This window comes from Nonomuraea sp. NPDC003214 (assembly GCF_053590035.1).
Genome location: NZ_JBSFSX010000002.1, coordinates 393,215 through 446,630, shown reverse-complemented (window position 1 = coordinate 446,630; position 53,416 = coordinate 393,215). Strand labels below are relative to the sequence as shown.

The window sequence follows — 53,416 nt, the reverse complement described above, 5'->3', positions numbered from 1 at the left end:
CCGGTGACGCCTGGAAGGAGGAGCCCGCGGCCGTCCCCCCGGACGTGTGGATCTCGTTCACCGCCCCTGACCAGGGCCGGTAGAGCGATTGAGCGAGACCCCGCCGGCGCCTGCCGGCGGGGTCTCGCCTGCATCCCCCAGATGGCTGATCAGCCGCCGCACAGGCTGTGCCAGCGGTTCACCCACTCGATGTTGGTGACCACCGAGCCCCAGTTGCGCCAGCCGCCCGGCATCGAACCGGCGTCGGCGCGGCCGTAGTGCAGGCACTTGCGCTGCTTGCTGCTGAGCTCGGGGCCGCTGCCGCTGTCGGTGTGGTACTGGTAGGTGACGATGACGTGGTCGGCGCCGTTCGGCTCGGGCGCGCCGTTGTTGAAGAAGGAGCGGATGCCCGAGACGTTGCCGCTCCAGTTGCCCGCCTTCTCCAGCTTGAGCGTGCCGGTCAGGCCGGAGCCGCTGTAGAAGCAGACGTTGCCGTAGTTGCAGTCGCCGGCGTCGTCCGCGCTTGCGGCGGGCGCCATCGCGAGGCCGAGAGCGGCGGCGGTCGCTCCGGCGGCGGCGATGCTGATGATGCGTCGAAGAGTCATGCGGATGAAGCTACGGATGACCGCTTTGGATCGACTTTAGTTCCGCTGTGCCGTGGAGGAATCCCGGCGACTAGCAGGAGTAGATTCCCCGGCCCGTAGGGGCGGCGATCCCGGCGTACCGCTGCGACTTCGTCGTGTTGCCGGCGATCGTGAAGGCGCCCTTGTCCGGCCAGTTGTTGATGTCCACGCAGTAGGATTTCGTACCTGAGCAGGTGTTCTTGACCTTCACGTACTGGCTGATCTTCTCGTCGTACCAGTCCACGACGCTCAGGCAGGCCGCCGCCGCCGAGGCGCTGGTGGACGCCACGGCCGGCCCCTGTCCCCCGATCAGCACGGTCGCCGTCATGAGCCCTGCGGCCAGCGTGCCGACCTTACGTCCGAGCATGATGCCCTCCTTTTCGTAACGCCCGGTGGCGCACTTCGGCCGCCAGGCATGAACATCAACGTAGAGATCAGCGGTATGTCGTCGGTATGTCATGGTGACCGGCTGAACCATGCTCACGCCCGGTGGGTGGGGCGAGGGTCGCGGTGAGACTGTCGGCGGGGCCGGGGCCGGCGCTCGCCCAGGCGATGTACCCGTCAGGGCGGACGAGGACGGCGCGGATGCCGGCGAAACCGGCCGGGAGCCGGTACGGGATGCCGCCGCGGTCGGGGGCGCGGGTGCCGGTCAGCAGGGCGACCATCCTGTCCCGCCTCCCGCGCGCACATTTTTAGGCCGAGCGGTCACCTTCGTCCCCTGCGCTCCGTCAGTGCAGCAGTGATCCAGCATTGGAACCGAGAAGGGACAACCCCGTGACCACCACCCAGTCGCGTCTGCCGAACCCCGCCGTGCTCGTCCCCGAGCTCAAGGACATCGGCGGCGCCCTGTTCAAGGCCACCGGCAACGGCACCATCCCGCAGACGACCATCAGCCTGGTCCAGCTGCGCGCCGGTCAGCTCGCCGGCAGCACGTACCTGACGGTCCTGCACACCGGCAACCTCCGCAAGGCCGGCGCCGCCGAGGAGAGCATCACCGCCGTGGCCTCCTGGCGCGACGCGCCCTACTTCACCGACGCCGAGCGCGTCGCGCTGGAGCTGGTCGAAGCCGTGCTCACGCCGAACCCGGCCGGCGAGCGCGTCCCCGACGAGCTGTACGCGAGGGCGTCCGAGCACTACGACGACCAGGCTCTGGCCACGCTCATCATGGCCATCGGCCAGGTCTGCTTCTTCCTCCCGCTCGCCCTCATCGGCAAGCCCCTGCCCGGCGTGTCACCGGCGGAGCAGTGGCGGCAGTAGCGCCCCTACGCGGTGACGTCGTGGGTGTACAGCCAGGAGGTGCCGCGTTCGTAGAAGTGCCGTAGGGCCACCGGCATGAGGAGGTTGCGCAGCCGGCGGGCGACGGGACCGGCGATCTTGGCGTCGCGGTTGGCGGCGGCGGACCTGACCATCTTGGCGATACGGGCCCGCCGCCGCCGGGCGTAGTCGGCCAGGGCGTCGGGGACGTCGGCGCGCTCGAGCGCGCGGGCCAGGAGACGAGGTTGAACGTCCCGGGCTCGACGCCGGGGCCGTCGGCCACGCCGGAGGCCGAGCACAGGCCCGCGTACGCCGGCTCTGGGGCGCCGGGGTCGAGGATGCGCCTGGTCGCCGACCTGCTCCTCCACGGCCTCACCGGGCCCACGGACCCGCCCGTCTGAGCCCGGGGCGCGGAGCTCTTGACCTTGACGTAACGTCAAGGTCTTTCATGAGGGCCATGAAGATCCGCGCTGATCGGCCCCACGGCGTCAGGCGTGTCCCGCGGGGCAGCCTCGATCTGGCCTACGTGCGCTCGGGGCGGCGGGGGGCGACGCCGCTGCTGGTGATCCCGGGAGGACCGGGGCTGGGCTCGGTCGTCCCGTATCGCCGGCTCAGGCGCCTGGCCGCCCACCGGGGATTCGACGTGATCATGGTCGAGCACCGGGGCGTTGGCTTCTCCCGGCGTGACCGTACCGGCACGGATCTGCGGTGGGAGGATCTCACCGTCACCGCGGCGGTCGAGGACCTGGTGGCGGTGCTCGACGCGTGCGCCGTGGACCGGGCCGTCGTCTACGGCACCTCCTACGGTGGCTACCTCGCGCAGGTGCTCGGCGCCACCCACCCGGAGCGCGTGTCCGGCATGGTGCTCGACTCCACCTACGCCTCGGTCGACGACTTCGACCTCTGCCGGGCGTACCTGCGAAGGCTGCTGTGGGACGGCGACGAGCCCGGGACCAGGGGCGTGGCGGCGGCGCTGCGCGCCCTGGTGGAGTCGGGCAGGGTCACGGACGAGGACACGGCCGTCGTGGTCCCGCTCGCCTACGAGCTCGGCGGGGTTCCGCTGCTGTCCAAGCTGCTCATGGCGGTGGGCAAGGGCAGGCGCGGGCTCTGGGACCGGCTGGCCGCCCTGGTCACCGGCGAGATGACCCGGGTGCGCCCGTACGTGATGGAGTTCGACCTCGCCGGGGTGATCAACTTCCGTGAGGCCTACGCGCTGAAGCCGGACGGCCTGCCCCTGGACCCCGCCCTGCCGTACGCCTCCATCGCCGGCCGGTTCCCCGCCTTCACCGGCGAGCCCGTCGACGCGCCCGCCGCTCTGCGGAGCTTCACCTGGCCTGTCGCCGTGGTGTCCGGAGCCAGGGACCTGCGGTCCGTACCGGCCGTCGCGCAGCGGATCAGCGAGCTGACTCCCCACGGCGTGCTGGTGCCCTTCGACGGGCTGGCGCACAGCATCCTGGACAACCATCCCGCCGCGGCGCTGGCCGTCGCCCGCACGGTGACGGAGGAGGACCTGCGTCTGCTGCCCGCGCGGACGGCTCGCCTGGCCGCCCTCCCCGGCCGGGGCAAGGCGGCGCTGGCCGGCCCGCTGATGAACCTCATGCTGGCCGGAAGCGCCTGAGGCCGGCGCGGCGAGGTCAGGCGCGCGGTCCCAGGAACAGGCCGCCGCTGGCGTCGACGACCTGGCCGGTGATCCAGCGGGCGGCGTCGGAGGCGAGGAAGGCGACCACGTCGGCGACGTCGTCGGCGCTGCCGAGGCGGTCGAGGGCCGTGGATCCGGCGATGAAGCCGGCCAGGCCGGGCGCGTCGAAGACGGCAGCGTTGGCGGGGGTCCGGGTGGCGCCGGGGGCGACGGCGTTCACGGTGATGCCCCGGACGCCGAGCTCGTTGGCCAGGGTCAGGCTCATGGTCTCGATCGCGCCCTTGGTCATGGCGAACGACGTCTGGGCGGGGTTGGCCATGCGGGTCGCGACGGACGAGATCGTGACGATCCGGCCGCCGTCACGCATCAGGGGCAGGGCGCGCTGGATGATGAAGTACGGCGCCCGCACGTTCACGGCGAACAGGTGGTCGAACTCGGCCCGCGTCGTGGCGCCGAGCGGACCGGCGGGCTGCGCGGCCGCGTTGTTGACCACGATGTCGAGGGGCCGCCCGGCCAGAGCCGCCTCGACTCCCGCGAAGAGCTCGTCGACGTCGCCGTCCACGCCCAGCTCGGCCCGGACGGTCACGGCGGTCCCGCCGTCGCGCTCGATCCGGCCGGCCGTCGCCGTCGCGCCGTCCGCGTCCGTGCCGTAGTGCACGATCACCATCGCTCCCCTGCCCGCCAGCCGGGTCGCGATCGCCTGGCCGATGCCGCGCGAGGCGCCGGTCACCAAGGCCGTCCTGCCGGTGAGATCGCTCATGTCCACCACTCCTGACTGTTAGTGACTACCGATTTGGTAGTGACTATCACGATGGTAGTGTCTAACACATGCCGGAGCAGCACTCAACCCTGCGAGCACGACGACGGGCCCAGACGCGGCGCACGATCCAGGGGCACGCGATACGGCTGTTCAGCGAACGCGGCTACGACGCCACGACCATGAACGACGTCGCCGAGGCGGCCGGCGTCTCGCCCATGACCGTCTACCGGCACTTCCCCACCAAGGAAGACCTCGTGCTCGTCGACGAGCACGGCAGGCTCATCGCCGAGCGGATCGCCGCGTCACCCGCCGGCCGGCCCCTGGTCCGCCGCATCGGCGGCGCGCTCGTCGACGCTGCCACGGCCCTGACCGGCGACGACATGGCAGCGGACCGGCAGTTCCTGCTCGCCCGCCTCCAGCTCATGATCTCCACGCCCGCCCTGCGGGCCAGGCACCTGGACAACCAGTACGCCCTCCAGCAGACCATCATCGGCGCCCTGGCGGACGACGCCGCCGACCCCGACGCGGCGTTCCGGGCCCAGGCGGCGGCGAGCGCCTGCCTGGCCGCCCTGCACACGGCGATGGTGCGCTGGGCCGAGGACGACGGGCGGACCGATCTGCCCGCCCTGATCGGCAGGGCCCTCGCGGCCGTCTTCGGCGACGACGTCGTCAGCCCAGCACGATGACCGGCCTCACAGGAACAGGAAGCCGACCGCCGCGGCGGCGATGAGCGTCCCCAGCAGGAGGGCCAGGGCGATCTCCCGGGTGTCCGCCCGTCCTTCGCGCCTGATCCAGGCCAGGTAGACGGCTGTCGCGGGGAGGGAGACCACACTGGCGGTGACGGCTCCCGGCGAGTATTCGCCGAGGGCGATCCACGTGCCGAGGTGGAACAGGGCGTTCATGGCGAACTGCCACTGGAAGGCGGTCGCCAGCACCACCCACCCGCCGCGCCGGCCCTGACGCATGGCCCGCCAGGAGGTCGCCAGGACCAGCAGGACGAGCGGGATGTGGTAGGCGGCGAACATGCCGGTGGTCTCCGGGCCGAAGTGCCGGGTGGCCCAAGCCGCGAAGCCGGGCAGTTCCTCCAGCGTGTGCACGACGTAGACGCCGAACGGCAGCAGGAAGGGAAGGACGCCGCCGATCGGCGCGACCTCGCGCGAGCCTTCGTTCACAGCGGACATGGCCACGGGATACCTCCTGGGGGTTTGCTGAGCTGGGCGGCTAGACTATGAGGAATCCCTGGCTTTTTGTACTCGCTTCTGGAGGCGTCCGACGCCCCCCGCCCGCTCGCCCCATCGCCCCAGGAAGACGCCGCGTCAGCAGCGCGCCCGGGAGACCCGCCGGCGCGTCGAGGAGGCGGCGGCTCGCGTTCTCGCCCGGCACGACGGACGTGTCGTAATTGACACCATTTGCCCCCACTTGGGGTTATTGGCCTCCCCAGCGCGGGCAGGGCTTCAGAAGCAGTAGCGAGCGGACAACCCGGGAGGAGTGGCCGTGCTCACGCTGACCACCGACGCGGTCGCGGCGATCCGCGATCTGACCACACAACCCGAAACTCCGCCGGACACCGGGCTGCGCATCGCGGCCTCCTCCACCAACGGCTCCGACAGATCTCTGGAGCTGTCGGTCTCGGGCGGCCCGCACCCGGAGGATCAGATCCTCGAGGCGGAGGGCGTACGGGTGTATCTCGAACCGAGCGCCGCCTCGTTCCTGGACGACAAGACCCTCGACGCGGAGATGGAGGACGACCGCCCGTCCTTCCGGATCATTCCCCAGGCGTGAAGCACGGCCCAGGCGAGCCCGTCCCGCGCCTGTCGAACTCGTCGAGCGTGCGGACCCCGTCGTCCAGGACCGCCGTGTAGATGTCGTAGCTGCTGACACGCGGCCCGCCCCGAGCCGCCAGGGCACGTTTGATCAGCAGGATCGCGGCCCGGCTCTCGTCGGTGAGACGGGGTCGCAGCGTCCGCAGGTGGACGGTGCTGGGCTGGCGGTCGGGCTGGTCGATGAACCAGATGTCCAGGTTCCAGTCGTTGCCGTCCGGGGCCCGGTAGTGCACGCCGAGATAGACCCCGTCGGGATAGAGCGGATCGACGTTCCACGCGCCCGTGTCGTCGCGGATCTGCACCTGGCGTACCCGGGGGTGCAGGACGAGGCCGGCGCCGAGGCGTGAGATGTCCGCGATGGTGTGCTCGTCGAGTGCCGCGCAGGTGACGTCGATGTCGAGGTCGCGGGTGACCATCAGGCCGAGCGCCGCGCTGCCCACCCGCACCGGCGCGCCGATCTTCCCGAGGGCCGCGGCCAGGCCGAGATCGTCATAGGCGGCGTCCGCCGCGGCTTGCAGCTCCCTCTGTTCGCGCAACAGTTCGCCGGTCACGACGCAAGGCTACAAGCGGTGCGGCGTGCGCCGTGACATGACGATGACACGGCGCTGACCCGGCGCGCACAAGGCCGGTCGATAGTGAAGGGGCCTGAAACGAAAAAGGAGAATGCCTTGCGCAATGGCCGAGAATGGGACCGGCGTTCGCTGCTGCGGGGCGCCGCCGTACTGGCCGGTGCTGCGGTGACCGCGCCACTGGCGGGCGGCGGTGACGCGGACGCGCTGTTCCGGGCCGGGGAGTTCGAAAGGGCCGGCCGCGCGTACGAGGAAATGCTGAAGAAAGACCCGGAGAATGTGCACGCGGCCCGCCGGCGCGGTTATGTCGCGCTGCTGTCCAACCAGTTCCGCGACGCGGAGAAATATCTCAGGAGAGCCGTCGAGCTGGCGCCCGGCGACAAGGAAGCCAACCATTTCCTGGCCGACTGTTTCACCCGGCAGGACAAATTCTCTCTCGCTGTGCCGCGATGGCGGGCCGCCGGCGAGGAAGGCTACGCCACGTTGTTCGCGGCGTTCCGCGGCGAGCCGTACCAGATCCACGGCGACGTCGGCCGGGTGCCGTGGCGGCAGCTCGACCCGGCGCCGATGCTGCAGGCGTCGCTCAACGGCGGACCGCCGATCAACCTGTCCTTCTACACGCGCGTCGCGCAACTGGGCGTGTCGCAGAAGGCGGCGAAGGACGCCGGGATCCGCGCCGTGACCGAGGACAAGCTGGAGTACGAGGGCAGGACCATGACGATCTGGTCCGGGATCCTGGACTCCTTCCAGCTGGGCGGCATCGAGCTGCGCAACATCCCCGTGGGCTGGTCGGACGACGACGGCCCGGGCATCCGCGACGGACTGATCGGCACGTGGATCCTGTACCACTTCGTGACCACCGTCGACTACGCCGGCCGGTCGCTGATCCTGCGCCGCAGGACCCCCGAAACGGCCAGGGCGGCCCGCGCCGCCGCCGTACGGTCCGGCGCCGAGCCGCTGCCGCTGTGGCTGGCCCCCGAGCACCTGCTGTTCACCCGGGGCAGCGTCACCGGCGCCGCCGGCTCCGGCCCGCGCGTGGTGGCCCTGAACCTCGGCGGGACCGGCGAGATGGGCGTGAGCATGCCCGCGGACACGGTCGAACGGTTGCGGATCCGTACCGACCACGACCGCCCGGTGGAGGCTTTCGCCGGTGGGCAGCCGGTCGTCAGCCACCCCTGCTACCCGGAGGAGGTCCGCCTCGGCAACGCCGCCGCCCACGACGTCTACTGCTACGCCGACGACCGTCCTGCGCTCGGCCGAGAGGGCTTCGACGTGCACGCAAGCTTCTCGCACAGCTTCTTCAAGCCCTACCACGTCACCCTCGACTTCACCGGCATGACCGCCTACGTCGCCCAGAGCCGCGCCGCACCGTGAACGGGCCCGGCATCAACCGATCGGTTGATGCCGGGATCCACCGCCCCGCTCTCCGCCCGGACGATCCGCCGCCCCGGCATCCGGGCGAAGCTCAAGTCATGCCAACCACCCGGGAGCCCGCTCTCCGCACCACCGGACTCCGCAAGGTCTTCGGCGACCACGTGGCCGTCGACGACGTCCACCTCACCGTGCCCGCCGGATCGTTCTACGGTCTGGTCGGGCCCAACGGCTCCGGCAAGACCACCACCCTGGCCATGTCCGTCGGCCTGCTGCGCCCCGACGCCGGCAGCGCCGAGATCTTCGGCGTCGACGTCTGGCGTGACACCGTGCGCGCCAAGGAGCTGATCGGCGTGCTGCCCGACGGCAACGCCATGCCGGAACGGCTCACCGGCCGTGAGGTGCTCACCTACCTCGGGCTGCTGCGGGGCATGGAGCCGGCCGTCGTCGCCGAGCGCGCCGACGAGCTGCTCGGGGTCCTGGAGCTCGACTCCGCGGAGCGGACCCTGGTCATCGAGTACTCCACCGGCATGCGCAAGAAGATCGGCCTGGCCATCGCCCTCCTGCACGCGCCCCGCCTGCTCGTCCTGGACGAGCCCTTCGAGGCCGTGGACCCCGTCTCCGCGGCCACGATCAGGACCATTCTGCGCAGGTTCGCGGGCAACGGCGGCTCGGTGATCATCTCCAGCCACGTCATGGCCCTCGTCGAACAGCTCTGCGACCACGTGGGCGTCATCTCCGGCGGCCGCGTCGTGGCCGCCGGGCCGCTGGCCGACGTGCGCGGCGGCGGAAGCCTGGACGACGCCTTCGTCGATCTCGTCGGCGCCCGCACCGGAGGAGCGGAGGGGCTGGCATGGCTCACCTCCTGACCCCCGCCCCGGTGGCCGCCCAGCACATGGTCCGCATGCGGCTGGCGATCATGCGCAACTCCCTGCGCGGTGACGACGCCTCCAACCTCACCGCCGGCGTCTCGCTCGGGGTGCTCCTGGCCATCGGAACGATCGCCGTCGCCGTCCTGTGGCCCGTCTATCTGTCTCTCACTCTGGCCGGCTGGCTCTCCGGCTGGATCTTCGGCCCCCTCCTCTTCGGAGGCGGCAGCGAGGCGCTCCGCCCCGAGTACTTCTCCATGCTCCCGGCCACACCGCGCCAGGTCGCGGTGGCGCTGCTCGCCGGGGCGTTCGCCGGTCCCGCGCCCGCGGTCAACCTCCTCGCCCTGATGTCCCTGCCCGTGTACGGGTGGCGCTTCGGCCCGGTCGGAGTGCTCGTCGGCCTGGTGGCCGCGGTCACCACGCTGATCATCATGGTGATGATCTCCCGCGTCTTCGTGGCGCTCATCGGGCTGTTCGTCAGGTCCCGGCTCACGGCGACCGCCGTCGGCGTGCTGATCGGCACCGCCATCGCCCTGTGCAGCAACGGCTGGGCGCTCGCGGCGGCTCTGGGCGGCACCGACACCGCCGCGTGGTTCGAGACCGTCTTCCGCGTCCTGCCGTCCGGATGGGGCGTGGCCGCCGTCGAAGCCTCGTGGCCCCTCGCCCTCGCCATCCTCGTCGCGGGCGCCGGCGTGATCGGCCTCCTCCTGGCCGTCTGGGCCCGGCTGCTGTCGCGGCGTGTCGTCTCAGCCGTGCGCGGCGGTGTGCCGTCCCGCCGCGGCACGCCCCGGCCCCTCCCCGCCACCACCAGCGGCGCCCGGATCACCGCCGCCAAGGAACTGCGCGCCTGGTGGCGCGACCTCGTCCGCATCCAGCTCCTCGCCACCGCCTTCTCCTACGCGATCGTCACGCCTCTCCTGCTTCTCGCCATCGACGCGTGGATCATGGTCCCGTTCACCGGGCTCATCGCGGTCGTGATGGCCGCCTCGTCCTCGGCCAACCTCTACGGCGCCGACGGGACCGCCCTCTGGCTCACCCTCATGACCCCGGGCGCGGAACGCTCCGACGTCCGCGGACGCCAGCTCGCCTGGCTTCTCGCCGTCGGGCCGCCCGCGGTGCTCCTCTCCCTGGCCGGCACGCTCGTCAGCGGCGAGAGCTGGGCCTGGCCGTGGGTGCTCGGCCTGCTCCCCGCCCTCCTCGGCGGCGGCGCCGGGCTCATCGTCCTGCTCGGCGTCACCTCGCTCGTCCCCGGCACCGACCCGCACAAGCGCGGCGGCAACCCGCTCAGCACCGGCGCCGACGAATCCGCCGAGACCGGCATCGCCTGGCTCGTGCTCATCGCGGTCCCCACCACCGCCCTGCCCGCGGCCGGCGCCATCCTGTATCACCCGCTGGCCGGCATCGCCACCGGTCTGCTGACCGGCGCCCTCAGCATGTGGGGATTCGGCAGGATCGCCTACCGCAGGCTCGAATCCCGGGGGATCGAGCTGCTCAACCTCATGAAGCACGGTCCGGCGCCCACGCCCGACAAGCCCACCACCGCGGACCTCCCCGTCCAGCACCGCATCGGCGTCATGATCTGCCACCTCATCGCCTGGCTTCCCCTGTTCCCCCAGGGGGTGGCGCCCCTGTTCATGAAGATCTTCGGCGTCGAGGGCCCCTCGTGGTTCCTCGCCCTTCATCTCCCGGCGATGTGGCAGTGGCCCACGATCATCGCCATGATCGCCACAGGGTTGCTCATGTACGGCTACGCCTTCCTGATCCCCATGCGCCTAAGCTCATCCTCAACGGCCACTACCAGCTGATATCCGTACGTTTCCCGAGAGGAGGGCATGCTCCGGATGAACGACCCCTTCCCGCTCTCCCCTTGGGAACGACGCTTCGAGAACGCCGTCGAGATCGTCCCCTACGTCACCCTCGCCGTCTCCCTCGTCATCAGCCTGGCCTCCCCCGACCAGCCTCCAGGCGGGATCGCCCGCACCCTCGGGCTCGCAGCCCTGGCCCTCGCCTGGATCGTCGGGACCCGCACCCTTCTCCCCGCCGCCGTGCGCCGGCGCAGGATTCACGTCACCGTCCACTTCCTCGGCGTCCTGGCCACCGCCGCGCTGCTGACCTTCCACGACCCCATCTTCGTCATCTACTGCATCTCTGGCTTCTTCCTCGCCGCCCACTTCGCGCCCTCCAGGTGGACCTTCGCCGCCGTCGCCACCACCTCCTGCATCCTGTACGGGTCGACGCTCGACTGGAGCCAGGCCACCGTCCAGCTCATCGCCTTCCACCTGGTGATCATCGCCGTGCAGACCATCGCCATCGGCGGCGGCTCCATCGCCGGCCTCAAGATCGAGGAGCGGCAGCGCAAGTACCGGAAGGCCGCCAGCGACCTGCAGACCGCCATGGCGGAGAACGCCGACCTCCACGCCCAGCTCCTGGCCCAGGCCCACCAGGCCGGGATACTCGACGAGCGCCAGCGCATGGCGCGCGAAATCCACGACACCCTCGCGCAGGGCCTCACCGGCATCATCACCCAGCTCCGCGCCGCCCAGCGCGTCGAGGATTCCGACGCCCACATCGCCCGCGCGCTCACCCTCGCCCAGGACAGCCTGACCGAGGCGCGCCGCTCCGTCTCCGCCCTCCAGCCCCACCAGCTCGAGGACGCCCACCTGCCCGAGGCCATGACCACCCTGGCCCGCGGCTGGTCCGAGAGCACCGGCGTCGACCTCCACGTCGAGGTCACCGGCGACCGCGCCCCCCTCAGCCCCGCCATCGAGGTGACCCTGTTCCGCGTCGCGCAGGAAGCCCTCACCAACGTCGCCAAACACTCGGGCGCCACCCGCGCCGGCCTCACCCTCTCCTACACCGGACCGGTCGTGCTCCTCGACATCCGCGACAACGGCACCGGCATCCACCACCCCAACAGCGAAGGATTCGGACTCAGCAGCATGAGACAACGCGTACGCGGCGTCGGCGGCTCCCTCGAATTCGAGACCACGCCCGGCGAGGGCACCGCCGTCAGCGCCACCGTCCCCGCCATCCAGGGGGACCGGCGATGATCCGCCTCCTCATCGTGGACGACCACCCCATCGTCCGCGACGGCCTGCGCGCGGCCTTCGACGCCGAACCGGACATCGACGTCGCCGGCGAGGCCGCCAACGGCCGCGAAGGCGTCGAACGCGCCGCCGCGCTCGGGGTGGACATCGTCCTCATGGACCTGCGCATGCCCGAGATGGACGGCGTCAGCGCCATCACCGCCCTGCGCCGCTCCCACCCGCACATCAAGACCCTCGTGCTGACCACCTTCGACGGCGACTCCGACGTCCTGCCCGCCATCGAAGCCGGCGCCACCGGCTACCTCCTCAAGGACGCCCCCACCGACGAGCTCCTGCGCGCCGTCCGCGCCGCCGCGGCGGGCGAGCCGGTCCTGTCCCCCTCGGTCGCCGGCCGCCTGATGGGCCAGGTACGCCGGCCGGCCAAGGCCGCGCTCACCGACCGCGAACTCCAGGTCCTCACCCTCGTCGCCGACGGCGCCACCAACCGCCAGGCGGCCGCCAAGCTCTTCATCAGCGAGGCCAGCATCAAGACCCACCTGCTGCACATCTACGACAAGCTCGGCGTCCGCGACCGCGCCGCCGCCGTCGGCGAGGGCTACCGCCGCGGCCTGCTCGGCTAGTCAGCCCGCGTTCAGGAAGTCCCGTACGACGTGCCGGGCGATCTGGCTGCCGAAACCGCCCCAGACCAGGTCGAACTGGTGGTCCGCGTACGGGATCTCCACGAGTTCGTGCCGCACCCCGGCCCGGGCGAGGCGGGCGGCGAAGTCCCTGGTGTGCCCGGCGGTCTGGAGGATGTCGCGGCCGCCCTGGATCAGCAGCGTCCGCGGCAGCCCGGGCCGGAGGTACGTGCTCGGCGACGCGCGCGTCCAGTCCTCGTCGGCCAGCGGCCACGTCTCCTCGGCGAGCTGCCGCCGTACCGTCTCCGACAGCCGGAACGGCGAGGGCACCTCGGCGGTCGCGTCCCCCGGCGCGCACCAGGCGATGACCGCATCCGGTCTCACCTCGGGGACGTCGCAGGACGGCGGCAGCTCGGCGGCCGTGGTGTAGGCGGCGAGCATGGACAGGTAGCCGCCGGCCGACTGGCCCATCAGCGTGATGCGCGCCGGGTCGGCGCCGTACCGCTCGGCGTTGCGCACCACCCACCCGAGCGCGCACTTGACGTCGCCGGGCGAGGACTTCCAGTCGTACGGCCGGAAGAAGCGGTAGTCCACGTCGAACACGACGTACCCCGAGTCGGCCAGCCAGGCGTCCCACCGGGGGAACGGGCTCTGCGGCGCGTCCTGCGCCCCGCCGTGCACGTTGACCACGACGGGAAGCCGTCCGGCCCCGGGCGCCGCCTCGGGCCGCCACACGTCGAGCATCAGGTCCTCGCCCCCGGCGCGGGCGTAGCGGACCGTCTCGTCGGGGCCGCGCCCGGCGGAGGTGGACAGCCCGTCGAGGTATCCGGCCAGGCTGAGCGGCACCCCGTACGCGCGAGCCGTCCCCCACGCGGAGACCGCCGGGAGGAGAGCGGCGACGAGCATCGCCGCGTTGACCACGGCGAGCACGGCCGCGACCCGGCGTCCGGCGGGTCGTCGTGCGGCGAGCCACGCGAGCACGACGCCGACCACCGCGATCACCGCGAAGACCAGGCTGAACTCCAGCACCAGCAGCCCGATCGCCCACAGCTCCAGGCTGGGCATCGGCAGCAGCGCCGTGGCGGCCGCGGGCAGCAGGATGACGGCGGCCAGCGCCGCGCCCGCCATCGCAAGGCGGCGCCCCCACGGTCGTCTCTTCTCGCTCCGATCGGCCATGCGCGCCTCGCTTCACAGGATCGAATACGACTGTACCCGGAAAGCGGGAATGCGCGACACTGGAGGCGTGCCCAAAGTCGTCGATCATGATGAACGCCGTCGCCACGTGACGGCCGCCCTGCTCCGGATCACCGAACGCGAAGGCCTGGAGGCCGTCAGCGTCCGCACGGTGGCGGCCGAGGCGGGCTGCTCCGTGGGCGCGGTGCAGCGCTACTTCAGCACCAAGGACGAGATGCTGCACTTCGCCCTGCGCACCGTCGTCGAGGCGGAACGGGAACGCATCCGGCACATCCGCCTGGGACCGGCCGGGATGCCGTTCCCCGACGCCCTGCGCGCCACCCTGCTGGAGCTGCTCCCCCTGGACGCCCGGCGCGAGGGCGAGGCGCGCATCTGGGCCGCCTTCTACGCCAGGGCCGCCGTGCACCCGGAGTTCGCCGCGGTGATCGACGAGCTGAACCGCGAGGCGCGCGGCAACCTGCGCGCCGTCTTCGCGTACGCCGAGTCCGTCGGCGAACTGCGACCAGGACAGGACCACGACGCGCTCGCCCAGCTCGTCCTGGCGATCATGGACGGGCTGATGTGGTCCATCCTGATGCACCCCGGCGGCGTCCACCGGGATCACCTCGCCGCCGTCGACACCGCGGTGCGCCTCGTCACCGGCAGCGCGAGCAGCCCGGCGCCGCCGTCCTGAAGAGGCCGCCTTCGACGCCGCGGGCCGGGTGGGTGTTGGATGGCACGGGTGATCAACACACCGCTGGAAAGGCTCCGCGCCGCCACCCGGCGCGCCCGTGACCTGGCAGGCACGGACGACGCCCCCGCATTCGACCCGTTCCCCCTGCTCGAAGCCCTCCACCGCCACGGCGCCCGGGCCGTCGTCATCGGGCAGGTCGCCGGCATCATGCACGGCTCCACCGAACCGACCCGCGACCTGGACCTGCTCTGGGACGGCGACCCGGCCCACGCCCCCGCCCTGACGGCCGCACTCGCCGCCGTCGGCGCCCGGCTCATGGACGAGAGCGGCAGGCCCCTGCCGACCCGCCCGGATTCCCTGCTCCGGCCCAAAACGCAGTTCACCTCGGCCGGAGCCGACGGCGACTGCTGCACCCCGGCGCTGGCCTGGGGCGGCCTCCAGGTCGGGGACTGCCTCGACCGCGCGGTCGTCGCGGCCGGCCCGGACGGCCTGGTGGTCCGCTACGTCTGCCGGGAGGACCTGATCCGGATGCGTCGCGCCCTGGGCCGCCCCAAGGATCTGCGCAGGGCCGACGAGTTGGACGCGCTTCCGGGCTGACGGGGCCCCAGGGCCATTCGCTCACGAGCCGCTCGGGGCAAAAACCTCCATAAATCATTGGACGGCAGCAATGGCGGCGTTCGCCGGTCGGCACTGATTAGCGTTTTCTCATTTCAGTTAGCCAAATCAACGCCAGGGGCAGACCGAATACGGCGGCCGCCTCCCGACATTCGTCCCCTCCCGCGAGCGAAGGACACTGCTGTGCAATTCGATTTCGCCATGGCATTCGGCGCTTTTGCGGTGGCCCTGATGATCGGGCTCACCGGCATGGGAGGAGGCGCGCTGATGACGCCCATGCTGGTGACGTTCTTCGGCGTGTCACCCATGGCGGCGGTCTCCAGTGACCTGGTGGCCGCCGCGGTGATGAAGCCGGTCGGCAGCGCGGTGCACTACCGCCGAGGGACCATCGATCTGCGGCTGGTGGCCTGGCTGTGCGCGGGCTCGGTGCCCGCCGCGTTCGGCGGGGTGCTGGTCGCCAGGGCCCTGGGGGACGGCGAGCGCGTCCACGACGTGATCGAGATCGCCATGGCGGCGGCGCTGCTCATCGCCGCCGCCACGCTGGCGCACCGCAGCTACAGGGCCGCCCTCGACAGGGTCGGCCGCAGCGGTGGCGGCGCGCCCGCCGGGCGCCGTGCCCGGAGCACCGCTCCGCTCCGGGTGCGGCCTGTCCCCACCGCCGCCGTCGGCGCGCTCGGCGGGCTCGTCGTCGGCATCACGTCGGTGGGCTCCGGCTCGCTGATCATCGTCGCGCTCGTGGCGCTCTATCCGATGCTCAAGGCCAACCAGCTGGTCGGCACCGACCTGCTGCAGGCCGTACCGCTGGTGATCTCCGCCGCGATCGGTCACCTGCTGTTCGGTGACTTCAGGCTGGAGATCACCACGGCCCTGCTGGCCGGCTCCCTTCCCGGCATCTACCTCGGGGCGCGCATCTCCTCACGCGCCCCCGCCGGGCCGCTGCGCCTGCTTCTGACCTTCCTGCTGCTGGCCTCCGCCGCGAAGATGGCCGGCCTCGGCCCGGCCGCCATGACCGCGGTCGTCCTGGCGGCCGTCGCCGCCACGCTGACCGTATGGCTGGTGATCCATCGCCGGTACGGCGTGCCGCTCCGGAGGCGGGCGGCCGAGGAGCGGGACGCCGTGGAGAGCTCGTCGGCCTGACGGCGCCGGGGCGGATCGCGGCTGACGAGCATGGCCGGGCTGGACGACGCCGGCACCGCGATACGTCGAGTGCGTGGGCCTGACCGGCGGCTGCTGCCCGCCCGGGTTGACCGCCAGCAGCATCCCGGCCACGCCCACCAGCGTGACCAGCACGGTCAGCGGCTTCAGCGGCCGGCGCCCGCGAGCCGGCCGCCGTCCCGTGGAGTGCGCCACGCGGCCGATGGTCCACGCCAGCACGCCGACGGCCAGGGCCACCACGCCCAGCAGGGGAGCCGCCTTGAGCAGGGTGACGCACAACGCGATCAACGACATGCCGGTGCGGATCCAGGCCAGGTGGGTGCGTTCGCGCGCCAGGCCCGGGTCCGGCCCCGAGGCCTCGGTCCCGCCGTCACAGGGAGCGGAACCTGCCATGTCAGCCCTGCCTCAGCGCGAGGACGCCGGCGGCCACCGCCACGCACATGAGGACGAGGACCAGGATCCGGGGCAGCGGCGAGCTCGGCAGCGGGCGGCCATGGCGCAGCGCGCGCTGGTTGCGGCGCCACTCCAGGTACGCCCCGCCCGGCAGGAGTGCGCCGAGAAGGATCAGGGGAAGCGCCAGCAGCCGCCGGCCCCCCGGTAACCCGGCGAACGGCGGCAGTAACTGGACGATCGCGAGGCCCGCGACGACCAGGGCGAGCGCGGTCCGGTTCCACGCCAGCATCGTGCGTTCGTTGGCGAAGGTGAAGCGCACATCGGGCTCCGAACCGCCCGCGCCCTCTCCTCCCATGGGAGGCTGACCAGAATCACGATTCTCCACGTAATCAGACGATAACTCTCCGATGTCTTTTGTAAAGTGCCTTCCTCGCCGCGGTGATCACCCCGCACCCGCCGAGCGCGGCGCCGCCCCGTAGAGCGCATGGTCGACCAGGCGCTCGACGATCGACTCGTCGAAGGGCACCCGGAGCACGAGCAGCCGGTGGTAGCAGGCGCCCCACAGCTGGTCCACGATGACGTCCAGGTCCGCGTCCTCGCGCAGCTGACCGTCCCGCTGCGCGATGCGCAGCCGTTCCCGGGCGAGCTCGCGCCGGGGCAGCGCGTAACTCTCCGACCACGCCCGGGCGAGGCTCGCGTCCATCTGGGCCGCGCCGACGATCTCGGACACGGGTTTCTCCGCCCCTTCGTCCTTCAGCCACCGGACGAACGCGCCGAGCTGGGTGATCAGATCAGCGCGCACGTCCCCGGTGTCGGGAAAGTCCAGCGTCCGCCGGCTATGGGTGAAGTACGCCTCGGCCGCGAGCGCGCCCGGCGACGGCCACCACTTGTACAGAGTCGTCTTGCTCGATCCCGCCTCCATCGCCACGCGGTCGAACGTGACCGCCTGCATGCCGTCTCGCAACAGGATGCGCCCGGCCGCCGTGAGCACCGCGGCGCGCACCTCCGCGGCGGGGCGGCGGCCTCGGCCGCGTCGGTCGGCAACGCTCTCGGACATCGTCACTCCACTTATGGACTATCTGTTCATTTCGGTGCTACCGTCATATGTGAACAACTCGTTCATATCCTAGCGAAGGCGCATGACATGGTGAACAGCACAGAGCGCGTCGCGCTCGTCACCGGCGGATCGGGCGGCATCGGCAGGGTGAGCGCGGAGCGCCTGGCCGCCGACGGCTTCGCCGTCGTGGTGCACTACGCGGGCAGCAGGGACCGCGCCGAGGAGACGGCGAAGGCGGTCACCCGCGCCGGGGGCCGCGCGGCCGTCGCCGGTGGGGACGTGGCGGACGAGAACGCGATGGCCGCGGTGTTCGACGTCGCGGATCGCGAGTTCGGCGGACTCGACGTCGTCGTCCACACCGCGGGCATCATGCCGCTCGCGCCCGTGGCCCAGATGGATCTCGACACCTTCGACCGCGTCCAGCGCACCAACGTCCGCGGGACGTTCGTCGTCGACCGGCTCGCCGCCCGGCGCCTGCGCGACGGGGGCGCGATCATCAACTTTTCCACGTCGGTCACCCGGCTGCAGATCCCGGGCTACGGCGCCTACGCCGCGTCCAAGGGAGCCGTCGAGGCGCTGACGCTGATCCTCGCGCGCGAGCTGCGCGGCCGGGACATCACGGTCAACGCCATCGCGCCCGGCCCCACCGCGACGCCGCTGTTCTTCGAGGGCAAGAGCCAGGAGACGATCGACCGGATCGCCTCCATGAACCCGATGGGCCGGCTCGGCGCACCGGAGGACGTCGCGGAGGCCGTCGCCTTCCTCGCGGGGCCCGCGCGCTGGGTGAACGGCCAGGTTCTCCACGTCAACGGCGGCGCGGCTTGAGCACGAAACGGCCGGTGACCCGGCGCTCACGATCACGCGCGGCGGCCGTCGCGGCCTCGCTCGCCGTCGCGCTGAGCGGGTGTTCGGGCCCGCCCGACGAGCCGGTGACCGCGCCCTCCCCATCCGGGCCCTCCCCCTCCGGGCCCTCCCCGTCCGCGCCCCCGGGCACCGCGCCGGCCGGTCCGGTCGCGACCCTCGGTGAGCCGGTCGAGCTGACGACGGGGCTGGAGGCCCCCTGGGGGCTCGCCTTCCTGCCCGACGGGTCGGCGCTCGTCTCGGAGCGGATCTCCGGCGAGATCGTCCGCATCCCCGCGAAGGGCGGCGACCCGCGTACGGTCGGCGTCGTCCCCGGCGTGCACGTGAGCTCGGAAGGCGGGCTGCTCGGCATCGCCGTCTCCCCCGGGTTCGCGGCCGACCGCACCGTGTACGCCTCCGTCTCCGGGCAGGACCAGAACCGCATCGTCGCGCTCACCATCGCCGGCGACTACGGTTCCCTCGCCGTCGACCGGGTGCTGCTCGACGGCATCCGGACCGCCGACCGGCACCACGGCGGCCGCATCGCCGTCGGGCCGGACGGGCACCTGTGGATCGGCACTGGTGACGCCTTCGAGCCCGGGAACGCCGCCGCCGACGACTCGCTCAACGGCAAGATCCTGCGCATCGCCGTCGACGGCTCCGTACCCGAGGACAATCCGGGCTCGTCGCCGATCTACTCCAGCGGCCACCGCAACGTCCAGGGCATCGCGTTCGGGCCCGACGGCACCCCGTACGCGTCGGAGCTCGGTCATCGCACCTGGGACGAGGTGAACGTCCTCCGCGCGGGCGCGGACTACGGGTGGCCGGAGACCGAGGGGATCGCCGGGTCCACCGGGCAGGCTCCGATCGCCACGATCCATCCCAACGAGGCGAGCCCTTCCGGCGTCGCGTACGCCGGGGGGTCGCTGTGGATCGGCGCGCTGGGCGGCCGGCGGCTCTGGCAGCTTCCCGTCGACGGCGGCGCCGCGACGGCCGAGCCGATCGACCACTTCGCCGGCGAGTACGGGCGGATCCGCACCGTCGAGGTGGCCCCCGACGGAGCCCTCTGGCTCATCACGTCGAACACCGACCGCGCCACCTGGGGCGGCACCGCCCCGCGCCCGGGCGACGACCGTATTCTCCGCGTCGAGGTGCGCGAACCCTGACAGAGCCGGTGCCAGCGTCCTCAGAGCAGGGCCGGCACGTCTCTCGGGTGCCGGGCCACCGGGCCGGGGTACGGGCCGGCGGACAGGTCCGCGCCGCGTGGCGCCGGTGAAGACGCCGAGCGGCCGGTGTCGGCGTACGCGGCGGGCACCACGGTCATGGTGTCGACCAGGGTGCCGTCAAGGTCGAACACGACCGCCCCACCCGTCACGTACGCTCCCCGGCCGGATCGGGCGGCATCGGGTCCGGGAGGTCGGCGGCGCGTGCGGTGATGTGGCGCAGCAGCGCGGTGTAGTCCAGCGCGCCCAGCCCAGCCGCGGCGGCGTCGGCCAGCCAGGCGTGCACCGCGCGGGCGAGCCGCGCGTCCGTGCTCACGTCGCCGGCCGCCGCGACGACCAGGGCGGCGTCCTTGGCGGCCAGGGACAGGGCGAAGCGCGGCGGGAACGAGCCTGACTCGATCGCGGGCCGCCGCCGGGCGGCCTGGGCGGCGAGCGGGGTGTGGCCGAGGGCGCGCCAGGTGGCCTCGCGGGGCAGCCCGAGCCCGTCGGCGACCGCCAGCGTCTCGCCGAGCAGGGCGACCGTGCCCAGCAGCGCGAAGTTGGCGACCAGTTTGGCAGCGGCGCCGGTGCCCCCGGCGCCGAGGTGGACCAGCTCTCCCAGGGCCGACAGCGGCTCCCGTAACCGCTCGACGGTCTCGGCGGGACCGCCGGCGAGCAGCGTGAGCGTGCCGGACTCGGCTTCGGCCAGGCTGCCCAGCACGGGCACGTCCAGCAGCTCGACCCCGGGTGGCAGCGCGGCCCGCAGCCGGGCGAGCGCGGGCGGGCCCGTGGTGGACAGGTCCACCACGACCGCGCCTTCCCGCACGCCCGCCGCGACGCCGGTGGGTCCCTCGGTCACCGCCTGGAGCGCGGCGGGGTCGGACGGCATCAGGAAGACCGCTTCGGCCCGCCGCGCCGCGTCGGCGGGCGTGGCGGCCACGCGTGCCCCGGCGGCGGCGAGGGCGCCGGTGCGCTCCGGGGTGCGGTTCCACACGGTGAGGTCGTGGCCGGCGTCGAGGAGCCGGCGCGCCATGCGGGCGCCCATGGCACCCGTTCCGACCCAGGCCAGGGCGTTCATCTGGGCCTCACAGGGTGCGCCAGGACGTGGTCGACGGAGTCACTCCCCACACGGAGCACTGTAGCCCGCCGTCCACCGCATGGTCACGGTCGTGGGCGGGCAGCCGTCGCTACCTGAAGCGGCGGCCGTTCCGGCCCGTACGGCGGCCGGCCGCCGGGGCGGTGATGGTCACGGGGATCCCCGAGGGCGCCTGGGCGCCGGTGATGCGCCGGAGCTCGCTCTCGCCCGAGCGGACCTGGCTGGTCTGCGGGACGATGCCGGCGGCGGCCATCAGGCGGGACATGTCACGGCGCTGGTTCGGCAGGACGAGGGTGACGACGCTGCCGGACTCCCCGGCGCGGGCGGTGCGTCCGCCGCGGTGCAGGTAGTCCTTGTGGTCGCTCGGAGGGTCGACGTTGACGACGAGGTCGAGGTTGTCGACGTGGATGCCGCGGGCCGCGACGTTGGTCGCCACCAGCACCGTGACGTGCCCGGTCTTGAACTGGGCGAGGGTGCGGGTGCGCTGGGGCTGGGACTTGCCCCCGTGCAGCGCGGCGGCGCGGACGCCGCTGTTCAGCAGGTCCTGGGTGAGCCGGTCCACGGCGTGCTTGGTGTCCAGGAACATGATCACCTTGCCGTCGCGCGCGGCGATCTCCACGGTGGTGGCGTGCTTGTCGGCGTCGTGGACGTGCAGCACGTGGTGCTCCATCGTGGTGACCGCGCCCGCCGAGGGGTCGACCGAGTGGACCACCGGGTCGGCCAGGTAGCGGCGTACCAGCAGGTCGACGTTGCGGTCCAGCGTGGCGGAGAACAGCATCCGCTGGCCCCCGGGGCGCACCTGGTCGAGCAGGTGGGTGATCTGCGGCATGAACCCCATGTCGGCCATCTGGTCAGCCTCGTCCAGCACGGTGATCTCGACCTGATCCAGGCGGCAGTCGCCGCGCTCGATGAGGTCCCTGAGCCGTCCGGGGGTCGCGACGACGACCTCGGCGCCGTCGCGCAGCGCCTTGGCCTGCCGGCTGATCGACATGCCGCCGACGACGGTCGCCAGCCGCAGCTTCAATGACTGGGCGTACGGGGTGAGCGCGTCGGTGACCTGCTGGGCCAGTTCGCGGGTGGGCACGAGGATCATGGCCAGCGGCCGGCGCGATTCGGCACGCTGCCCGGCGGTGCGGACGAGCAGCGCCAGGCCGAAGGCGAGCGTCTTGCCCGATCCGGTGCGTCCCCGGCCGAGGACGTCCCGGCCGGCCAGGGAGTTCGGCAGCGTGGCCGACTGGATCGGGAACGGCTCGTTCATGCCCAGGCCGGTGAGCGTCTTCATCAGCGCGGGCGGCATGTTCAGCTCGGCGAACGTCGCGGCCGCGGGCAGGGCGGGGGTGACGGTGACCGGCAGGGCGAACTCGCCCTGAAGCGCGGCGGGACGCCGTCCGTGGCCACCGGACCGCCGGGGGTTGCCGGAACGGCCCGGAGCCGACGAGCCGGATCGGCTGCCTCTGCCGGAGCCGGCGGAGCCGCCCGTGCGGGTGGAGGAGAAGCGGTCGTGCTTGCGAGTTGCGTGGTTCACGCAGAACCTTCCTCGATGCGGCACGTGTCAAGTGATTCTCAGGCGCGACGGGCGGCACAAGAATGGCGAGCACGAGCCGAAGAAAGACGAGCCGGGCCGGCGGGAAGCCGCCTGGCCTGGTGCGTCGAAATGGTCGGCATGCGCCGTAGAACGGCGGCTGCGATGCCGGTCGGGGCTGGAGCCGGCTTATGACCGGGCAGGACCGGATGCCCCGGAGCAACGTAGCTGGGGCCCGCGCCGTACAGCGCGGGCCCCAGCTACGTGGTGTGTCGGTGTCAGGCGGAAACGATGTTCTCGGCCTGCGGGCCCTTCTGGCCCTGCGTGATGTCGAAGGCGACCTTCTGGCCCTCGTGCAGCTCGCGGTAACCGCCCTGGGAGACGATGTTGGAGTAGTGCGCGAAGACGTCGGCGCCGCCGCCGTCCTGCTCGATGAAGCCGAAGCCCTTTTCCGCGTTGAACCACTTCACGGTGCCGGAAGCCATGTTGATCTCCTTTTGATGGGGTGCAAAGCCGAAATCCGCAACGGACGGATTTCGCGTCGCCGCGATAGGACCACACACCCGGAGATGACCGGCAAACAAAAATGCACCTGAGGCTACATACCGTCAGGTGCACACAAGTTTTCATGGGTACCACAACTGCAACTGACCCCAAGTTACCACACATGTGGCCGTGCTGCACAACATCCTGGTTCGTAACCCACAGTGACACTACTGTCACGGTCCGGCGAAAGGAGGGCACCATATCGACAGTAGTTGCCAGTCGTGACGCTGGGGACCATCGGGGCATGGCGAGCACATTCCAGCGGGGCAAGGTCCAGCTCGTGTTCAGCGCGATGGACACCGACGGCGACGGCGCACTGCGCGAGAGCGACTTCGACGACCTGGCACGCCGCTGGGCGGCCATCCGCAGGGCGGGCGACGCGGAGCGCCTCACCGCGGTCATGCGCGGCTGGTGGGGGACGCTCGCCGCGCGCTCCCGTGACCCCGAATCGGTCACGCTCGACGACGTGCTCACCGTCGTGGACGTGCTGGGCGAGATGCCGGGCGCCGTGGACGCCACCGCCGAGGCCATGTTCGACGCCATCGACGAGGACGGCGACGGCCGGATCTCACCGGCCGAGTACCGGCGCATGATCGAGGCGTGGAACGGCGGCCCCACCGACACCACGGCCGCGTTCGCCCGCCTCGACGCCGACGGTGACGGCGCCGTCTCCCGGACGGAGTTCATCCTCCACTGGGGCGAGTTCTGGGCGGGCGACGACCCTGCGGCGCCGGGCACCCACGTCTTCGGCACGCCTCCCGTCGCCTGAGCGCCGGCTTGACAAGTACATACATGTACATGCAACATCTTCTTGCACGGACAAAACATGTACGTACATGCAAGGAGATGTCATGAAGCGCGAACGCATCAGCACCACCCCCGACTGGTACGAGCCCTACGCCATCTCACAAGCCATCAAAGTCGGCGACCTCGTCTACGCCTCCGGCCAAGCCGGCTTCGACGACAACGGCGTCACCGTCAGCCACGACTTCGAAACCCAGGCCCGACAGGCCTTCACCAACCTCGACCACGTCCTCAAAGAAGCCGGATCCAGCCTCGCCGACGCCGTCAAGGTCACCATCCTCGTCACCGACCTCGAACCCAACCTCGACACCATCATCAAACTGCGCAAAGAGTTCTTCACCGAGCCCTACCCCGCCGACACCCTGATCCAGATCTCCCGCCTCGCCCAGGCCGACTGGCAGATCGAGGTCGACGCGACCGCCGTGGCGACCGCACGCTGACGCCGCCGATCCGCAACAGACCTCCGACCCATCAAGGGAGTACCTCCATGACGAACCACCACGCGCTGCTGCCCGTCCGGGTCGGCGGTCTCGACCTGCCCAACCGGCTCGCCGTCGCGCCGATGACCCGGGTGTCCGCCGACCCCGACGGCACGCCGACCCTGGAGATGGCCGAATACTACGAGCGGTACGCGGCGGGCGGCTTCGGGCTGGTGATCACGGAAGGCACCTATACCGACACCGTCCACAGCCAGGGTTACCTCAACCAGCCGGGCATCGTCTCCGCCCGGCACGTTGCGGCCTGGCAGGACATCACCGGCAGAGTGCGGGCCGCCGGGAGCCGTGTCGTGCTCCAGCTCATGCACGCCGGCGCGCTGTCGCAGGGCAACCCGTACCGCGCCGGCACGGCCGGGCCGTCCGCCGTGCGGCCGCGTGGGGAGATGCTGCCCGAGTACGGCGGGTCCGGACGCTGGCCCACGCCCCGGGAGATGACCGGGGCCGACATCGAGGCGGCGATCGGCGGCTTCGTGGCCTCGGCCGTCCGGGCCCGGGATGCCGGCTTCGACGGGGTCGAACTTCACGGAGCCAACGGCTACCTGCTGGACCAGTTCCTCACCGATTACACCAACCGGCGCGCCGACTCCTACGGCGGCCCGGTCGCGAACCGGGTCCGGCTGACGGCCGAGGCGGTGGCCGCGGTCCGGGCCGAGCTCGGCGCCGGCTTCTGCGTCGGCGTACGGCTGTCGCAGGGCAAGGTCAACGACTTCGGCCACCGCTGGGACGGCGGCGCGGCCGACGCGCGGATCATCTTCGCCGCGCTGGCGGAGGCGGGCGCCACGTACCTGCACATCGCCAGCGAGGGACGCGACTGGATCGAGACGGCCCGGCTGGACGGCGGCGTCACGATCACGAGCCTGGCTCGCCAGGTGAGCGGCCTTCCGGTCATCGCCAACGGCGGCATGCACGATCTCGCGCAGGCGGCCCAGGTCCTGTCCGACGGCCATGCCGACCTGCTGTCCGTCGGCCGGGGCGCGCTGGCCAACCCCGATCTTCCCCATCGCCTGTCGCGGGGCCTGCCGCTGGAGGCGTACGACCGTCGCATGCTGGAGCCCGTGGCGACGCTGAGCAACGCGCGACAGCGGCTCCAGGGCCCGCGCGTTCGCGCCTAGGGCAGCAGGCCGCGCGTGTAGGCGGTGGCGACGGCGGCGGCCCGGTCGGAGACGCCCAGTTTGGTGTAGATGTGCGCCAGGTGGGTCTTGACCGTGGTCTCGCTGATGAACAGCGCGGCGGCCGCCTCCTTGTTCGTCGCGCCGCGCGCCACCAGCCGCAGCACGGTGTGCTCGCGCTCGCTCAGCTCGGCCGCCCGGGGCGCGGGCTCGCGCACGCGCCGCAGGACGCGGGCCGCCACGGCGGGCGTCAGGACCGTCTCCCCCACGGCGGCCGCGCGGACGGCGCGGAAGACCTCCTCGCGGGGCGAGTCCTTCAGCAGGAAGCCGATCGCGCCGGCCGCCACGGCCGGCAGTACGTCGTCGTCCCCGTCGTACGTGGTCAGCACCAGCACCCGGGCCGACGGCACCCGCGCGGTCAGCAGCCCGATGAACTCCGCCCCGCCCAGGCCCGGCATCCGCAGGTCGGTCAGCACGACGTCGGGCTGTTCCCTTACGGCCACCGCCAGCCCTTCCTCGCCGTCACCGGCCTCGCCGACGATCTCCAGGTCGGCCTGCTCGACGAACATGCCGCGCAGGCCGTCGCGTACCACGGGATGGTCGTCGACGATCACCAGCCGCACCGTCACGGCGCCTCCCGTTCGCCGGCCGCCGGGATGGCCGGCACGCTCACGCTCACCGCGGTGCCCCGGCCGGGCGCCGACTCCACCTCGACCTCGCCCGCCAGCCGGCTCACCCGCTGGCGCATCGCGGTCAGCCCGAAGCCGCCGGTCTGCGACGGGGTGAATCCGACCCCGTCGTCCCTGATGTCAGCCACGACCACATCCTCCATGTACGACAGGGTGACCACGGTCTTGCCCGCCCTGGCGTGGCGGGCCACGTTCGCCAGAGCCTCCTGCACCGCCCGGAACAGCGTCACCTCGACCTCGGGGTGCAGCAGCCGGGCGGTTCCGGTGACGGTGAGCGTCGCGGGCGCCTCGTGCGTCTCGCCCCAGCCGGACACCAGCGCCGACAGCGCCTCCGGCAGCCGGGAGGCCGCCAGCGGGCCGGGCCTCAGGTCGTCGAGGGAGCGGCGGACCTCCCTCGCGCTCTCCCTGGCCAGGGCCCGGGCGATGGCCAGGCGGCGGCGCACCGCGTCGGGGTCGGAGGCGACCTCGTCGGCGGCTTCGAGCTGGGTGACGATGCCCGCGAGTCCCTGGGCGACGGTGTCGTGGATCTCGCGGGCCAGCCTGCCGCGCTCGCCGGCGACGCCGGTCTGGCGGGCGGCGGCCAGCAGCTCGCCCTGGAGTGCGGCGTTCTCCTCGGCGAGCCGCGCCAGGCGCGCGTTGGCCTCCTCCAGCGCCCGGTTCGCCGAGCGCCGCCGTCCCACCTCGGCCTCCATCGCGCGGATGATCCAGCCGATGAACGCCGCCAGCGCCACCGACGCCAGCACCCCCGGCACCCTGGGCCAGACGTCCACCGGCCAGGACAGCGCGAACGGGTCGCCCAGCACCAGCAGCCCGCCCGCGGCCACGCCGAGGTAGGCGTAGCGGCCGGGCAGGGCCACGAACGCCATCGGGAAACAGGCGACGACCAGCAGCGCGTACGCCGGATGCCGCGTCGACAGCACCCACGAGAGCGCCAGCAGTCCCGCGAAGTACACCGCCATCGGCGCCAGCGCCCGCTCCGGCCATTGCGGATGGGCCATCACCATCCAGCCGTGCCACAGCCCGGCGGCCACGGCCAGCGCCACGGTGACGGCGCGGGCGGAGGGCGGGGCCGCGGAGTCGGCCACGGCGATCAGCGTCGCCACGGCCAGCACGGCCAGCGGCACGGCGTGCCAGCGCCGGTCCCAGTCGCGTACCCGCACCACCCAGACCTCGCTCTCACCTGCGGGGGTAGGCCAGGCGGCGCAGCAGCACCTCGGCGGGCCCGCGCGCCCCGGCCCGGCGCATCACCTCGGCCGCCACCACGGTGCCCGCCCAGACGAGCAGCGCCAGCGCCACCGTGGCGGCCGATCCCAGCCATCCGCCGAGCCCACCCGCATAGGGGGACAGAAGCGCCACGAACCCCACCGACTGTAGTAGATAGCACGTCAGCGAGCGCTGACCGCAGGCCGCGAGCGCGGTCACGACGAGCCCTCGCCGCCGCCCGACGCGGTCGGCCAGTACGCCGATCAGCGCCGCGTACCCCAGCCCGCCCGCGATCCCCGTCACCACGTGCACCGCGTTCAGCGCCATGACCACCACCGGATCGTGCACGGTCAGGACCCCCGCGGCGATCAGCCCCACCGGCAGCCCGCCGGCCGCGCCGGCCAACGGACCCCACAGCGCCGCCCGCCGCAGCCGGTCCGGCGAGGACAGCAGCGCGCGGCGCCCCGCCCACACGCCGACCAGGGCCGCGGTGCCCACCCCCAGCATGCCGAGGGGGCCCGTCACCCACTCGACCGGCCGCAGCGCCAGCGCCGTCAGCGGGTCCTCGACGGCGAACGACCAGAAGTACGACCGCTCCGCCGCGCCGTCCGGCGTGCTGAAGACCAGAGCCGACGCCAGCGCCACCGGAACCAGCCAGCAGGCGGCCAGGACGAGCAGGGTCCGGTCACGCACCCGTAGCAACCGGACCAGGACCAGGCCGACCAGCCCGTACACACCGAGCACGTCCCCGGAGAACAGCAGCGTCGCGTGGACCGCGCCGAACGCCAGCAGCCACCAGCTGCGCCGCCTGAGCACGCGCCGCCCTTCGGCGTCGTCGCGGCGCCGGTTCCAGATCTGCACCATGCCGTAGCCGAACAGGGCCGCGAACATCGGGTAGGCCCGCGCGTCCACGACCGTCATGCTCACCGCCGAGGCCAGCCGGTCGAGCCAGCCGTGCTCGACGATGTGCTGCCTGATGCCGTACGGGCGCCCGTACAGGTAGATGGCCGAGTTGGCCACCGCGATCAGCGCCAGCATGATTCCCCTGGCCAGATCGGGGGCGAGTTGCCGCGCCCCCTGCCCCACCGGGCTCAACCGTTCGACCGCGACCACGTCGCCTCCCCTTCGTCACCGGATCTCGCACCCGAGTGTGGGTCCGGGGGCGGGGCCGGCGAATCGTGCGGCGGGGCGCGATCCGGCGGCGAACGGGCGATGCCCGGCATCCTCCGTTCGGAGGATGCCTGCGGGGGCAGCTCGCCCCGGGAGGCGGCGCGCTGCCCGCACACGCAGCGCGGGGCCGTCAGCGCTTGAGGTAGGCCAGGACGGCCAGGACGCGGCGGTTGTCGTCCGTCGAGGGGGCGATCCGCAGCTTGCCGAAGATGCTCGCGGTGTGTTTGGCGACCGCGCTCTCGCTGAAGTGCAGGGCCGCCGCGATGGCGACGTTGGACCTGCCCTCGGCCATCATCTCGAGCACGTCCAGCTCACGCGGCGTCAAGCTGCCGATCATCCCGCGGGCCTGGCTGCGGGACAGCAGCTTGGCGATGACCTGCGGGTCCATCACCGTGCCGCCCGCCGCGACCCGGCGGACGGCGTCGACGAACTGCTCGGTGTTGGTGACCCGGTCCTTGAGCAGGTAGCCGACGCCGCCGTCACCGGCCGCCAGCAGCTCGTTGGCGTACAGCTGGTCGACGTACTGGGAGAGCACCAGGATCGGCAGTCCAGGACGGCGGCTGCGGGCCTCGATCGCGGCCCGCAGCCCCTCGTCGGTGTAGGTGGGCGGCAGCCGGACGTCGACGACGGCGACGTCCGGCTCGTCCTGGAGCAGCGCGCGCAGCAGCGACGGCCCGTTGTCGACCGAGGCCACCACCTCGCAGCCGTGTTCGCGCAGGGTCCTGGTCAGCCCGTCCCTCAGCAGGAAGAGGTCTTCGGCGAGGACAACACGCACGGAATCTCCATGGTCGCAGTGGTCGGCCCGCCTGGCGGGCTGTGCAGGGTGAGAACGCCGTCGAACGTCTCCAGCCGCCGCTGGAGGCCGCGCAGCCCGGTTCCCTTCGCCGGGTCGGCGCCGCCGCGGCCGTCGTCGGTGACGCTGACGCGCAGCGTCCGCCCGTCGTGGTCGAGGACGATGCCGACCTCCCGCGCGCCGGCGTGCTTGGCCGCGTTGGCGAGGGTCTCGCCGACCGCGAAGTAGGCGGCCGACTCGACCGGCGCGGGCGGGCGGCCCGCCAGCCGTACGTCGACGTGGACGTCGAGGAAGCTGTCGAGCGCGAGCGACCTCACGGCGTCGCCGAGACCCCGGTCGGCGAGAACCGGCGGGTTGATGCCGTGCACGAGGGTGCGCAGGTCCTCCAGCGCCCGCGCGGTCGTCTCGCCCACCTCGGCCAGCAGCCTGCGGGCGGCCGCCGGGTCGCTGTCCAGGACCCGGGTGGCGCTGTCCAGGGTCATGCCGAGCGCGACCAGCCTGGCCTGGGCTCCGTCGTGCAGATCGCGTTCGATGCGCCTCAGCTCGGCCGCCTGCACGTCGAGCGCCTGCGCCCGGGTGTCGGTCAGGTGGGCGATCCGCCTGGTCAGCTCCGTACGGCGCGGCACGGACAGCAGGAGCCGGGTCCAGCGGCCGTGCAGGCTCAGGATCCGCGGCGCCATCACGACCCCGGCGAGCAGGAAGCCCACGCCCAGCGCGAGGGCCGCCAGCATGGTCGGCGTGCTGTGGACCGGGACGAACGCGTACCAGTTGCCGTCGCCGAGGTGCCGCCACACGAAGGGCTGCACCAGCGTGCCGAACGCGCCGTACCAGAGGAACATGAGCGGGATCGCGACGAGGACTCCCCCGGCCCACGGCTCCAGCCAGGCCCAGGCCAGATCCCGCCAGAAGCCCTCGTCGGCGAGGATCGCGCCCGCTCTCCTGCGCCTGCTCCACGAGGGGTCACCGGCGAGCGGCCCGGGCGGGCTGATCCGTACCCCCGTCCACCGGGCGGCGCGGGCGCGCGAACGGTCCGACAGGCGCCGCAGCGCCGTCGCGGCAGGGACGAGCAGCCGGAAACCGGCGCCCACGGGGAGGAGCAGGAGGGCCAGGACGACGAGCGACCCGACCGCGGACACCGCCACCGCGAGCAGTCCCGCCAGCTGGCAGCGCCCCACAGCGGCCAGCGCCCCCTTCACTCTCATCGGTCGTGGATTCTAACGGGCGCGTTCCACACCCACAGCAGCGCCGCCAGCGCGCACGACGTGCCGAACAGCGCCATCGGCGCGACCGCTCCGCTCTCCTCGTCCATGAACAGCAGCAGGCCGAGGTTGATCAGCGTGTGGAAGCCGCCGGTCAGCAGCAGCCGGTGCGAGCGCACCCGCTCCAGCGCCAGCCCCATCACGATCGACATCGACACCGTCGCCAGCAGGAACGCCGCCGCGTGCGCCGGCGGCCTGCCGAAAACCGGCACATGCCACACCCCCCACAGCACCCCCACCGCGATCGACGCCGTCAGCGGGCCGAACCGGCGGCGCAGCAGCGGTTGCAGCAGGCAGCGCCAGCCGATCTCCTCGCCGCACGCGCCCACCAGCTGCGCGACCACGATCAGCGCGAACGGGCTGCCCAGCGTCCCCGGCCCGGTGAACCCGGCGTCGCCGGTGAGCAGGCCGTACCCGCCGACGCAGAGCGCGACGATCAGCGGAGCCGTGGCGAGCAGCAGCAGCCCGTGACGGCCCACCCCGCCGGCCTCCTGGCTCACCGCGCCGGACAGGGCCCGCCGGGTGAGGCTCGGCCACCACAGGGCGACGGCCGCGACCGCGAGGGCCGGCCCGAACTGGGTCAGCTGGATCACCTCGGCGGGGATCGGCGTGAAAGCCTGCGCCGCGCCCAGCAGGCCGGACGCCACGAAGGCGACGGCGACGAACACCCCCACGGGCACCCCCACGGGCGCCAGGACGCGAGAGGTCGTCGGTGTCTGTGTCTTCAGCATGGGACCGACGATTCCGTCCGGCCGCGCTGCGATCACTGCACCTGACAGCCTGACGGGGGTGGATCCAGGTGCACCCCCGCCGGGATCGTCGTCAGAGTGCGCTGCTGGGAACTCCCGCCCCGGACCCCACGGTGACCCTCATGACGGGCAGCCACCGGCCGGGGGCGACCTCTCGTTCCCCGACGCGCTCGGCCCCCATCCGCAGGTAGAACGTTTCGGCGTGCGGGTCGGACTCAAGGGTGAGGGTCTGGAAGCCGGCGCCGCGCGCGGAGTCGACGGCGTGCTCCCAGAGTGTGCGGCCCAGCCCGGTGCCGATGGCCTCCGGCTCGATGAAGAGATCCGCGAGCTCGCCGTGCGGGGGCTCGCCGGCGAGGTGGTAGTAGCCTGCCGGCGCACCGTCCCGTTCCGCGACGACGACCCGGTCGGCACGAATGGTGGCGGAGCTTATCGACAGCACCTCCGCCCAGCCGTCGAGCATCGCCTGCGGGTAACCCCAGTACGCCTTGGAACGCCGGGTGAGCGCGGTGAGCGCGTCCGCCTCGTCCGGTTCGGCGGCTCGTACAACGATGTCGTTCACCGTCGTAGTATCGCTCGCACGAACACGCGGAAGGCGTACGGCCGGGAGATCTGCCCGTGACAGGGAAGGTGGCGAGATCGTGGGCGACGGACAGCGGACGGACGGCCACTGGCGGCGACGGTCAGGCCGGGCGCGGCTTCGCCGGGCCGGGTGAGGGCGCATGTTCCCGGTGAAGCTCTCCGCCCCCCGGCTGGGAATGCGCGAGTTCGAGCCCGGCGACGTCGACCCGCTGCTCGCCATCTACGGCGACCCGCTGGTGGCCGAGCACATGTCGTTCGAGCCTCGCGACCGCGACCAGGTCGCCGGCATCGTCGACCGCGCGATGAAGGCCGCCCGCCGGCCGGAGCGCACCGAGTACTCCCTCGCCGGCGTCCTTCCGGGCGGGGAGCTGGTCGCCCATCTGCGGCTGGCCGTCGACATCGGCCACCCGCTCCAGTCCAGCGGCCAGATCGGGTTCGCGTTCCGCGCGGACCAGTGGGGGCGCGGGCTCGGCGGCCACGGCATCCAGCTCCTGCTGCGGCTGGGCTTCGAGCATCTGGGCCTGCACCGGATCTGGGGCGCCCGCTCCCCCGTCAACGAGCGGTCGGCCCGGGTCATGGCCCAGGAGGGGATGGTCGAGGAAGGCACCATCCGCGGGCACCTGAAGCTGGCCGGCGGCTGGCGCGACTCGGTGGTCCACTCGATCCTGCGACCGGAGTGGGACGGGCACGACGAGGAGTGACGCGGGACGGCCGGGCTCAGACAGGCCGACGAAGGTCAGTGGGGGTCGCTCAGGTGCGTGTACCACGGGCCCCACATGCGCAAGGTGTCGCCCGGCCTCCTGTCAGGACTCCACATGTATGCGCGGTGGGCGCCGCTGAGGGAGAAGACGACCACGTCGCCGTCCCAGTAGATCGCGTCGAAGGTCAGGCCGCCGATGGTCCGGCGCCCCAGCACCTCGTCCTTGCCCAGCGCGCGGGCGACGGCCTCCATCTGCGGAGCCGCGTCAGCGAACCGATCGTCCTGGCCGGGCTTGAGCCAGAAGAGCCCCACGAGGAGAAGCACGCCGGCCAGGAGTATCGCCGCCCAGCGTAAGCCCGGGCTGTTGGTGATCGTTCGTCCCATGCGAGCATCTTCACACACGTATGTGCAGGACTTATGAAGATCACGATGTCACGCGGTTCCACGCCCTGAGCTGGGCTGTTCACTCCCGCTGAAGGTGATCTTCCGGCATTCCTCGTTGTTCCGGGGCCTGACCGTACTTGATCCTCGAAGCAAGCGATGGACGTCCCCTTTTCCGGCGACGGCCTCGCCGGGCCACCACGGGACCCGGATCAGCGTTCTCAAGAAAGAAACTCGCCATGAGCAACGACGGAACCACGTACCAGGGATTCACGGCCGAGGAACGGGCCGCGATGAAAGAGCACGCCCAGGACCAGAAGAAGGCGGCGCGCCGTGCCTCCCGCGCCGACAAGGCCGCGCAGGACCGGGACGACGTACTCGCGAAGATCGCCGAAATGCAGGAGCCGGATCGCGTCATGGCCGAACGCGTCCATGCCGTCATCACGGCCGGCGCCCCCGAGCTCGCGCCGAAGCTCTGGTACGGGATGCCCGCGTACGCGCTGGACGGCAAGATCGTCTGCCATTTCCAGAGCGCGGCCAAGTTCAGGACGCGCTACGCCACGCTCGGGTTCAGCGACCGGGCGAACCTGGACGACGGCACGATGTGGCCGGTCGGATTCGCCCTGACCGCGGTGACGGCCCAGGTCGAGGCCCAGATCGCCGCGCTCGTGAAGCACGCGGTGAGCTGACCCGCGCCAGGCGCCCCCCGCACCTGAGATCGTCCACGACATAGGCGGAGTACGGCCGTCTCGTACCCGCAGAACCACCAGGATTTCCCCCGCTAGAACCGACAAACGAGGTAGTGACAGGACATGAATCAGCACGTCGGCGCGAACCTGCTTGGCGCCGAAGACCAGGCCAAGCCCACAGGACGCGGAATGAGGTTCACGCTCAACGGCGGACTTTGGTCCCTCCAGGTGCTGTTCGGCTTCTTCTTCGCCGGAAGCGGTTTCGGCAAAGTGCTGCTGTACGACGGAGCTTTGTACGAGGCAGCGCCTCGCGCCGTCGCGTGGTACGCGGCGGTGCCGCAGCCTCTGATCGTCTTCATCGGGGTCTGCGAGGTACTGGGCGGCGTCGGCCTGATCCTGCCGACGATGACGAGAGTCAGGCCGAAGCTGACGCCGCTCGCCGCGATCGGCCTCACGCTCACGATGTTCCTCGCGGCCGTCTTCCACGTCGTGCGCGGCGAATACGCGCTGGTGCCCGCGAATCTCTTGCTGGGAGCGGCCACGGCGTTGATCGCGGTTGGACGAGGGAAGCATCGGCCTGTCGCCCCTTCCGCCCTCACCACCCCAGATCTGCTCAAGTCGGTCGCGGTCCTCAGCATACTCACCCTGCTGGCCTTCGCTCCGACGTGGTACACGATGACCAACGCACAGTTCTGACCCCCCGTACCGCACAGGTCCTCCAGGTTCGCGGGCCAGAGCCGATCGGTGACGGATCAGCCGGAAGTGGCACCACGGGTGCGACCGCGGTCGCAACGGAAGATCGTCACGAGTGTGGACGAGGACGGCGACCCCTGCCGCCAGGATGGAGATCATTCCCACGATCCCCACGGAAAGACTCATGCCACTCATGACCGGTATACGCACCGCGGTCGCCGCGCTCGTCACCGCGGCCCTGTTGTCACCCGCCCCGGCGAGCGCGCAGCCGAGGCACGAGGAGCCGGCCGGCCTGCAACAGGCCCTCGACGCGACCGTGGCCGGCGGCGCGCCCGGGGTCCTGGTCCGCATCGATGACGAGCGCGGAACCTGGATCGGCACGAGCGGGACCGCCGACCTGGACACCCGCGAGCCGGTGCCGCGCGAGGGGCGGTTCCGCGTCGCCAGCGTGACCAAGAGCATGCTGGCGGTGGTCGTCCTGCAACTGGCGCAAGAAGGCAGGCTGGATCTGGACGAGCCGATCGGCAGACGCCTGCCCGGCCGGATCGACGACGGCGACCAGATCACCGTGCGGCAGTTGCTGAACCACACCGGCGGCCTGGCCACCTACGACCAGGCCGCCGAGTTCGACGACCCCGAGCAGTACAGCAAGCGCACCTATACCCCGCAGCAGCTCATCGACGAGGCCGAACGGCTGCCCCGGCCCGAACGGGGCCGCTTCGCCTACTCCAACACCGGCTACATCCTGCTCGGGCTGCTCGTCGAGAAGGTCACGGGCCACGAGCTGAGCGCCGAACTCGACCGCAGGATCTTCCGCCCGGCCCGGATGACGCGCTCCTACCTGCCCACACGCTGGGACGGCATCCGCGGCCCGCACGCCACCGGCTACCACCTGCCGACCGGCGCCGACCCCAGCCGTCCTGGATCACTGCGGCCCATCACCCGGCTGAACCCGTCCTTCGCCTGGGCGGCGTACGGAGTGGTGTCGGACGCCCGCGACCTGAACCGCTTCTACCAGGCGCTGTTCGGCGGCCGGCTGCTCAGCCAGGGGATGCTGACCCAGATGCGCACCGGCGTCACCACGCCCCAGGCTCCGGTCTTCCCCCGGTACGGGCTCGGGCTGGAGTCGATCGGTCTCAGCTGTGGCGAGATGTGGGGCGCGACCGGCTCCATCCCCGGCTACGAGACGCTCAGTTTCGCCGACGCCACGGGCGAACGCCGGATGACGCTGTCGGTCAACGTGCAGCGCAACGATCCAGGGGCGGTGCGCATGCTGCTGGGCGCCATCGACGCGCTCAACCGCTACTTCTGCGGCGAGCCGTACCGGCTGCCGGCCGGCGCCGCAACCGCGCAGCTCCGACGGCCCTGACCTGCGGTTCGGCACCAGAAGTGAACTGTTACGCCGAGCGAGGACTCCGGTCACCTGGTGCCGGTCCGGCTCATCCGGGGAACGCTAGCCGGGATTCAGCACCTCGTCGTCCGCGTGCGCGCCGAACTCGGCGACCCGCACCTCCGCGATGTGCTCGTACCGGCTGATCCGGTCGGTCCACTCCGCGTCGACGCCGAACGCCACCTGCGCGAAGCCCACCCGCCTGACGGCGTCGGCCAGGCCCGGATCGCCAGGGGCCAGCAGCCGTACCGGCGCGTCAAGCGCCACGGTGTGCGGCGGCACGAAGTACTCGTCCGGCAGAACGGTGCGCGCATGGACGAGCGCGCCGACGGCGACCACCGAGCCGGCCCCCAACCGTGCGCACTGCAGGACCGTCGCCGCGGTCGCCACGTAGGCGCACCTGCCGACCTCGCAGCCCAGCAGCGTGACGTGCGGCCCCACGAAGACGTGGTCGCCGACCAGCACCGGCTGATCACCGGCGACCGCGGACCCGCGCAGCACCGCGTTCTCGCAGATCACCGCCGCCTCGCCGACCTCGATCCGAGCCCCCTCGGCATCGAGCACCGCACCGTACATCACCCGCGCCCTCGGCCCCACGCGGACATCACCGACGAGCGTGGCCGTCGGAGCGACGTACGCGGTGGGATCGACCTGCGGCTCATGCCCGCGGTGCCGGATGCGGATTCCCCGTGCTTCAGCGATCACGAGCGGATCCTCGCCGAACCGCCCGCGCGCATGCTGGCGGATTTCAGACATCGCGTTCGCCGAGGTTAGCTGACGCGGCACCGGTCACCCGCCTACTTGACGACCCTGCCTGTGGTCTTCTCCCCGTCCACGGATATGGCCAGGCAGTACATGGTCCTGTTGAGGGGCCAATCGGCCGCCGTCGGGCCGATCCCCAGCAACGCGACCGCATCGCGTTCGCTGTCCACGGCCGTCGGCGACGGCAGCACGGAGGCGGACGCGGATGCCGGGGCAGCGGCGGAGGGTGGAGCCGAGGCTGAGGTGCAGGCGGTGAGCGGGACGAACAGGCAGGCCGCCACCACGGATGGCCGGATCATGAGCCCTAAGCCGTTGCCTACGGCAGAACAGGCGAAGCCCACATGCTCCGGACCGGGCGGGCGTACCGCTCGCCGGCCACGTCCTGCTCATCCACTCACACCGCCTGGCGCGGCGAAGACGAGTTGTCAGCGGAAGTCGGAGATGCGCAGCACCGCCAGCATGTCCGCCGCCCGGGAGCCGCCGGTCGAGAAGGAGGCTTCCGCGCCGACCCAGCCGCGGAAGGCTCCCGTGTCGTCGATGATCTGCATGAGCGGTTTGACGTGGGAGTTGCCGGTGTAGCAGAACTCACCGCGCTCCATCGCCAGACAGGTGCACCAGTGCCACAGCGTGTCGCGGCGGTCGGACTTGGAGATCGTCGTGAGGTAGTACTGGATGGAGCTGATGTTGGAGCGGGTCCCGCCGCCGTACTTGGGGCAGCCGCCCGACTTCTGGCACGCGCCACGCGAGGACGGCTGCAGGTAGGTCAGGCACGAGGTGGTCGAGGCGCAGGCGCGGAAGGCGGAGTGGCCGAACGGCTGATTGCCTGAGGCGACAAGCTTGCCGCCCGCCCAGCTCGTCAGGTCCTGCCTGAGCGAGCGGGGGAACGCCTTGACCGAACTCATCGCGCGCCGGGTGCTGAACGCGGCATTGCTGCCGTAGCCGTATCCGTGCGTTGCCAGCGTGCTCCGCTTGAGGTCCAGACGGGCCAGCTTGCCGTCAGGTGAGGACCGTACGTACCACTGCTCCGTCCAGGTCTGGGCGATCTTCCACCGGATGGTGAGCACGCCGCCCGCCACGGTGTACGTCCCGGTACGGCTCTCCCCGGGGGCGCCGGTGAACCCTCCGGCGGTGAGCACCTCGCAGCCGCGGGGCCGTGATGCGACACCGCCCTTCTTGGTGGTGCAGCTCGGATCGGGAACGGTGCCGGTGCGCTGCCTGGCCTTGGGATGCCGCTGCCACCACAGGTACATGGCGGCCTTCACCGTGCCGTTCGCGGCGAAGCGATAGTTGCCCAGGCGTACCCAGTTCTGCTGGGAGGCGGCCTTCAGATGTCCCTGTGAGACGACGAAGGTGGTCTTGCCGCCCGGCAGGCGCGAGGCGGACACCGCAGCGGTGGCCGGCTGGGCGGGCAGGATGGTGATGGCGAGCACGAAGGAGAGGATTGCCGCTGCGGTACGCATGAGAAGTCTCCGGGAGGCTTGCGAGCGGGGCGATCGTCAAGGGGTCACCGTATTCGGTCCGCACCGGATATGTCTTCGAAACCACGGCCATGCCCCGCGGGCAGCGGCGCCGGCACATCCGGGCCGTTTCGCGAAGGCGAAGGTGCGGGGCCCCTGCGATGACGTCACGGGCGAATGCAATGGCGATAGCGACTACCTACGCCGGGTGGCGCTTGACACGGCGAGCCGGCCTGCCCGGTTCCTTCAATGCTTGTTCTCTGGCCCATGCCCGCATTCGGTCGGACTTGTTCAGCGGTTCGTTGTCCGCCATCTTCCGGTACCTCGCGGTGGCATCAGGACCGGCGTCGACAGGCCAGATGGTGATCAGGTACGCCTCTGGGCAGATCTGTGTATAGGCCTTGTTGTTGACGCTTCTGCCGTTCGTGTGGACCCTCATGCGATAGCGGCCTGGTCCTTGCGGAGTGAGGTTGGGAAACTGTGAAGGAGGCTCACCCATCAACCCGCACAGCACCGTCTCACCGGTCAACGTGATGAGGTCGACCTCCGTGCCGTCCTCCCACGCGTCGGGCTGGGGCATGGGAGAAGGTCCGGTCGCGAGCTCGATCGTCACGTCGAGAAACCCCGTGTGCACCCCTGTCCAGATCACTGCGATTCCTGGCCGGCTGGAGGCCAGCTGGTCGACTGCATGGTCTGGATGTCCTCTTTCGGAGTCGCGGTCACCCACCATGAGCGTGTGGTAAGAGACGAACACCCTCTCCGCTCGTTCTGTGCGCACGATCTCAGCCATGGACGTGATCGTAAGGCGGACATGTTCTCCATCCATTTGCACGCAAGCCATCCCATGCTCTTGCTGTGGCGCTTCGGATCTTTCGCGGATTTCGGAGGCGTGTCCGATTCAGACGCATGACTGGCTCGCCCGATAACCTCGATCAGCATGGACAGAGTTGCGCGATACGGGAAGTTCGTGGCTCAGGCCGGGCGAAGCCAGGAGCTGAGTGAGCTCTTGCTGAGCGCCGCAGGCGAGTTGGAGAACGAGCCCGGATGCGAGCTTTACCTGGTCAACCGGCAGGCTGACGCTCCCGACACGATCTGGGTGACCGAGCTCTGGCGCAGCAAGGCCGACCTCGAGGCCGCTCTCAGGCAGGTGGCGGGCAGCCAGGAGGCTTCCGCCGCACTGCAACTCGTTCACTCGGCCGAAACGATTGAGCTGGATCTGCTGGGAGGCGCGGGTCTGGCCTCGATGGGTGCCGCACCTTCCTGACGATGCTGCGCAGAGTCGCGGCCGGCGGAGGAACGGCAGGCATCTCGGGCTCCGGCAGGCGCAGGTCATGCGGCGCTCGGGCGCATCAGCCATGCGGCGGCGGCGAGAGTGAGCGCCCAGCCGATCACCTCGATGAGCAGGTGATCCGTCGCGCTGGGAACGGACTGCAGCACGTACACCCGGACGCTGTTGATCGCGCCGTGCGTCAGGACCGCGGGCCAGACGCTCCCCGATCGCCGGCGGAGCGCGAGCAACAGCGGCGCCCACGGCAGCATGCCCGCGAAGTAGATGACGACGTCCCAGGTCGGCCGATCGCCGATGACGGCGAGGACCGGCAGGTGCCAGACGATCCAGACCAGACCGCTGACAAGGGCCAGCGGCCAGAATCCCCATGAGGCGGCGCGGGTCGCCAGCCAGCCGCGCCAGCCGAACTCCTCGCCGATGGCGAAGACCGACTGCATGAGGAAGACCGGGACGACCCACATGGTCGCCGCGAGGATCTGGTCAAGCGGGTTGAGCTGCCAGATCCCCGATGCCAGGGCGATGGCGGTCTGCATCGCGGCGATCGCGGCGATGAGGAGGATTCCGATGCCGGCCCACTTGGGTGTGCCGCGCCGGCTGGTGGCGAACGTCTCCCGGAACGTTCCGGGCCGCCGGGCGAGCCACATGATGATCGCTGCGAGCAGCGGGGTCAGTTGCAGGATCGGAGTGATCAGGTTGTTGGCGTCCGCCGGGACGAGCCGGAAGACCATCGGAACGGACAGGGCGAAGCACAGCAGGACGGCGATCGCGAAGAACCAGGTGACATCGGAAATCGCCGATCCGGCAGAACGGGAGCGCGTGGGGGACGCGGTCATGATGATCTCGTTTCGTGCGGGCGAGCGTGCGGCGCTCTTGTGCGCACGCCGGCATGGCCGGTGCCGTTCGCAGGGGTCACCAGGGATGGGAAGGACACGGCGTCGAACCTAGGCCGGGGTGTCACCTGCGGACATCACCCCGCGGGGTGAGACGGCACCACCCGGCGGGATGGGGTCTCAGCCGGGCAGATCGTTGCGGCCCACGAGCCCGTTCTCGTACGCGTGGATCACCGCGTGCACGCGGTCGCGCAGGCCCAGCTTCTGCAGGACGGCCCGGACGTGGGACTTCACCGTGTTCTCGCTCAGCGTCAGCTCCGCGCAGATCTCGCCGTTGGATCTGCCGCGGGCGAGCAGGCCGAAGATCTCGACCTCGCGTGGGGTGAGGCCGTCCAGTGCCGCCGTCCGCCGTACCGGCACGTGCCGTACGAGATCGAGGATCGTCGCGGCCACTCCCGGAGCCAGCGCCGACGTGCCGGAGGCGACGTCGCACACGGCCTGGGCCAGGGCGGCGGGGCGGACGTCCTTGGTCAGGTAGCCGCTCGCGCCGGCCCGGACGGCGGCCACGACCAGCTCGTCGTCATCGAACGTCGTCAGCATGAGCACCCGGGTCGCCGGCGCGATCCTGACGATCTCCTTCGTAGCGGCGACCCCGTCCATGCGCGGCATGCGGATGTCCATCAGGACCACGTCGAGGCGGTGCCGCCGGACGACCTCGACGGCGTCGCCGCCGTTCGCGACGTCGTGGGTGACCTCGATGCGCTCGTCGGCCGACAGCACCGTGCGGAGGGAGGCCCGCAGCAACTCCTGATCGTCGACGAGCATGACACGGATCGCGTTCATGCCGCCTGCTTCGTGGGGAGCCGCGCCCGCAGGACCCATCCGTCGTCCCCGTCGTCGATCGACAGGGTGCCGCCCGCGGTACGCACGCGTTCCTCGATCCCCATCAGGCCGGCCCCCTGGCCGCCGGCGCCGCGAAGCGCCTTGCCGCCGTCGTCGCGCACCTCCACCTCCACTTCGGCCGGGGTCCAGTGCAGGCGAACGGTCACCTCCACCGGTGGTACGAGGTGGCGCAGCGCGTTGGTGATGCCCTCTTGCACGGTACGGACCACCGCGACCTCGGCGCTCAGGCTCAACGGCCGCCGCGCGCCCACCTCGTCGAACGTCACCGCGTGGAGCGGGCTGGCCGCCGAGGCCACCAGGTCGGGGAGGGCGTCGAGCGAGATCGGCCGGGCATCGGCGCGCGGGCCCAGGGTGGCCAGCATCGCTCGCAGCCCCTGGTGGGCGTCCCTGCCGGTCTCGGCGATGTCGCCGAGTTCGCGGCGGGTCGCCGGATCCGCCGTCGTCACCGCCGCGGCCTCGATCCGCGCGACCATGACGGTGACCGTGTGGGCGATCACGTCGTGCAGGTCGCGGCGGATGCCGGCCCGTTCGTCGGCGACGGCCGCGGCCAGCCGTTCGCTCTCGGCTCTGCGGCCGGCCTCGTGCCTGCGGCGTACCAGCAGGGCCGCGAGCCACACGCCGCCGACCACGAGCACCAGCAGCCCGCCCTCGCCCAGACGGGCCGGGAGGTCAGCGGGCAGCCGGGCCCACGCCACCAGCTCGGTGAGGACGATCCCGAGCACGGCGACGGCCAGCGCGGCCACCGAGGACCTGAACGGGACCCGGGCGGTCAGCAGCCACAACATGAGCGGGAAGCACACGGCCGAGGGCAGCATGACGGGTGACCAGCTCAGGGAAGGCGTCGTGGCCAGGACGAGCATGCCGAGCGCGGCGAGCGCGTACCCGGTCCACGGCCGCCTGGCGGCTGTCAGCGCACCCGCGTGAAGGAGTACGGCGGCGACTGCCAGGACCAGGAGCTGCCAGAGGTCCGCGCCGAGCAACCGGACGGCCACCAAGGTGAGCACGGACAGGAGAGCGATGACCACGTGTGCCACCACGGCCAAGGTCGTCGCCTCCCAATGGTTCGTGGTCCTGGTTCGACGTGCCACAGGATAGCGAGCGTGCGATCGGGCACGGCCCTGCTCGGCCGGTGGTGATGGTGACGGCTGCCCGGCCTTGTCGGCTCCGCGGGAACATTTGTCCAATCCTGGCGGCCGGCCGCCCGTGCACAGTCTCCCCATGAGTGAATACGACATTGAGCACCCGCATGGCATGCACGTGGTCCATGACGGCCCGCGGCAGGCGCCGCCGTTGCTGCTCATCCACGGGTCGGGGGCCTCAGGCGGTTTCTGGGGTCCGGTGGTCCCGGCGCTGGCCGGCCACCATCACGTCATCCGGGTGGACCTGCCGGGTTGCGGCCAGTCCCCGCCCGCGCCGTCGTATGACGTGCCCGCGCAGGCGGGTCAGGTGGCGGCGCTGCTCGACCGCCTCGGGCTCCGTCACGTCGCCGTGGCCGGGCACTCCAGCGGCGGCTACGTCGCCACCGCGCTCGCCGAGCAGCGTCCCGACCTCGTCGGTTCGCTATCGCTGATCAGCAGCGGCCCGAGCCCGGATGCGCTCCTCCGGCAGCCGTTCGTTCTCCGGGTGCTGCTGGCCCCGCCGTTCGGCCCGCTCATCTGGCCGAGGCGTTCGGACGCGATGATCCGCAAGGGGATCGGCGCGACGGCCGTCCGCCCGGTGGACCTCCCGGACGACGTGGTCGCCGACGTCGCGGGCATCACCTACCGCGTGATGCGGACGGTGCTGCGCCAGAACACCGCCTACATCGCCGAACGGAGCGTGCCCGAGCGGCTGGCCGCCCTCGACGTCCCCGTACAGGTGATCTTCGGCGCCGCCGACCCCCGCTGGGAGCCGTCGTCGGCGCACCGGTACGACGCGGTGCCGGGCGCCCGGGTCGAGCTGCTGCCAGGCGTCGGGCACCTGCCCATGCTGGAAGCGCCCGAGACGGTCGGCGAACTGCTGCTGAGCTTCACGGCGACGAGGCCGCCGGCCGGGAGGTGAGACCTCCGCACTTGAGTTCGGCTCTGTGGGCCGGCCACCAGATCTGGTAGAAAGCCGCCCATGACCACCGTCCCGCGGCCCAGCTTCATCGCCCTGCTGAGCGCCTTGGCCGTCGGCGCGGTATTCGGTGCCGCCACCTCGCTGGCCAACGCCGCGGCCACGCTGACCCTGGATCTGGAAAGCGCCGAGGCCACCGCCCGAGGGTGGTCGATCATGGAGATCGTCAGCCTCCTGCTGGACGCCGGCTGGGCGTGGGCGGGACTGGGGGTGCTGGCGGGATGGCGGGCCGCTCGTGGGGGCGCCCCAACGGGCCGCCGCCTGGCGCGAGGCGCCGTCGCCGGCGTGGTGGCCCTGCTCGCCGCCACCGCTGCCTACTACATCACCGACACGATCGTCCACGACGTCCCATCCGGCTCCTACGCCCACGACACGGTCTACTGGTGGGTGGCGAGCGCCTTGTTCGGCCCGGTGCTCGGCGCCGTCGGAGCCTGCGCCGGGCAGCCGGGAGTGATCGGCATGCTCGCCCGGCTGACCGTGCCGGTCGGCGCGGCCGTCCAGATGGCCGTGCTGCCACCGGGCAGGAACGATGTGCTCACGAACATCGGGCAGTGGGTCGTGTGGACGGCGGCCGCTGTGGCTGCCGGCCTCGTCATCGCCCACGTCCTGCGCGTACGACGACGGGCCTAGGCTGTCCCGGTGCTCAACTTGGTGGAGTGGACCAGGCTGGAGCCGTGGCGAGTCGCTCGTGCCCGCACCGACCGCGGCGAGTCCGTGATCGTCAAGTGGGCTGGTCCTCATGTCGACGGCAGGCACACCGACGCCTGGCGGCTGCGCACAGAGGTGGCCGCGCTGCGGTTTCTGGCAGACGATCTCAGCGTTGACCTGGCGCCACGCGTCCTGGCGGAGGATCTTCGCACCGAACGTGTCATCCTTCAGGATCTGGCGCCGCGCGTCGCGCTGGACGGACTCCTGCGGCGAGACGGCGTCGTCGCACATGCCCCGCGCCTGGAGGCATTCGCCCGGGCCCGTGGCGAGCTGGGCGCGGTCACCGCCGGACACGCCGAGCTGTACTACCGCAGGCGACACCTCCTGGGGCCGGTCGATCCCGAGGCCGACCGGCTCGGGCACATCACCCGGCTGCGCAGGGAGAGTTCCTCCCATGCCGAGGCGCTGGGCGTGCCTCTCACCGGGGCCGTGGAGCGCGAACTGGCTCGCGCGCTGGACGTGCTGGCCGATCCCGGGCCGTTCCTGGCACTCAGCAACGGCGATCCGGAGACCAACAACGTCCTGGTCCGTACGGACGGTCCGGCCGACGCGCGCTTGATCGACTTCGAGTTCGCCGGGTTCACCCATGCCCTGCACGACGCCGTATGCCTGTATGTCCCGGGTCCGGCCTGGATGTGGGTCGGCGGCTCCGCGACGCTGCCGCAGGCGGGCGACGTCTACCGGCGTGCTCTGGCGGCCGGGGTGCCGCAGGCCGAGGACGATCGGCTCTATGGGACGGCCTTGGCGGCGGCGTGCGTGGCGTTCGCGCTTGCCCGCCTGTCGCGCCGTCACCGGCTGGACGAGCGCCCGGCCGGTGACGACAGCCGGGCCCAGCTCGTCACCTCCCTGGAGGCCGCCGCTTCCGCTGCCCGGGAGCATCGTGCTCTGCCGTACCTGGCGGGCCTGTGCCTGCACCTGGCGGAGGCCCTGCGCCGCCGCTGGCCCGACGCGGACGTGGACACCGCCGCTCTGGCGCCCTACACGCCACGCCGCCGCTGACGGGGACGATGCGGAAGGCAGGCGCCGGCACGGCGGGGTCGCCGGGCAGGTCGAACCCGGCGGTCCGGAGCCGCTGGAGGGGTGGTCAGCAGAACATCGGCTTGGCCGCGTCCTTGGGAACCTCCGGTACGGAGTCGACGACCTTCACCGACATCACCGCCATACTGCCGCCCGGGATCTCCTCGACCTGCCCGCCCTCCTGCCGTCCGATCCAGCTCCGGGATCCGAGGAAGCGGTACGTGCCCGGCTCGAAGATGAGCTCCCCACGCTCCCAGCCGCTGGGATGCTCGAACTTGAGCGAGACGCCCACCCCGCGTCGCCCAGCGGTGTCGGTCAGCTCCGGGACGATGGTCACGGCCGGCATCTTCGACAGCGCGCCGAAGACCGTGGCCCTGGTCCGGGAGGAGATGAGCGGGTTCTGCGCCAGCTTGAGCAACCGGTTCGCGGTGACCTTGCCGACCCGCGCGTTGATCTCGTCCTGGCCCAGCTCCGTCTCACCTCGCCTGGCCTGGTCGGACCGTACGAACGCCGCCGCGTCCTGCCGGATCTTCGCCAGAAGCCGATCGGGATCGGCGGGAAGATCGGCGACCTGCGGAGGCACGCCCAGGGAGCCCCTGCGGCACTGCCCGGCGCGCTCGTACTCCACGGTCCCGGGCGCTTGCACCTGCGCCGGGCCTGGTCCGCTGATGACCTGTATCTGCCCGTACGTCGAGCGCGTCAGCGCGGGCTTGGCCGGGTCCTCGGCGGGCATCCACATCTCTCGGCGCACGTGCCGGGTGTAGTCGCCCTCGGAACCGCTGGCGAAGGCGACCGCCTCCTGGTGGACGTAGAAGTACTGCCCCGGCCCGGGCCGTACGTCCTCCTTCGCCGCGACCGTGGCCGCGTTCCTGAGCAACTCGGCGGCGCTGGCCGGAGCGGCCCCGAACGGAGCGGAGTCCTCACCGCCACGCACCATGACGAGTCCCGCGGTCACCGCCGCCGCGAGGCCGGCGGCCAGGCCGGCCCTCATCACCAGCCTGCGGCCCGGGAAAAGGCGAGCGGGCCGCGCGGTGCCGGCCCGCTCGGCCTCCATCTCTTCGGCCACCAGCACCCATGCGCGCGCGGTCACCTCGGGCGCGGGTTCGGGCAGGCTGTCGTGGTGAGCCTTGATCGCTTCGAGTTCGTTCATCACAGTGCCTCCCCGGCGGGACCGATGCTCTTGCGGAGCTTCTTGCGGGCGCGGTTGAGACGTGAGCCCACCGTTCCCTGAGGTATGCCGAGAGCCTCGGCCACCTCCTCGTAGCTGAGCTGGGCGCAGGCGACCAGCACCAGGACCTCCCGGTCCCCGGCCGAGAGCCGGGCGAGACCCGCGGCCAGCCGCGGTTGCATGGTCGCCGCAGAGACCCGCTGCACCACGCGCTCGTCGTGGCTGGCGATCTGCGCGGCATCGGCGCTCCTGGCCAGCGCCCGGTATCTGCGCGCTTCACCACGGTGGTGGTCGGCGATCAGGTTGGAGGCGATGCCGTACAGCCAGGGCCGCGCGCTGGAGCAGGTGAGGTCGAAGCGGTCCCGGCTGCGAAAGGCGCGCAGGAAGGTCTCCGCGGTCAGGTCGTCCGCGGCGGACTCGCCCAAGCGCAGGTGAACGTAGCGGTGGATGGCCGCGAAATAGCGATCGAAGACCGCGCCGAAGCGATCCGGGTCACGCCACGACGCCTCTATCAACTGCGCGTCGGTGACCTCGCTGGGAGGCGCCGAATCTTGGGGTGGAGCTGGCATGCATGCTTGCCTTTCAGGCGGTTACCTCGGAACACCCCTGGTTCGGCGAACCCCCGATTCCTCTTCACGGTCCATCGCGTGACCCGAGGACGGCTGCATGCCTGGCCCTGCCATACAGGCTCGCCGGACATGGTGGCCGAGCGCTCCCGGCCAGTTCAGCGCCGCCACCGGCGCCGGCCGCGCGTCTTAGGCCACGAACCTGCGGTCAGGCTGTCGCGGACGGTCGGGGCCGGTGTCATGGCGCCGCGGCGGGATGATCACAGGCGAGCGGTCCACTCGCGGGCGGTGAGGACGTCAGCGCCCCTGGCCGGGAAGACGCGGTTGACCAGGAAGTCGTGCACGTCCGGCTCCCCGTCGGCGCAGGCGTCGCTGAGCACGGTCACGTGGTAGTCGCGGTCGGAGGCGTCGTAGAGCGTGGCGGCGATCATCGCCCCGGTCGCTACGCCGGTCAGCACGATCGAGTCGACGCGCTGGGCGCGCAGGAGGCGATCGAGGTCGGTCGCCGCGAACGCGCTGGCCCTGCGCTTGAGGACGACGGCCTCGCCCGGCAACGGCTCGATGCGCGAATGCACGAGCGTCTCGGGAGACTCCTCATGGAACAGCGTCCCCGCCCCATGCAGGCCCCGGATCAACCGGTTCCCCGCTGCCACGTCAAGCCCCGAGCCCCGGAGCCCGAAACGAATGAAGATCACCGGGATTCCGGCGGCTCTGGCCTCGGGAAGAACCTCTTCCACGACGGGGATCACCTTGGCAGCGAAGGGGTAATTGTCCACGATGCCCGCCTGCAGATCGCCGACGATGAGCGCGGTGGTGGTCATAAGGATTCCTTGTCTGTACGGCGCGCCACCGGCCCTTCCCCACGGTCGAGCCGTTGGCGCTGCGGTCGTCCATCTGGAGGGGCCGGTTCAGCCGGCGGGGCCGTCTTTCACGCCGACCTGACGTCCGATGTCGTCGACCTCGGCGGCAGTCAGAACCACGTGCGGCGCAAGGCCACGTAGCAGCGGGTCCCCTCCCTGCCGCGTTCGCGTCCGTCGGCCGGCGCCTGCCTCATCCCGACATGTTAGCTTCTTCGATCTTCAGGAACATCGGACGTGGAGGGCCGCCCGTGACCGGCCTGTACCGCCCTGGAATTCATCGCACAAGGCTTGAGCTGGACGACGCGGCCCCGTCGCGCTCGGTGGTCGCTGCGCGCGGGGCTGGTGCGGCCGGTGGACGAGGGTCAGAAGGGAGAGCCGGTGGGGATTTCCGTGTATCCCGCGAGGAGCTGGATCTGCTCCTGGGTCAGGATGCCGGAGAAGGCCCACACGTCGTCGATCGCACCGGGCCAGTGCTCCCCCCACACCCCCGCGGTCTTCGATCGGCCCAGTTGGAGGGGGCCTGTGGCGTCGAAGCCGATCGTGTGCCAGCGGACCGAGACCTGCTCCTCGGTCTCCTCCAGCCAGCCGTTGACATACAGGCGCAGCACGTCGGCGAAGGAGTCGTAGACGAGAGCCACATGATCCCAGGCCAACTGGCTCTGATAGGACGGGTGATCCGCTCGCTGCGCCACCGCTCCCGCGCTGTCGGAACCCGGCATCTCCACCTGCCAGCCTCCTGTCCCGCCTGCGGCCGAGGGGTCGTAGCGAACGGTGAACCCGCTGTTGACGACGCCCTCCTGGGAGAAGATCGCGGACTTGGCGGTGGGCCTGCTCGAGGCCGTCACCCAGCCTGCGACGGTGAAACTGCGGGCGGTGGACACCACGGGCCCGGCGGTGGCCGCGTGGTCGCCGGCGCCGTCCAGGACGAGAGCGCCCGCCGGGGAACCCAGCCAGCCGGCCGTCTGATCCACCCGGGCGTCCCCCGCCAGGGTGAGGTGGTGGCGCTGGTCCGAATCGTCCTGTCCGTCGACGTTGAGCGTCCAGCGCCCGGAAAGCACGGGGTGGCGGGCGAACAGGTCGGCGGCCTCCTCCTCGCTGACCAGGCGGTCGAAGACCTGCACGTCGTCGATCTCACCGGGGAAGTGGTCCACTTCGGCGCCGTTGTGCTTGGCCCGCCCGATGGCCATCGGGCCGGTGGCGCTCCAGGTCACCGTGAACGCCTTCTCCTGCTGGAGGACCCCGTTGACGTACAGGCGGGCGGTCTTGGCGACGGAGTCGTACACGCCCAGCAGGTGGGTCCACTCGCCGGCCTCCGGCGGCGCGGTGGACAGCACCCGCACCCCGCCCTGCACGGCGTCGGCGTTGCTCAGGCTGAACGACCAGCGGTTGTCGTCGTGGACGTACTGGAGGTAGAAGCCACTGACCACGTTGCCGTCCTGGTTGACGACGGTGGCGAAGCCGTTGGTGTGCGCGAGCCTGACCCAGGCCCCCACCGAGTAGGTCTTCGCGGTGTCGATGACCGGTCCCGACGTCTGCGCGTGGCCGGTCGTGCCGTCGCCGCGCATCGCGGTGCCGACCTGGCCGTCCACGCCCATCGTCGTACCGCCGGAGAGGCCGGTGCTGATCGCAGGGGTGCCTTCGCGGACGGTGGCCGACAGCGAGGTCGCGCCCGCGGGTTCGTCCAGCGGCCAGTGCGCGCGAGGTGCGGCGCCCGCGCTGACGCGGAACATGTAGGTGGTGGGCGCGCTGGCGTTACCCGCCGCGTCGAGGGCCTTGACGTAGAGGAAGTTCACTCCGGCCCTGGTCGGCGCCACCTGTACGGTCACGGGACCGCCGGGAGTGGCCGGGCGGTACTCGCCCGCCGACGTGGGCGTGGTGTTGACCCCGACCCAGTAGCGGTTCACGTCGCTCTGCGTGGTGCTGACGGTGAAGGAGCCGTAGCGGCCCACGCCGTCGTGCCACGGGTCATCGGGGTTCTCGGGGTCGGACGGCGGATAGTCTGCCGAGGTCAGGGAGGGTGCGGGCGGGGCGGTCGCGTCGTAGGTGAAGTAACAGCCCGTCGCGTCGCCCGCCGAACTCCAGGGGCTCCACTGGTGGCCGTCCCAGGTGCGGACGATCCAGCTCATCCGCCTGTTCTGCGGGATGGTCGCGGGCGCGGTCACCTGGAACGTCGACCCGCTCGTCTTGGCGGCTGAGAGCGGTGAGTTCCAGAAGCCGGTGTCGTTGTTCCAGATGATGCGGAACTCGGCCTGGATCTTGGCCGCCGATCCGGAGTCGGGGTCGGTCAGGATGGCGTACAGGGTCGGCGGCCGGTTGACCGTGGGCGATCCCGGGAAGACGCACGGCCCGCCGGGGCTCATGGTCAGGTTCTTCATCAGCGGCTGCGGCGGCGGGGTGTTGTACTCGATGCGCAGGTTGGCGTCCGCGGTGAACCGCTTCCACCAGTCCATCGTCGCCTCGGAGTAGGCGCGCAGCCCGAAGGTGATCGCGGCGTCCCTGGCGCTCACCGCGGCCCGCACGACGTTGCGCAGGGAGGTTCCGCCGAATTCGACGGGCGTCTTGGAGCAGTGCGCCACGTCACGTGAGGCCAGCCGGCTGACCCAGTTGTCGTCGGTGCTGTTCCAGGTCGAGGAGGAGCCGAAGCCGCTGGCGTGCCACAGCTGGACCGAGGTGGGGTTGGAACAGTTGTAGGCGTGGGTCTCGTACGCGATGAACTCCGCGGAGAGCACGAGCTTGCCGGCGATCGAGCCGATCGGCATGCGGTAGAACAGCCGCTTCTTCTGGTCTCTCACGCAGGCGCCGTCGAACTGCACGTCGCACAGGCCCACGCCCTGGGTGCCCGTCCAGTTGTAGTACGTCGTGGTGGGATAGCCGCTGGAGACCATCAGCCTGGCCGCCTCCCCCACCGTCTTCCACACCGGGTCGATGTAGACGGGGAAGCGGGTGGCGGGGTCGGCGAGCAGCCTGCGGTCGGGCATGAGGGCGAGTTCGTCCCCGCCCAGGTCGATGCCCACGCGGGCGACGCGCGACCCCTCGGCTGGTCCGATCGCCGGTGCCTGACCCGCCGACAGTGACGCCGCGCCCGGCGGCGGGCCGGAGTCCCACATCAGCGGGGCCGGGGCCTCGAACACCGCGCCACCGGTCACCGCGTCGACGGCGCGCGGCGCGCCCGCCGCGTCGCCCGCCAGCCGCAGGCCGCGCGTCTCGGTCCGCAGCCGCAGGCGGGAGAGCGCCGGGTTGCGCGCCGCCTGCGGCGTCTTGACCACGAGCAGATGCGCGAAACCGTCCACGTCGGCGCGCACGCTCAGGTCCACGCCCGGCAGCACCTCAGGGTAGGTCGCGGTGTCCCCCGTCACCACGGGTTCGGGCAGCGGTCCCGGCCAGGACAGCCCGAACGTACGGCCCGCCCTGCCCATGGACGCGAACGGTCCGGCGCCGCCGTCGGACAGGCGCAGGTCCACCGTCGCCGCGACCGGGCCGAGACCACCGCCGGGCAGCCGGGTCAGCGCCGGGTTCACCGGGGTCCAGGCGCCGTTCTTGCGGGTACGGACCGGGCGCTGGTGCTGGATGAGCTCGAAGGTGCCCGACGGCAGGGCGCGGACCTCGCGCGACTCGCCGCGCAGGGCCGTCACCTCCACCGGCTGCCCGGACGCCTTCGCCTCCCGCGTCGCCTGCGCCTCCGTGACGGCCGCGGGCGGCTCCCCGGCGCCGTGCGCCGCGACCTGCGGCGTCAGGCCGGGCGCGAGGGAGAGCGTGACGACGGCGGCGCACGCGGCAGTCGTCATCCGCCGGACTCTCCCACCCCGTAACGTTCGCATGCGTCGGTCTCCGATCTCCAGGGTCGCGGACAGGTCGCGGGCCGTTCGTCAGGGCGGGCAGATGGACGGATCAGAGGTACGGCCCGGCCAGCCGGGTCTTCCCGGCGGCGGGGAGTAGATGGGGAATCCCACGCACTGGTCGTTCTTCGCCGCGTCGCGGAGCAGTTCCTGGAACTCGTCGACGATCATCGCCGTCAGCACGCCGCAGGCGATCCCGACCTCAATTCGCTTCGATCCCAGAGTGCAGGCCGCGGCCATGGTCGAGCCGAGTACGGCCCAGACGAAGTCGCCCACGCCGTCGTTGTTGAGCCACTGATCCAGCATCTTCACGATGTGCCGTGGCAGCACGATGGTGCAGCCCGTGATGGTGCACTTCCAGCCGCCCCACTCTCCCTTGCCCTTCCACTCCCAGCTTCCGGGGCCCGGGCTGTCGCACCCCGGCAGGGACGGGATGGGCATGAAGACCTGGCAGCCGGGCTTGGGGATGCCGGGCACCGACGGCAGACCGGGCACGCCAGGCAGGTCGGGGATGCCGATGTCGGGACGGAAGTCACCGATCTTGTCGCCGATGGCGCACCAGCCGGAGCACACGCGGACCGGGCCGATGGGCGGAGGCCGGTATCCCCCGCCGCCGCCACCGCCCTGGTGGCCGCCACCACCGCCACCACCGCCACCGCCGCCACCACCACCGCCGCCGCCGCGGCCGGGACCGGGGCGGCCGGGACGGCCCGGCCGGGGGTGGTGGTCGCGGTCGGAGTCGCCGGGCGGGCGCACGTAGTCGCCGTCGCAGTCGTCGGACAGCAGCCGCGCCTTGCCTCCCCCGCCGCCGCAGGAGGGCGCCAGGCCGTTCGGGTCGCTGCTGGTGACGGGGGTGTTGTTGGCGTAGCTGTACCCGTGCGACTGCTGCGGGTCGCCCAGCAGGAGCGGGTCCACGGAGACGAAGCGGCCGGTCTCCGGGTCGTAGTCGCGGGCACCGAGGTGGGTCAGGCCGGTGCTCGCGTCCGAGGTTCCGCCGACGAAAGTCCTCTCGTTCGGCCAGGAGGCGGGGGTCTGGCCGCGCTCGTCCCCGAAGGGGGTGAAGCGCCGCTGGGTGAGCGTCTGGTCGGCGGCGTCGACGGTGATCAACGCGGTTCCCTGGTGGTCGGGCACCAGGAAGTTCACGCCGGAGGCCGAGCGCGTCGCCAGCGTGCGGCCGTTGTGGGAGTAGGAGCGGACCGCCGACGGCCGGGCGGCGGCGGACGCCGTCGAGGCGCGCACCTCCATGCCGGGCAGGTAGAGCGTGCTGCCGCCGGGGTCGCGGCGGATGAGCCGCTCACCTCCCGCGGAGTAGACGAAGGACGTGTCGGCGTCGTCCACCGAGACCTTGCTGAGGAACCCGGTGGCGTCCCAGGTGAAGGTCTTGTTCTCGGCGCCGGTCGTGTGCCTGGTGAGATTGCCTGCCGCGTCGTAGCCGAAGCTCTCGCCGCCGGTGCCCGCGCCACCGGTCTGGTCGATCGAGTCCAGCCGGTGGCCCTGGCCCGCGGGGGCGTTGCCGTAGGAACGGATGGTGTCGGCCTGGCCGCCGAGCCCGTGCCTGACCTCCCGGGTGCGGCTCCCGGTCACGTCGTAGGCGTAGCTGTGCCAGTACGGCGCGGGCCCGCCGACGACGGCGCCGGACGGCGCGGCGGCGCAGTCGGTGGTGGCCTGGCTCCAGGACTGGAGGAGCCGCTGGAGATGGTCATGGGTGAAGCACTGGGTGTCGGCGCCCGAGCGGGACACGTCCGCGATGGAGGTGATGGTTCCGGCCTGGTCGTAGGTGTAGGCGGCGTTCCTGTCCGCGCCCGCCACGTCCTGCCGGTCGGCGCGCGCGGTGGCCAGGCGGCCGGTGCCGTGCTCGTAGGTGAAGGTCTGCCACACCTTCTTGCCGCCCGTGCTCAGCTCGTACTGCAGGGGGGCGCCGGTCGCCGAGTACGTGGTGGCGCTGACGTAGGCGCCGAGGCTGCCGGTGAGCCGGGTGGGCCGGGACAGCTCGTCGTAGGTGGTCGTCACGTTCTCGGCGGGCAGGCCGCCGGCCGCCGGGTAGCCGCGGCTGCGGACCGAGCCGTCCGGGTTGTAGGCCGTGGTGAAGGTGTAGCTTCCGGCCAGTGCGCCTTCCTCCTGCGGGACGACGAGCGTGTACTTCACCGGGCGCCCCGCGTGGTCGTAGGCGTCGATGCGCTCGGTGTAGGCGCGTCCGCCGGAGTAGCGGGTCTGCTCGGTGAGGTCGCCCTTGCTCCGGGTGTCGTACGTCCAGGCCGCGATCAGCGTGCCGGTGGTGGAGCCCTCGCGGATCTCGGTGTTGCGGCCGAGCGCGTCGTACTTCCGGACGAGCGTCCGGCCTCGGGCGTCTGTGGTCGTCACCGGCCGGTCCAGGT

General features: G+C 71.7%; 61 protein-coding genes and 1 pseudogene (2 of these 62 cut by a window edge). 27 read left to right on the top strand and 35 right to left on the bottom strand.

Going from position 1 to position 53,416, the window contains the following annotated elements; translation table 11 throughout:
• Positions 1 to 83 carry the 3' portion of a GNAT family N-acetyltransferase gene (locus ACWDXC_RS07085; protein WP_449978965.1) on the top strand. It extends 412 nt beyond the left edge of the window, so only the last 83 of its 495 coding nucleotides appear in the window; its start codon lies beyond the left edge, outside the window; its stop codon occupies positions 81 to 83.
• 66 nt (positions 84 to 149) lie between these two features.
• On the opposite strand, the gene ACWDXC_RS07080 is transcribed toward ACWDXC_RS07085, so the two are convergent.
• The 3 genes from ACWDXC_RS07080 to ACWDXC_RS07070 form a co-directional block, all read right to left on the bottom strand.
• Positions 150 to 584, bottom strand: coding sequence for a hypothetical protein (locus ACWDXC_RS07080; protein WP_449978963.1), 435 nt, complete (start codon positions 582 to 584; stop codon positions 150 to 152).
• A gap of 70 nt (positions 585 to 654) precedes the next feature.
• A complete protein-coding gene (locus ACWDXC_RS07075; protein WP_449978960.1) occupies positions 655 to 969 on the bottom strand; it encodes a hypothetical protein in 315 nt (104 codons plus the stop codon).
• A gap of 67 nt (positions 970 to 1,036) precedes the next feature.
• Positions 1,037 to 1,267 carry an aromatic-ring hydroxylase C-terminal domain-containing protein gene (locus ACWDXC_RS07070; protein WP_449978957.1) on the bottom strand — a complete coding sequence of 77 codons (231 nt, stop codon included), beginning with the start codon at positions 1,265 to 1,267 and terminating at the stop codon, positions 1,037 to 1,039.
• Between the two features lie 109 nt (positions 1,268 to 1,376).
• On the opposite strand from ACWDXC_RS07070, the gene ACWDXC_RS07065 reads away from it, so the two are divergent.
• Positions 1,377 to 1,859, top strand: coding sequence for a carboxymuconolactone decarboxylase family protein (locus ACWDXC_RS07065; protein ID WP_449978954.1), 483 nt, complete (start codon positions 1,377 to 1,379; stop codon positions 1,857 to 1,859).
• 5 nt (positions 1,860 to 1,864) lie between these two features.
• Here the strand turns inward: ACWDXC_RS07065 and ACWDXC_RS07060 are convergent, their stop codons facing one another.
• A complete protein-coding gene (locus ACWDXC_RS07060) occupies positions 1,865 to 2,011 on the bottom strand; it encodes a hypothetical protein (protein WP_364174066.1) in 147 nt (48 codons plus the stop codon).
• A 90-nt stretch (positions 2,012 to 2,101) separates the two neighbouring features.
• On the opposite strand from ACWDXC_RS07060, the gene ACWDXC_RS07055 reads away from it, so the two are divergent.
• Complete coding sequence (locus ACWDXC_RS07055; RefSeq protein WP_449978951.1) at positions 2,102 to 2,257, top strand: hypothetical protein; 156 nt, start codon at positions 2,102 to 2,104, stop codon at positions 2,255 to 2,257.
• A 56-nt stretch (positions 2,258 to 2,313) separates the two neighbouring features.
• Positions 2,314 to 3,474, top strand: a complete 1,161-nt coding sequence (locus tag ACWDXC_RS07050; RefSeq protein WP_449978949.1) for an alpha/beta hydrolase — start codon at positions 2,314 to 2,316, stop codon at positions 3,472 to 3,474.
• 16 nt (positions 3,475 to 3,490) lie between these two features.
• On the opposite strand, the gene ACWDXC_RS07045 is transcribed toward ACWDXC_RS07050, so the two are convergent.
• Complete coding sequence (locus ACWDXC_RS07045) at positions 3,491 to 4,255, bottom strand: SDR family NAD(P)-dependent oxidoreductase (RefSeq protein ID WP_449978946.1); 765 nt, start codon at positions 4,253 to 4,255, stop codon at positions 3,491 to 3,493.
• 68 nt (positions 4,256 to 4,323) lie between these two features.
• Here ACWDXC_RS07045 and ACWDXC_RS07040 point away from each other — a divergent pair, with 68 nt between their 5' ends.
• A complete protein-coding gene (locus ACWDXC_RS07040; RefSeq protein WP_449978944.1) occupies positions 4,324 to 4,941 on the top strand; it encodes a helix-turn-helix domain-containing protein in 618 nt (205 codons plus the stop codon).
• Between the two features lie 6 nt (positions 4,942 to 4,947).
• Here the strand turns inward: ACWDXC_RS07040 and ACWDXC_RS07035 are convergent, their stop codons facing one another.
• Entirely contained in the window at positions 4,948 to 5,436 is a 489-nt protein-coding gene (locus ACWDXC_RS07035) for an HXXEE domain-containing protein (protein ID WP_449978942.1), read from the bottom strand.
• 313 nt (positions 5,437 to 5,749) lie between these two features.
• On the opposite strand from ACWDXC_RS07035, the gene ACWDXC_RS07030 reads away from it, so the two are divergent.
• Positions 5,750 to 6,037: a HesB/IscA family protein gene (locus ACWDXC_RS07030; protein ID WP_449978939.1), complete on the top strand. Its 288-nt coding sequence runs from the start codon at positions 5,750 to 5,752 to the stop codon at positions 6,035 to 6,037.
• Here ACWDXC_RS07030 and ACWDXC_RS07025 read toward each other — a convergent pair.
• Positions 6,021 to 6,629 carry a hypothetical protein gene (locus tag ACWDXC_RS07025; protein ID WP_449978937.1) on the bottom strand — a complete coding sequence of 203 codons (609 nt, stop codon included), beginning with the start codon at positions 6,627 to 6,629 and terminating at the stop codon, positions 6,021 to 6,023. The two genes, ACWDXC_RS07030 and ACWDXC_RS07025, sit on opposite strands and share 17 nt — an antisense overlap.
• 117 nt (positions 6,630 to 6,746) lie before the next feature.
• Between ACWDXC_RS07025 and ACWDXC_RS07020 the strand changes: the two genes are divergently transcribed.
• The 5 genes from ACWDXC_RS07020 (at position 6,747) to ACWDXC_RS07000 (ending at position 12,554) form a co-directional block, all read left to right on the top strand.
• On the top strand, positions 6,747 to 8,021 hold the full coding sequence (locus ACWDXC_RS07020; RefSeq protein WP_449978934.1) for a tetratricopeptide repeat protein: 1,275 nt from the start codon (positions 6,747 to 6,749) through the stop codon (positions 8,019 to 8,021).
• A gap of 98 nt (positions 8,022 to 8,119) precedes the next feature.
• Positions 8,120 to 8,887: an ABC transporter ATP-binding protein gene (locus tag ACWDXC_RS07015; protein WP_449978932.1), complete on the top strand. Its 768-nt coding sequence runs from the start codon at positions 8,120 to 8,122 to the stop codon at positions 8,885 to 8,887.
• A complete protein-coding gene (locus ACWDXC_RS07010) occupies positions 8,872 to 10,692 on the top strand; it encodes a hypothetical protein (protein WP_449978930.1) in 1,821 nt (606 codons plus the stop codon). The genes ACWDXC_RS07015 and ACWDXC_RS07010 overlap by 16 nt, the downstream gene beginning before the upstream one ends.
• Positions 10,693 to 10,728: 36 nt before the next feature.
• Complete coding sequence (locus ACWDXC_RS07005) at positions 10,729 to 11,937, top strand: sensor histidine kinase (RefSeq protein ID WP_449978927.1); 1,209 nt, start codon at positions 10,729 to 10,731, stop codon at positions 11,935 to 11,937.
• The gene (locus ACWDXC_RS07000) at positions 11,934 to 12,554 is read left to right on the top strand and encodes a response regulator (RefSeq protein ID WP_449978924.1); all 621 of its coding nucleotides are present in this window, start codon (positions 11,934 to 11,936) and stop codon (positions 12,552 to 12,554) included. Before ACWDXC_RS07005 ends, ACWDXC_RS07000 begins: the two co-directional genes overlap by 4 nt.
• Here the strand turns inward: ACWDXC_RS07000 and ACWDXC_RS06995 are convergent, their stop codons facing one another.
• Positions 12,555 to 13,727 carry an alpha/beta hydrolase gene (locus tag ACWDXC_RS06995; protein ID WP_449978921.1) on the bottom strand — a complete coding sequence of 391 codons (1,173 nt, stop codon included), beginning with the start codon at positions 13,725 to 13,727 and terminating at the stop codon, positions 12,555 to 12,557.
• A gap of 67 nt (positions 13,728 to 13,794) precedes the next feature.
• On the opposite strand from ACWDXC_RS06995, the gene ACWDXC_RS06990 reads away from it, so the two are divergent.
• The 3 genes from ACWDXC_RS06990 (at position 13,795) to ACWDXC_RS06980 (ending at position 16,170) form a co-directional block, all read left to right on the top strand.
• Positions 13,795 to 14,418, top strand: a complete 624-nt coding sequence (locus tag ACWDXC_RS06990) for a TetR/AcrR family transcriptional regulator (RefSeq protein WP_449978918.1) — start codon at positions 13,795 to 13,797, stop codon at positions 14,416 to 14,418.
• A 39-nt stretch (positions 14,419 to 14,457) separates the two neighbouring features.
• A complete protein-coding gene (locus ACWDXC_RS06985; RefSeq protein WP_449978915.1) occupies positions 14,458 to 15,015 on the top strand; it encodes a hypothetical protein in 558 nt (185 codons plus the stop codon).
• A gap of 219 nt (positions 15,016 to 15,234) precedes the next feature.
• A complete protein-coding gene (locus ACWDXC_RS06980; RefSeq protein WP_449978912.1) occupies positions 15,235 to 16,170 on the top strand; it encodes a sulfite exporter TauE/SafE family protein in 936 nt (311 codons plus the stop codon).
• 201 nt (positions 16,171 to 16,371) lie between these two features.
• On the opposite strand, the pseudogene ACWDXC_RS06975 reads toward ACWDXC_RS06980, so the two are convergent.
• The 3 genes and pseudogenes from ACWDXC_RS06975 to ACWDXC_RS06965 form a co-directional block, all read right to left on the bottom strand.
• Positions 16,372 to 16,581: pseudogene (locus ACWDXC_RS06975) on the bottom strand (DUF202 domain-containing protein); the annotation flags it as partial.
• Position 16,582: 1 nt separating this feature from the next.
• On the bottom strand, positions 16,583 to 16,900 hold the full coding sequence (locus ACWDXC_RS06970) for a YidH family protein (RefSeq protein WP_308125685.1): 318 nt from the start codon (positions 16,898 to 16,900) through the stop codon (positions 16,583 to 16,585).
• Between the two features lie 123 nt (positions 16,901 to 17,023).
• A complete protein-coding gene (locus tag ACWDXC_RS06965) occupies positions 17,024 to 17,638 on the bottom strand; it encodes a TetR/AcrR family transcriptional regulator C-terminal ligand-binding domain-containing protein (protein ID WP_449978909.1) in 615 nt (204 codons plus the stop codon).
• Between the two features lie 87 nt (positions 17,639 to 17,725).
• Here ACWDXC_RS06965 and ACWDXC_RS06960 point away from each other — a divergent pair, with 87 nt between their 5' ends.
• Both ACWDXC_RS06960 and ACWDXC_RS06955 read left to right on the top strand, forming a co-directional pair.
• Positions 17,726 to 18,463 (top strand): SDR family oxidoreductase, encoded by a 738-nt coding sequence (locus ACWDXC_RS06960; protein WP_449978906.1) that lies wholly within the window; start codon positions 17,726 to 17,728, stop codon positions 18,461 to 18,463.
• 14 nt (positions 18,464 to 18,477) lie between these two features.
• The gene (locus ACWDXC_RS06955; RefSeq protein WP_449978903.1) at positions 18,478 to 19,644 is read left to right on the top strand and encodes a PQQ-dependent sugar dehydrogenase; all 1,167 of its coding nucleotides are present in this window, start codon (positions 18,478 to 18,480) and stop codon (positions 19,642 to 19,644) included.
• A gap of 20 nt (positions 19,645 to 19,664) precedes the next feature.
• Here ACWDXC_RS06955 and ACWDXC_RS06950 read toward each other — a convergent pair whose 3' ends face one another.
• The 4 genes from ACWDXC_RS06950 to ACWDXC_RS06935 form a co-directional block, all read right to left on the bottom strand.
• Complete coding sequence (locus ACWDXC_RS06950) at positions 19,665 to 19,853, bottom strand: hypothetical protein (protein WP_449978900.1); 189 nt, start codon at positions 19,851 to 19,853, stop codon at positions 19,665 to 19,667.
• A complete protein-coding gene (locus tag ACWDXC_RS06945; RefSeq protein WP_449978898.1) occupies positions 19,850 to 20,758 on the bottom strand; it encodes an NAD(P)-dependent oxidoreductase in 909 nt (302 codons plus the stop codon). Before ACWDXC_RS06945 ends, ACWDXC_RS06950 begins: the two co-directional genes overlap by 4 nt.
• A gap of 109 nt (positions 20,759 to 20,867) precedes the next feature.
• On the bottom strand, positions 20,868 to 22,301 hold the full coding sequence (locus ACWDXC_RS06940) for a DEAD/DEAH box helicase (protein ID WP_449978896.1): 1,434 nt from the start codon (positions 22,299 to 22,301) through the stop codon (positions 20,868 to 20,870).
• A gap of 275 nt (positions 22,302 to 22,576) precedes the next feature.
• On the bottom strand, positions 22,577 to 22,783 hold the full coding sequence (locus tag ACWDXC_RS06935) for a cold-shock protein (RefSeq protein WP_449978894.1): 207 nt from the start codon (positions 22,781 to 22,783) through the stop codon (positions 22,577 to 22,579).
• A 305-nt stretch (positions 22,784 to 23,088) separates the two neighbouring features.
• Here ACWDXC_RS06935 and ACWDXC_RS06930 point away from each other — a divergent pair, with 305 nt between their 5' ends.
• From ACWDXC_RS06930 to ACWDXC_RS06920, 3 genes are all read left to right on the top strand, one after another.
• Complete coding sequence (locus ACWDXC_RS06930; RefSeq protein WP_449978891.1) at positions 23,089 to 23,613, top strand: EF-hand domain-containing protein; 525 nt, start codon at positions 23,089 to 23,091, stop codon at positions 23,611 to 23,613.
• An 82-nt stretch (positions 23,614 to 23,695) separates the two neighbouring features.
• On the top strand, positions 23,696 to 24,088 hold the full coding sequence (locus ACWDXC_RS06925) for a RidA family protein (RefSeq protein WP_449978889.1): 393 nt from the start codon (positions 23,696 to 23,698) through the stop codon (positions 24,086 to 24,088).
• Positions 24,089 to 24,135: 47 nt separating this feature from the next.
• Entirely contained in the window at positions 24,136 to 25,257 is a 1,122-nt protein-coding gene (locus ACWDXC_RS06920; protein ID WP_449978887.1) for an oxidoreductase, read from the top strand.
• Here the strand turns inward: ACWDXC_RS06920 and ACWDXC_RS06915 are convergent.
• The 7 genes from ACWDXC_RS06915 to ACWDXC_RS06885 all read right to left on the bottom strand — a co-directional run bounded on the left by ACWDXC_RS06915 (position 25,254) and on the right by ACWDXC_RS06885 (position 31,676).
• Positions 25,254 to 25,883, bottom strand: coding sequence for a response regulator (locus ACWDXC_RS06915; protein WP_219502864.1), 630 nt, complete (start codon positions 25,881 to 25,883; stop codon positions 25,254 to 25,256). The two genes, ACWDXC_RS06920 and ACWDXC_RS06915, sit on opposite strands and share 4 nt — an antisense overlap.
• Positions 25,880 to 27,106 (bottom strand): sensor histidine kinase, encoded by a 1,227-nt coding sequence (locus tag ACWDXC_RS06910; RefSeq protein ID WP_449978884.1) that lies wholly within the window; start codon positions 27,104 to 27,106, stop codon positions 25,880 to 25,882. Before ACWDXC_RS06910 ends, ACWDXC_RS06915 begins: the two co-directional genes overlap by 4 nt.
• 13 nt (positions 27,107 to 27,119) lie before the next feature.
• Positions 27,120 to 28,259 (bottom strand): DUF418 domain-containing protein, encoded by a 1,140-nt coding sequence (locus ACWDXC_RS06905; protein WP_449978881.1) that lies wholly within the window; start codon positions 28,257 to 28,259, stop codon positions 27,120 to 27,122.
• Positions 28,260 to 28,446: 187 nt separating this feature from the next.
• The gene (locus tag ACWDXC_RS06900; protein WP_449978879.1) at positions 28,447 to 29,091 is read right to left on the bottom strand and encodes a response regulator transcription factor; all 645 of its coding nucleotides are present in this window, start codon (positions 29,089 to 29,091) and stop codon (positions 28,447 to 28,449) included.
• Positions 29,055 to 30,311, bottom strand: a complete 1,257-nt coding sequence (locus ACWDXC_RS06895) for a sensor histidine kinase (protein WP_449978877.1) — start codon at positions 30,309 to 30,311, stop codon at positions 29,055 to 29,057. The genes ACWDXC_RS06900 and ACWDXC_RS06895 overlap by 37 nt, the downstream gene beginning before the upstream one ends.
• Positions 30,308 to 31,099: a CPBP family intramembrane glutamic endopeptidase gene (locus ACWDXC_RS06890; protein ID WP_449978874.1), complete on the bottom strand. Its 792-nt coding sequence runs from the start codon at positions 31,097 to 31,099 to the stop codon at positions 30,308 to 30,310. The genes ACWDXC_RS06895 and ACWDXC_RS06890 overlap by 4 nt, the downstream gene beginning before the upstream one ends.
• Before the next feature lie 91 nt (positions 31,100 to 31,190).
• Positions 31,191 to 31,676, bottom strand: coding sequence for a GNAT family N-acetyltransferase (locus ACWDXC_RS06885; RefSeq protein ID WP_449978871.1), 486 nt, complete (start codon positions 31,674 to 31,676; stop codon positions 31,191 to 31,193).
• 160 nt (positions 31,677 to 31,836) lie between these two features.
• On the opposite strand from ACWDXC_RS06885, the gene ACWDXC_RS06880 reads away from it, so the two are divergent.
• The gene (locus ACWDXC_RS06880) at positions 31,837 to 32,397 is read left to right on the top strand and encodes a GNAT family N-acetyltransferase (protein ID WP_449978869.1); all 561 of its coding nucleotides are present in this window, start codon (positions 31,837 to 31,839) and stop codon (positions 32,395 to 32,397) included.
• 35 nt (positions 32,398 to 32,432) lie between these two features.
• Here the strand turns inward: ACWDXC_RS06880 and ACWDXC_RS06875 are convergent, their stop codons facing one another.
• Complete coding sequence (locus ACWDXC_RS06875) at positions 32,433 to 32,780, bottom strand: hypothetical protein (RefSeq protein WP_449978866.1); 348 nt, start codon at positions 32,778 to 32,780, stop codon at positions 32,433 to 32,435.
• A gap of 236 nt (positions 32,781 to 33,016) precedes the next feature.
• Between ACWDXC_RS06875 and ACWDXC_RS06870 the strand changes: the two genes are divergently transcribed.
• From ACWDXC_RS06870 to ACWDXC_RS06860, 3 genes are all read left to right on the top strand, one after another.
• Positions 33,017 to 33,466, top strand: a complete 450-nt coding sequence (locus ACWDXC_RS06870; protein WP_449978864.1) for an iron chaperone — start codon at positions 33,017 to 33,019, stop codon at positions 33,464 to 33,466.
• Positions 33,467 to 33,589: 123 nt separating this feature from the next.
• Positions 33,590 to 34,162: a DoxX family protein gene (locus tag ACWDXC_RS06865; protein WP_449978861.1), complete on the top strand. Its 573-nt coding sequence runs from the start codon at positions 33,590 to 33,592 to the stop codon at positions 34,160 to 34,162.
• A 190-nt stretch (positions 34,163 to 34,352) separates the two neighbouring features.
• The gene (locus ACWDXC_RS06860) at positions 34,353 to 35,528 is read left to right on the top strand and encodes a serine hydrolase domain-containing protein (protein ID WP_449978858.1); all 1,176 of its coding nucleotides are present in this window, start codon (positions 34,353 to 34,355) and stop codon (positions 35,526 to 35,528) included.
• Between the two features lie 84 nt (positions 35,529 to 35,612).
• Here ACWDXC_RS06860 and ACWDXC_RS06855 read toward each other — a convergent pair whose 3' ends face one another.
• The 4 genes from ACWDXC_RS06855 to ACWDXC_RS06840 all read right to left on the bottom strand — a co-directional run bounded on the left by ACWDXC_RS06855 (position 35,613) and on the right by ACWDXC_RS06840 (position 38,558).
• Positions 35,613 to 36,254 carry a gamma carbonic anhydrase family protein gene (locus tag ACWDXC_RS06855; protein ID WP_449978855.1) on the bottom strand — a complete coding sequence of 214 codons (642 nt, stop codon included), beginning with the start codon at positions 36,252 to 36,254 and terminating at the stop codon, positions 35,613 to 35,615.
• A gap of 92 nt (positions 36,255 to 36,346) precedes the next feature.
• Positions 36,347 to 36,610: a hypothetical protein gene (locus tag ACWDXC_RS06850; protein WP_449978852.1), complete on the bottom strand. Its 264-nt coding sequence runs from the start codon at positions 36,608 to 36,610 to the stop codon at positions 36,347 to 36,349.
• A 126-nt stretch (positions 36,611 to 36,736) separates the two neighbouring features.
• The gene (locus ACWDXC_RS06845; protein ID WP_449978849.1) at positions 36,737 to 37,771 is read right to left on the bottom strand and encodes a hypothetical protein; all 1,035 of its coding nucleotides are present in this window, start codon (positions 37,769 to 37,771) and stop codon (positions 36,737 to 36,739) included.
• A 196-nt stretch (positions 37,772 to 37,967) separates the two neighbouring features.
• Positions 37,968 to 38,558, bottom strand: coding sequence for a hypothetical protein (locus ACWDXC_RS06840; RefSeq protein WP_449978847.1), 591 nt, complete (start codon positions 38,556 to 38,558; stop codon positions 37,968 to 37,970).
• Positions 38,559 to 38,705: 147 nt separating this feature from the next.
• Here ACWDXC_RS06840 and ACWDXC_RS06835 point away from each other — a divergent pair, with 147 nt between their 5' ends.
• Entirely contained in the window at positions 38,706 to 39,032 is a 327-nt protein-coding gene (locus ACWDXC_RS06835) for a putative quinol monooxygenase (RefSeq protein WP_449978845.1), read from the top strand.
• A 65-nt stretch (positions 39,033 to 39,097) separates the two neighbouring features.
• On the opposite strand, the gene ACWDXC_RS06830 is transcribed toward ACWDXC_RS06835, so the two are convergent.
• The 3 genes from ACWDXC_RS06830 to ACWDXC_RS06820 form a co-directional block, all read right to left on the bottom strand.
• Entirely contained in the window at positions 39,098 to 39,889 is a 792-nt protein-coding gene (locus ACWDXC_RS06830) for a CPBP family glutamic-type intramembrane protease (RefSeq protein ID WP_449978842.1), read from the bottom strand.
• A gap of 177 nt (positions 39,890 to 40,066) precedes the next feature.
• The gene (locus ACWDXC_RS06825; protein ID WP_364173940.1) at positions 40,067 to 40,729 is read right to left on the bottom strand and encodes a response regulator transcription factor; all 663 of its coding nucleotides are present in this window, start codon (positions 40,727 to 40,729) and stop codon (positions 40,067 to 40,069) included.
• The gene (locus ACWDXC_RS06820) at positions 40,726 to 41,814 is read right to left on the bottom strand and encodes a sensor histidine kinase (protein WP_449978839.1); all 1,089 of its coding nucleotides are present in this window, start codon (positions 41,812 to 41,814) and stop codon (positions 40,726 to 40,728) included. The genes ACWDXC_RS06825 and ACWDXC_RS06820 overlap by 4 nt, the downstream gene beginning before the upstream one ends.
• Positions 41,815 to 42,007: 193 nt before the next feature.
• Here ACWDXC_RS06820 and ACWDXC_RS06815 point away from each other — a divergent pair, with 193 nt between their 5' ends.
• From ACWDXC_RS06815 to ACWDXC_RS06805, 3 genes are read left to right on the top strand one after another with little or no spacing between them, the layout of a single operon-like run.
• A complete protein-coding gene (locus tag ACWDXC_RS06815; RefSeq protein WP_449978836.1) occupies positions 42,008 to 42,829 on the top strand; it encodes an alpha/beta fold hydrolase in 822 nt (273 codons plus the stop codon).
• A 60-nt stretch (positions 42,830 to 42,889) separates the two neighbouring features.
• The gene (locus tag ACWDXC_RS06810) at positions 42,890 to 43,516 is read left to right on the top strand and encodes a hypothetical protein (RefSeq protein WP_449978834.1); all 627 of its coding nucleotides are present in this window, start codon (positions 42,890 to 42,892) and stop codon (positions 43,514 to 43,516) included.
• A gap of 9 nt (positions 43,517 to 43,525) precedes the next feature.
• Positions 43,526 to 44,593, top strand: coding sequence for a hypothetical protein (locus ACWDXC_RS06805; protein WP_449978832.1), 1,068 nt, complete (start codon positions 43,526 to 43,528; stop codon positions 44,591 to 44,593).
• An 85-nt stretch (positions 44,594 to 44,678) separates the two neighbouring features.
• On the opposite strand, the gene ACWDXC_RS06800 is transcribed toward ACWDXC_RS06805, so the two are convergent.
• From ACWDXC_RS06800 to ACWDXC_RS06780, 5 genes are all read right to left on the bottom strand, one after another.
• Complete coding sequence (locus ACWDXC_RS06800) at positions 44,679 to 45,761, bottom strand: CU044_5270 family protein (protein WP_449978830.1); 1,083 nt, start codon at positions 45,759 to 45,761, stop codon at positions 44,679 to 44,681.
• Positions 45,761 to 46,348 carry an RNA polymerase sigma factor gene (locus ACWDXC_RS06795; RefSeq protein WP_449978828.1) on the bottom strand — a complete coding sequence of 196 codons (588 nt, stop codon included), beginning with the start codon at positions 46,346 to 46,348 and terminating at the stop codon, positions 45,761 to 45,763. Before ACWDXC_RS06795 ends, ACWDXC_RS06800 begins: the two co-directional genes overlap by 1 nt.
• Before the next feature lie 257 nt (positions 46,349 to 46,605).
• Positions 46,606 to 47,166 (bottom strand): cysteine hydrolase family protein, encoded by a 561-nt coding sequence (locus tag ACWDXC_RS06790; protein WP_449978825.1) that lies wholly within the window; start codon positions 47,164 to 47,166, stop codon positions 46,606 to 46,608.
• 401 nt (positions 47,167 to 47,567) lie between these two features.
• Positions 47,568 to 50,990 carry a LamG-like jellyroll fold domain-containing protein gene (locus tag ACWDXC_RS06785; RefSeq protein ID WP_449978822.1) on the bottom strand — a complete coding sequence of 1,141 codons (3,423 nt, stop codon included), beginning with the start codon at positions 50,988 to 50,990 and terminating at the stop codon, positions 47,568 to 47,570.
• An 81-nt stretch (positions 50,991 to 51,071) separates the two neighbouring features.
• Positions 51,072 to 53,416, bottom strand: the end of a protein-coding gene (locus ACWDXC_RS06780) for an RHS repeat domain-containing protein (protein WP_449978819.1). Its footprint extends 3,631 nt past the window's final position; only the last 2,345 of its 5,976 coding nucleotides appear in the window; the start codon falls outside the window, past its right edge — the gene reads right to left on this strand; the stop codon is at positions 51,072 to 51,074.

Excerpts from the sequence above, each read along its gene's own strand:
- ACWDXC_RS06810 (WP_449978834.1), top strand. The coding sequence starts at position 42,890 with ATGACCACCGTCCCGCGGCCCAGCTTCATCGCCCTGCTGAGCGCCTTG.
- ACWDXC_RS06890 (WP_449978874.1), bottom strand. The coding sequence starts at position 31,099 with ATGCTGAAGACACAGACACCGACGACCTCTCGCGTCCTGGCGCCCGTG.
- ACWDXC_RS07010 (WP_449978930.1), top strand. The coding sequence starts at position 8,872 with ATGGCTCACCTCCTGACCCCCGCCCCGGTGGCCGCCCAGCACATGGTC.
- ACWDXC_RS06790 (WP_449978825.1), bottom strand. The coding sequence starts at position 47,166 with ATGACCACCACCGCGCTCATCGTCGGCGATCTGCAGGCGGGCATCGTG.
- ACWDXC_RS06920 (WP_449978887.1), top strand. The coding sequence starts at position 24,136 with ATGACGAACCACCACGCGCTGCTGCCCGTCCGGGTCGGCGGTCTCGAC.
- ACWDXC_RS06995 (WP_449978921.1), bottom strand. The coding sequence starts at position 13,727 with ATGGCCGATCGGAGCGAGAAGAGACGACCGTGGGGGCGCCGCCTTGCG.
- ACWDXC_RS06835 (WP_449978845.1), top strand. The coding sequence starts at position 38,706 with ATGGACAGAGTTGCGCGATACGGGAAGTTCGTGGCTCAGGCCGGGCGA.
- ACWDXC_RS06945 (WP_449978898.1), bottom strand. The coding sequence starts at position 20,758 with ATGAACGCCCTGGCCTGGGTCGGAACGGGTGCCATGGGCGCCCGCATG.
- ACWDXC_RS06875 (WP_449978866.1), bottom strand. The coding sequence starts at position 32,780 with ATGGGACGAACGATCACCAACAGCCCGGGCTTACGCTGGGCGGCGATA.
- ACWDXC_RS06960 (WP_449978906.1), top strand. The coding sequence starts at position 17,726 with ATGGTGAACAGCACAGAGCGCGTCGCGCTCGTCACCGGCGGATCGGGC.
- ACWDXC_RS07015 (WP_449978932.1), top strand. The coding sequence starts at position 8,120 with ATGCCAACCACCCGGGAGCCCGCTCTCCGCACCACCGGACTCCGCAAG.
- ACWDXC_RS06785 (WP_449978822.1), bottom strand. The coding sequence starts at position 50,990 with ATGACGACTGCCGCGTGCGCCGCCGTCGTCACGCTCTCCCTCGCGCCC.
- ACWDXC_RS06880 (WP_449978869.1), top strand. The coding sequence starts at position 31,837 with ATGTTCCCGGTGAAGCTCTCCGCCCCCCGGCTGGGAATGCGCGAGTTC.
- ACWDXC_RS07035 (WP_449978942.1), bottom strand. The coding sequence starts at position 5,436 with ATGTCCGCTGTGAACGAAGGCTCGCGCGAGGTCGCGCCGATCGGCGGC.
- ACWDXC_RS06870 (WP_449978864.1), top strand. The coding sequence starts at position 33,017 with ATGAGCAACGACGGAACCACGTACCAGGGATTCACGGCCGAGGAACGG.
- ACWDXC_RS06980 (WP_449978912.1), top strand. The coding sequence starts at position 15,235 with ATGGCATTCGGCGCTTTTGCGGTGGCCCTGATGATCGGGCTCACCGGC.
- ACWDXC_RS06825 (WP_364173940.1), bottom strand. The coding sequence starts at position 40,729 with ATGAACGCGATCCGTGTCATGCTCGTCGACGATCAGGAGTTGCTGCGG.
- ACWDXC_RS06860 (WP_449978858.1), top strand. The coding sequence starts at position 34,353 with ATGACCGGTATACGCACCGCGGTCGCCGCGCTCGTCACCGCGGCCCTG.
- ACWDXC_RS06800 (WP_449978830.1), bottom strand. The coding sequence starts at position 45,761 with ATGAACGAACTCGAAGCGATCAAGGCTCACCACGACAGCCTGCCCGAA.
- ACWDXC_RS06815 (WP_449978836.1), top strand. The coding sequence starts at position 42,008 with ATGAGTGAATACGACATTGAGCACCCGCATGGCATGCACGTGGTCCAT.
- ACWDXC_RS07075 (WP_449978960.1), bottom strand. The coding sequence starts at position 969 with ATGCTCGGACGTAAGGTCGGCACGCTGGCCGCAGGGCTCATGACGGCG.
- ACWDXC_RS06830 (WP_449978842.1), bottom strand. The coding sequence starts at position 39,889 with ATGACCGCGTCCCCCACGCGCTCCCGTTCTGCCGGATCGGCGATTTCC.
- ACWDXC_RS06845 (WP_449978849.1), bottom strand. The coding sequence starts at position 37,771 with ATGCGTACCGCAGCGGCAATCCTCTCCTTCGTGCTCGCCATCACCATC.
- ACWDXC_RS07000 (WP_449978924.1), top strand. The coding sequence starts at position 11,934 with ATGATCCGCCTCCTCATCGTGGACGACCACCCCATCGTCCGCGACGGC.
- ACWDXC_RS06985 (WP_449978915.1), top strand. The coding sequence starts at position 14,458 with ATGGCACGGGTGATCAACACACCGCTGGAAAGGCTCCGCGCCGCCACC.
- ACWDXC_RS07070 (WP_449978957.1), bottom strand. The coding sequence starts at position 1,267 with ATGGTCGCCCTGCTGACCGGCACCCGCGCCCCCGACCGCGGCGGCATC.
- ACWDXC_RS07050 (WP_449978949.1), top strand. The coding sequence starts at position 2,314 with ATGAAGATCCGCGCTGATCGGCCCCACGGCGTCAGGCGTGTCCCGCGG.
- ACWDXC_RS06865 (WP_449978861.1), top strand. The coding sequence starts at position 33,590 with ATGAATCAGCACGTCGGCGCGAACCTGCTTGGCGCCGAAGACCAGGCC.
- ACWDXC_RS06965 (WP_449978909.1), bottom strand. The coding sequence starts at position 17,638 with ATGTCCGAGAGCGTTGCCGACCGACGCGGCCGAGGCCGCCGCCCCGCC.
- ACWDXC_RS06795 (WP_449978828.1), bottom strand. The coding sequence starts at position 46,348 with ATGCCAGCTCCACCCCAAGATTCGGCGCCTCCCAGCGAGGTCACCGAC.
- ACWDXC_RS06895 (WP_449978877.1), bottom strand. The coding sequence starts at position 30,311 with ATGAGAGTGAAGGGGGCGCTGGCCGCTGTGGGGCGCTGCCAGCTGGCG.
- ACWDXC_RS07045 (WP_449978946.1), bottom strand. The coding sequence starts at position 4,255 with ATGAGCGATCTCACCGGCAGGACGGCCTTGGTGACCGGCGCCTCGCGC.
- ACWDXC_RS07005 (WP_449978927.1), top strand. The coding sequence starts at position 10,729 with ATGAACGACCCCTTCCCGCTCTCCCCTTGGGAACGACGCTTCGAGAAC.
- ACWDXC_RS06925 (WP_449978889.1), top strand. The coding sequence starts at position 23,696 with ATGAAGCGCGAACGCATCAGCACCACCCCCGACTGGTACGAGCCCTAC.
- ACWDXC_RS07080 (WP_449978963.1), bottom strand. The coding sequence starts at position 584 with ATGACTCTTCGACGCATCATCAGCATCGCCGCCGCCGGAGCGACCGCC.
- ACWDXC_RS06930 (WP_449978891.1), top strand. The coding sequence starts at position 23,089 with ATGGCGAGCACATTCCAGCGGGGCAAGGTCCAGCTCGTGTTCAGCGCG.
- ACWDXC_RS06935 (WP_449978894.1), bottom strand. The coding sequence starts at position 22,783 with ATGGCTTCCGGCACCGTGAAGTGGTTCAACGCGGAAAAGGGCTTCGGC.
- ACWDXC_RS07040 (WP_449978944.1), top strand. The coding sequence starts at position 4,324 with ATGCCGGAGCAGCACTCAACCCTGCGAGCACGACGACGGGCCCAGACG.
- ACWDXC_RS07060 (WP_364174066.1), bottom strand. The coding sequence starts at position 2,011 with ATGGTCAGGTCCGCCGCCGCCAACCGCGACGCCAAGATCGCCGGTCCC.
- ACWDXC_RS06840 (WP_449978847.1), bottom strand. The coding sequence starts at position 38,558 with ATGGCTGAGATCGTGCGCACAGAACGAGCGGAGAGGGTGTTCGTCTCT.
- ACWDXC_RS06850 (WP_449978852.1), bottom strand. The coding sequence starts at position 36,610 with ATGATCCGGCCATCCGTGGTGGCGGCCTGCCTGTTCGTCCCGCTCACC.